At 42.4% G+C, this 57,671-nt stretch carries 38 protein-coding genes (1 of these 38 running past the window's edge); 27 read left to right on the top strand and 11 right to left on the bottom strand.

What is annotated here, in order from left to right:
- The 3 genes in view from AB1A65_RS15030 to AB1A65_RS15020 are tightly spaced (at most 27 nt apart) and all read left to right on the top strand, a layout consistent with a single transcriptional unit that may run on beyond the window.
- Positions 1–294, top strand: the end of a protein-coding gene (locus AB1A65_RS15030; RefSeq protein ID WP_366590740.1) for an alpha-L-arabinofuranosidase C-terminal domain-containing protein. The gene continues 2,037 nt to the left of window position 1, outside the view; the window shows 294 of its 2,331 coding nt (coding positions 2,038–2,331); the start codon falls outside the window, past its left edge; it ends in the stop codon at positions 292–294.
- 12 nt (positions 295–306) lie between these two features.
- The gene (locus tag AB1A65_RS15025) at positions 307–3,012 is read left to right on the top strand and encodes a DUF5695 domain-containing protein (protein ID WP_366590739.1); all 2,706 of its coding nucleotides are present in this window, start codon (positions 307–309) and stop codon (positions 3,010–3,012) included.
- 27 nt (positions 3,013–3,039) lie between these two features.
- The gene (locus AB1A65_RS15020; RefSeq protein ID WP_366590738.1) at positions 3,040–4,413 is read left to right on the top strand and encodes a DUF6055 domain-containing protein; all 1,374 of its coding nucleotides are present in this window, start codon (positions 3,040–3,042) and stop codon (positions 4,411–4,413) included.
- Positions 4,414–4,438: 25 nt separating this feature from the next.
- On the opposite strand, the gene AB1A65_RS15015 is transcribed toward AB1A65_RS15020, so the two are convergent.
- The gene (locus tag AB1A65_RS15015) at positions 4,439–5,176 is read right to left on the bottom strand and encodes an NUDIX domain-containing protein (RefSeq protein WP_366590737.1); all 738 of its coding nucleotides are present in this window, start codon (positions 5,174–5,176) and stop codon (positions 4,439–4,441) included.
- Between the two features lie 262 nt (positions 5,177–5,438).
- Between AB1A65_RS15015 and AB1A65_RS15010 the strand changes: the two genes are divergently transcribed.
- The 7 genes from AB1A65_RS15010 to AB1A65_RS14980 all read left to right on the top strand — a co-directional run bounded on the left by AB1A65_RS15010 (position 5,439) and on the right by AB1A65_RS14980 (position 15,815).
- A complete protein-coding gene (locus tag AB1A65_RS15010; protein WP_366590736.1) occupies positions 5,439–6,992 on the top strand; it encodes an alpha-L-arabinofuranosidase C-terminal domain-containing protein in 1,554 nt (517 codons plus the stop codon).
- Between the two features lie 7 nt (positions 6,993–6,999).
- Positions 7,000–8,973 carry a glycoside hydrolase family 127 protein gene (locus tag AB1A65_RS15005; RefSeq protein WP_366590735.1) on the top strand — a complete coding sequence of 658 codons (1,974 nt, stop codon included), beginning with the start codon at positions 7,000–7,002 and terminating at the stop codon, positions 8,971–8,973.
- Positions 8,974–9,062: 89 nt separating this feature from the next.
- Positions 9,063–10,739 carry a ribulokinase gene (locus AB1A65_RS15000; RefSeq protein WP_366590734.1) on the top strand — a complete coding sequence of 559 codons (1,677 nt, stop codon included), beginning with the start codon at positions 9,063–9,065 and terminating at the stop codon, positions 10,737–10,739.
- A 1-nt stretch (position 10,740) separates the two neighbouring features.
- Positions 10,741–11,439, top strand: coding sequence for an L-ribulose-5-phosphate 4-epimerase (locus AB1A65_RS14995; RefSeq protein WP_366590733.1), 699 nt, complete (start codon positions 10,741–10,743; stop codon positions 11,437–11,439).
- A gap of 19 nt (positions 11,440–11,458) precedes the next feature.
- Entirely contained in the window at positions 11,459–12,964 is a 1,506-nt protein-coding gene (gene araA, locus AB1A65_RS14990; protein WP_366590731.1) for an L-arabinose isomerase, read from the top strand.
- Between the two features lie 37 nt (positions 12,965–13,001).
- Positions 13,002–14,186 carry an aldose epimerase family protein gene (locus AB1A65_RS14985; RefSeq protein WP_366590730.1) on the top strand — a complete coding sequence of 395 codons (1,185 nt, stop codon included), beginning with the start codon at positions 13,002–13,004 and terminating at the stop codon, positions 14,184–14,186.
- A 9-nt stretch (positions 14,187–14,195) separates the two neighbouring features.
- A complete protein-coding gene (locus AB1A65_RS14980; RefSeq protein WP_366590729.1) occupies positions 14,196–15,815 on the top strand; it encodes a sodium:solute symporter in 1,620 nt (539 codons plus the stop codon).
- Between the two features lie 179 nt (positions 15,816–15,994).
- Here the strand turns inward: AB1A65_RS14980 and AB1A65_RS14975 are convergent, their stop codons facing one another.
- From AB1A65_RS14975 to AB1A65_RS14960, 4 genes are all read right to left on the bottom strand, one after another.
- The gene (locus tag AB1A65_RS14975; RefSeq protein WP_366590728.1) at positions 15,995–19,156 is read right to left on the bottom strand and encodes a glycosyl hydrolase; all 3,162 of its coding nucleotides are present in this window, start codon (positions 19,154–19,156) and stop codon (positions 15,995–15,997) included.
- 199 nt (positions 19,157–19,355) lie between these two features.
- A complete protein-coding gene (locus AB1A65_RS14970; protein ID WP_366590727.1) occupies positions 19,356–19,769 on the bottom strand; it encodes a hypothetical protein in 414 nt (137 codons plus the stop codon).
- Positions 19,770–20,089: 320 nt separating this feature from the next.
- Positions 20,090–20,803, bottom strand: coding sequence for a LytTR family DNA-binding domain-containing protein (locus AB1A65_RS14965; RefSeq protein WP_366590726.1), 714 nt, complete (start codon positions 20,801–20,803; stop codon positions 20,090–20,092).
- Positions 20,796–21,842 (bottom strand): histidine kinase, encoded by a 1,047-nt coding sequence (locus tag AB1A65_RS14960; protein WP_366590724.1) that lies wholly within the window; start codon positions 21,840–21,842, stop codon positions 20,796–20,798. The genes AB1A65_RS14965 and AB1A65_RS14960 overlap by 8 nt, the downstream gene beginning before the upstream one ends.
- Before the next feature lie 203 nt (positions 21,843–22,045).
- Between AB1A65_RS14960 and AB1A65_RS14955 the strand changes: the two genes are divergently transcribed.
- The 4 genes from AB1A65_RS14955 to AB1A65_RS14940 are packed head-to-tail and all read left to right on the top strand — an operon-like array spanning position 22,046 to position 24,881.
- Positions 22,046–23,056: an SMP-30/gluconolactonase/LRE family protein gene (locus AB1A65_RS14955; RefSeq protein ID WP_366590723.1), complete on the top strand. Its 1,011-nt coding sequence runs from the start codon at positions 22,046–22,048 to the stop codon at positions 23,054–23,056.
- Positions 23,057–23,108: 52 nt separating this feature from the next.
- A complete protein-coding gene (locus AB1A65_RS14950; RefSeq protein WP_366590721.1) occupies positions 23,109–23,591 on the top strand; it encodes a hypothetical protein in 483 nt (160 codons plus the stop codon).
- Positions 23,592–23,596: 5 nt separating this feature from the next.
- Positions 23,597–24,466, top strand: coding sequence for a hypothetical protein (locus AB1A65_RS14945; protein ID WP_366590720.1), 870 nt, complete (start codon positions 23,597–23,599; stop codon positions 24,464–24,466).
- A 4-nt stretch (positions 24,467–24,470) separates the two neighbouring features.
- A complete protein-coding gene (locus tag AB1A65_RS14940) occupies positions 24,471–24,881 on the top strand; it encodes a hypothetical protein (protein ID WP_366590718.1) in 411 nt (136 codons plus the stop codon).
- Here AB1A65_RS14940 and AB1A65_RS14935 read toward each other — a convergent pair.
- The 5 genes from AB1A65_RS14935 to AB1A65_RS14915 form a co-directional block, all read right to left on the bottom strand.
- The gene (locus AB1A65_RS14935) at positions 24,878–27,070 is read right to left on the bottom strand and encodes a DUF5916 domain-containing protein (protein WP_366590716.1); all 2,193 of its coding nucleotides are present in this window, start codon (positions 27,068–27,070) and stop codon (positions 24,878–24,880) included. The genes AB1A65_RS14940 and AB1A65_RS14935 overlap by 4 nt on opposite strands.
- Before the next feature lie 299 nt (positions 27,071–27,369).
- Complete coding sequence (locus AB1A65_RS14930; protein ID WP_366590714.1) at positions 27,370–27,996, bottom strand: hypothetical protein; 627 nt, start codon at positions 27,994–27,996, stop codon at positions 27,370–27,372.
- Positions 27,997–28,112: 116 nt separating this feature from the next.
- On the bottom strand, positions 28,113–30,272 hold the full coding sequence (locus AB1A65_RS14925; protein WP_366590712.1) for a TonB-dependent receptor: 2,160 nt from the start codon (positions 30,270–30,272) through the stop codon (positions 28,113–28,115).
- A 1,042-nt stretch (positions 30,273–31,314) separates the two neighbouring features.
- Positions 31,315–31,905: a hypothetical protein gene (locus tag AB1A65_RS14920; protein ID WP_366590711.1), complete on the bottom strand. Its 591-nt coding sequence runs from the start codon at positions 31,903–31,905 to the stop codon at positions 31,315–31,317.
- A gap of 577 nt (positions 31,906–32,482) precedes the next feature.
- The gene (locus tag AB1A65_RS14915) at positions 32,483–33,490 is read right to left on the bottom strand and encodes a sterol desaturase family protein (protein ID WP_366590914.1); all 1,008 of its coding nucleotides are present in this window, start codon (positions 33,488–33,490) and stop codon (positions 32,483–32,485) included.
- 454 nt (positions 33,491–33,944) lie between these two features.
- On the opposite strand from AB1A65_RS14915, the gene AB1A65_RS14910 reads away from it, so the two are divergent.
- From AB1A65_RS14910 to AB1A65_RS14860, 11 genes are read left to right on the top strand one after another with little or no spacing between them, the layout of a single operon-like run.
- Positions 33,945–34,379 carry a DUF5004 domain-containing protein gene (locus tag AB1A65_RS14910; RefSeq protein WP_366590710.1) on the top strand — a complete coding sequence of 145 codons (435 nt, stop codon included), beginning with the start codon at positions 33,945–33,947 and terminating at the stop codon, positions 34,377–34,379.
- Positions 34,380–34,401: 22 nt separating this feature from the next.
- The gene (locus AB1A65_RS14905; RefSeq protein ID WP_366590709.1) at positions 34,402–35,367 is read left to right on the top strand and encodes a DUF4961 domain-containing protein; all 966 of its coding nucleotides are present in this window, start codon (positions 34,402–34,404) and stop codon (positions 35,365–35,367) included.
- A gap of 13 nt (positions 35,368–35,380) precedes the next feature.
- Positions 35,381–38,509 carry a TonB-dependent receptor gene (locus AB1A65_RS14900; RefSeq protein ID WP_366590707.1) on the top strand — a complete coding sequence of 1,043 codons (3,129 nt, stop codon included), beginning with the start codon at positions 35,381–35,383 and terminating at the stop codon, positions 38,507–38,509.
- An 11-nt stretch (positions 38,510–38,520) separates the two neighbouring features.
- On the top strand, positions 38,521–40,020 hold the full coding sequence (locus tag AB1A65_RS14895; RefSeq protein ID WP_366590706.1) for a RagB/SusD family nutrient uptake outer membrane protein: 1,500 nt from the start codon (positions 38,521–38,523) through the stop codon (positions 40,018–40,020).
- Position 40,021: 1 nt separating this feature from the next.
- Positions 40,022–42,799, top strand: coding sequence for a GH92 family glycosyl hydrolase (locus AB1A65_RS14890; protein WP_366590705.1), 2,778 nt, complete (start codon positions 40,022–40,024; stop codon positions 42,797–42,799).
- A gap of 44 nt (positions 42,800–42,843) precedes the next feature.
- Positions 42,844–46,338 (top strand): VCBS repeat-containing protein, encoded by a 3,495-nt coding sequence (locus AB1A65_RS14885; protein ID WP_366590704.1) that lies wholly within the window; start codon positions 42,844–42,846, stop codon positions 46,336–46,338.
- Positions 46,339–46,343: 5 nt separating this feature from the next.
- Complete coding sequence (locus AB1A65_RS14880; RefSeq protein ID WP_366590703.1) at positions 46,344–49,031, top strand: ROK family protein; 2,688 nt, start codon at positions 46,344–46,346, stop codon at positions 49,029–49,031.
- A 14-nt stretch (positions 49,032–49,045) separates the two neighbouring features.
- A complete protein-coding gene (locus AB1A65_RS14875) occupies positions 49,046–50,395 on the top strand; it encodes a sugar porter family MFS transporter (RefSeq protein WP_366590701.1) in 1,350 nt (449 codons plus the stop codon).
- An 8-nt stretch (positions 50,396–50,403) separates the two neighbouring features.
- A complete protein-coding gene (locus tag AB1A65_RS14870; RefSeq protein ID WP_366590699.1) occupies positions 50,404–52,386 on the top strand; it encodes a sialate O-acetylesterase in 1,983 nt (660 codons plus the stop codon).
- Complete coding sequence (locus AB1A65_RS14865; RefSeq protein ID WP_366590698.1) at positions 52,376–53,563, top strand: DUF4185 domain-containing protein; 1,188 nt, start codon at positions 52,376–52,378, stop codon at positions 53,561–53,563. Before AB1A65_RS14870 ends, AB1A65_RS14865 begins: the two co-directional genes overlap by 11 nt.
- A gap of 28 nt (positions 53,564–53,591) precedes the next feature.
- Positions 53,592–54,815 carry a DUF4185 domain-containing protein gene (locus tag AB1A65_RS14860; RefSeq protein WP_366590696.1) on the top strand — a complete coding sequence of 408 codons (1,224 nt, stop codon included), beginning with the start codon at positions 53,592–53,594 and terminating at the stop codon, positions 54,813–54,815.
- 4 nt (positions 54,816–54,819) lie between these two features.
- Here AB1A65_RS14860 and AB1A65_RS14855 read toward each other — a convergent pair whose 3' ends face one another.
- On the bottom strand, positions 54,820–55,578 hold the full coding sequence (locus tag AB1A65_RS14855) for a GntR family transcriptional regulator (protein WP_366590695.1): 759 nt from the start codon (positions 55,576–55,578) through the stop codon (positions 54,820–54,822).
- Between the two features lie 682 nt (positions 55,579–56,260).
- Between AB1A65_RS14855 and AB1A65_RS14850 the strand changes: the two genes are divergently transcribed.
- Together AB1A65_RS14850 and AB1A65_RS14845 are read left to right on the top strand one after the other, a co-directional pair.
- Positions 56,261–57,007 carry a DUF6597 domain-containing transcriptional factor gene (locus AB1A65_RS14850; protein WP_366590693.1) on the top strand — a complete coding sequence of 249 codons (747 nt, stop codon included), beginning with the start codon at positions 56,261–56,263 and terminating at the stop codon, positions 57,005–57,007.
- A gap of 29 nt (positions 57,008–57,036) precedes the next feature.
- On the top strand, positions 57,037–57,465 hold the full coding sequence (locus tag AB1A65_RS14845) for a VOC family protein (protein ID WP_366590692.1): 429 nt from the start codon (positions 57,037–57,039) through the stop codon (positions 57,463–57,465).
- Positions 57,466–57,671 lie beyond the last annotated feature (206 nt).

Below are 57,671 nucleotides of genomic sequence, written 5' to 3'. Positions count from 1 at the left end.
GGTGCGCCAGAGCCTTTGGATGTTGCTGTAACTACCGATGAGGAAGGCACTGTAGTGACGGTTTCCGTAATTAATGCTACGCATCAAGAGTATCCATTGGTATTGAATTTTGAGGACATTGAGCTCCCAGAAAGCGGTAATCGATATTTTATTTCCGGGGCTGACGATATGGTTTTCAATGACGAGTCTGATAAAAATCGAATTACAATTCAAGAAGAAACCATAGTATGGGATGGACATTCCCTTATAGTTCCTAAGGAAAGTGTCAACATCTACACATTTAAACTAAAATAAAAGCAACTTGAGATGATGAATAGAATAGTATGGATAGGGTTGGTATTGTTTTTCGGTACCATCTTTAGAATGGAAGCCCAAGGGTATTGGGGAAGGATAGAGCAGCGAGAACCAACGTTGGGCATTGCCGAGGTCTATCAAAAATATGAGACCCCCGACTTTAAATTAAAATTGGTAAAGGCTTCACAGACCGTTGCAGCACTTAGCCCCAGTAGTGGTAGGGCAACCAACTTTGACTTTACCCCTGGGGACCGATTGGAGCTTAGAGACAAGGATAGTTTATACCATTTAGGTGATATCAACCTCAGAATAAAGGATGCCAACGGTAATTGGATGGATTTTTCCACCGCTACCACTAGGGCAGAAGTAACCCCATTGGAAGTCGGTGGAAATGTTTTGGCCGCTGCTGATTTGGCCAATACCCTACCTAAGGATATTCCGGTATCCATTAAGCGGTATTACGAATTGGATAATAATCAACTGGTAATGCGTTTTGAAATAAAAAATACTCAGACAACGCCGGTTGAAATTGGAGCTTTGGGGATTCCCATGATCTTCAATAACATTCTGGAAGGGAAATCCTTGACAGAAACCCATGCCCAAAATGTATTTTTTGACCCATATATTGGAAAGGATGCGGGCTATTTGGAAGTGAAGCGTCTCAGTGGAAGAGGACCAGCTTTATTGGTGCTTCCAAAGGAAAATATGTCATTTGAAGCCTATAGACCTTTATTGGACGACCCCACACCACGAAGCATTGTTTTTGAAGGATTCCACGAATGGATGGTGCACAGCAAGGCCTATGCGGAGAACGAATGGAAAGGTGTGGAGCAATGGAACACACCAACATCTCTGACGCTACAACCCAACGAAACCAAGAATTTTGCGTTGAAGTTTGTTCTAACGGAAGGGATAAAGGATATCCAGGAAACCTTGGTGAAAGAGGAGCGTCCCGTGGCAACGGGAGTCCCGGGTTATGTGGTTCCCCAGAATGTGAATGCACAGTTGTTCCTCAATTACAAGAATGCAGTCAGTGCCATAATTGTAGAACCAAAAGGTGCATTGGATATTAAAGAAGACGGCACTACAACATCTGGGTTAAAAAAATATAAGGTTGTGGGAAAAAAATGGGGAAGGTCTCGTGTTACTATAACTTATGCCAATGGACTTGAGCAAACCATCAACTATAAAGTGATTAAGCCCGAAGAAGAAGTGATTGCCGATTTTGGGAGTTTTCTGACCAACGAGCAATGGTTTGATAATCCCGATGATCCTTTTGGCAGAAATCCATCCTCTATCACCTACGATTATGACAAGAAAGAGCAGGTAACCCAAGACAGCAGGGTCTGGATTAGTGGTTTGAGCGATGAAGGAGGTGCGGGTAGTTGGTTGGCTGCTGTAATGAAACAATTGGTGCAACCCGATCGTGGAGAGATTATGAAACTTCAAAAGTTTGTGGACAACACGCTGTGGGGCGGAATTCAATATAGCGAAGGCCCGTTGAAATATGGGGTAAAGAAAAGTCTTTTTTACTACCAACCGGATTCTCTGCCTAATGGTACTTATAGTGATGAGATTAATTATAAAACTTGGGCAGCATGGGATCATAAGCATGCCAACGACCCAGGAAGATCATATAATTACCCCCATGTGGCGGCGGCCTATTGGGTGCTCTATCGTTTGGCACGATATCACGAGGGCTTGGTGGACAATAGATCATGGCAATGGTATTTGGAGAATGCCTATCACACTACTGTGGCCATGGTGGAAAAAGCACCATATTATGCACAATTTGGGCAAATGGAAGGTTCGGTTTTCCTCTTGATTCTGAAAGATTTAAAGAATGAGGAATTTACGGAAATGGCAACAGATTTGGAAGCTCGTATGAAAGAGCGTGCCAATCATTGGAGAGCGTTGGATTACCCATTTGGTAGTGAAATGCCTTGGGATTCCACTGGACAGGAAGAGGTATATATGTGGTCCGATTATTTTGGCTACGATAGAAAAGCCTGGGTTACATTGAGTGCTATTTTAGCCTATATGCCAACAATGCCCCATTGGGCTTACAATGGAAATGCCAGACGATATTGGGATTTCTTGTATGGTGGTAAGGCGGGCAAAACTTCCCGAGTGGAACGCCAAATTCATCATTATGGCTCTTCATTAAATGCTATTCCCGTGCTGAAACATTTTAGAAGTCACCCAGAAGATTTATATCTGTTGAAAGTTGGGTACGGTGGTCTTTTGGGTGGGATTTCCAATATTACTCAAGACGGTTATGGTCCTGCGGCCTTTCACTCCTTTCCATCCACTTTGGCAATAGATGGTATTACTGGGGATTATGGCTCTGGTTTTTATGGCTACGCTGTGAATTCGGGAACCTATATCACAAAAGATGAAGATATGGGATGGTTGGCCTTTGGCGGAAATCTGACCCAAAATGGAGATCTCGTTGAAGTGGATATTACCACTGCTGCAAAATCAAGAATTTATATTGCCCCCAAGAAAATGTGGTTGACGTTGGATGCTGGAACTTTTGATAAGGTGAGCTACAACACCAAAACCAATAAGGTTGAAATTACTTTGGGTGGCAAAGACGACTATACGCCCAATGCTTTTTTACGAGTTGAAGCTGAAAATGTCAGTCTCCCTTATGAGAAAGTTCGTGGTGCCTATCAAATTGAGTTGCCCAAAAAAGGATTGACCATAACACTTTAATTTGTAGTCAGTCAAGTACTTGGATTCATGAAAAACCATCAGAACCTACTTCAACTTTTTGTACTGCTGTTTTTGGTAGTTACCACATCTTGCAATACCAAGAAAAGGAATGGAGAAAGTGAGATGGAGCCAAGTAGTCCTAAAGAACTTTATATTCCAAAGGAAGTGCATAGAGTTCCCAAGGGCAACGATTATGATGACCCCAATAGCGATTTCAGTTTTGCCCGAATGGTTGAAGGGGGCAACATTGCCATTTTTTGGCACAAGGATTATGGTGAGGACCCCATGACCAATCAAGATTCTACATTACGGTTCAATCCAAAGCGGATGTTGGTGGAGTCGGAGCGGATTTATGATGTTTTTGTAAACGATTTGGGCTTGGTAAAAAAAGACAGTTCATATACTGATACCTACAAAGTCTTGGTATATGTTATCAAAGCTGAAACGCAAACTGCTTTTGGAGGAGGGGCCGAAGATAAAATCGGGATTTTCTGGACACCTGCGGTTAGGGTGAACAAAGAACCTTACGGCGTTTTGGCACATGAACTGGGCCACAGTTTTCAATATTTAAGTAGAGCCGACTCTGGTACTGGCCCCCGAGGCCCTATTATGGAAATGTCTGCCCAATACATGCTTTGGCAAGTTTATCCAGAATGGATGACATTTGAAAACTATCACTTGGTGGATTATCTTAAAGGAACCCATTACGGATTCATGCACGCTACCAACATGTACCATTCACCCTATGTGATTGAATATTGGTCCCAGAAACACGGAAAGAAATTTTTTGGGGAACTTATGAGAAATACCCAAGAAGGTGAGGACCCCGTGATGACGTATAAGCGATTGAACAATCTATCCCAAAAAGAGTTCAATGATGAGATTTTTGATGCTTCGCGAAGATTCATAACCTGGGATTTGGACCGTGTGGAATCCGTAGCAAACCAATATGCTAACATGCACTATACCAAGGTGAATCAGTTGCAAAATGGCTGGTATCAAATCGATACTTTAAATGTTCCGCAAAATTATGGGTACAATGGAATAAAATTGGAAGTGCCTTTAGCCGGAACTAAGGTGGAATTGGATTTTAAAGGAATCGCTGGAGATGATGGTTTTGAAAAAGTACATGTTGACAAAGCGGGATGGCGCTACGGTTTTATGGCCTATTTGAGCAATGGGGAACGATTGTATGGTGACATGTTCAGTGACAGTATTGGAAAGGCAAGTTTTGAGGTGCCGGCCAATACCGAATATTTGTGGTTGGTAGTAGGCGGGGCACCGACCGAGCACTGGTCAAGGCCTATGCGAGGAAGAAACAGTGAAAAAACCGAACAAACTCCAGATGAGGAGTGGCCTTATCGATTTAAACTCACGGGCACGGACGTTGCCGAGCAATAAATAAGCTAAAGGGGAAGAGGGAGTTCTAAATCTTGAAGATGAACCCATCTTCCTCTACTTTCTTTTGGTATTTATCCTTATCAAAAACGTAGAGGTAAGCACCTTTTCTTGAAACGGTCATATCCTTTTCATCCAATTTGATCAATACATCCAAGGAATTAATTTTGTTGATGAAATTTCTCTTATCAAGCTTTTTATCCAAAATGGATTCGTAAAGATTCTGGAGCTGACGCATAGTGAATTTTTCGGGCAGCAGCTCAAAACCGATTGGATTGGTCAATGCTCTTCTGCGAAGCCGGGCAATGGCTCGTTGAATCATTTCGTTGTGGTCAAAAATTAAGTTGGGTGCTTCATTAAGTTCAAACCAGCGGGCGGAATCAATTTGGATACCATCAAATTTATGGGATTCAACATCGATGAGCGCATAATACGAAACGGAAATGGTGCGTTGGCCAGGGTCCCGGTCTATTTTACTGTGCGTATACAGTTGCTCCATGTAAATGTCGGTAAGTCCGGTTAGGGCATTGAGCACTCGAACCGCTGCTTGGTCCAAATTTTCATTCTTTTTCAAGAAACCACCAATTAAGGACCATCTACCTTTTTCGGGTTCAAAATTCCGCTTGATCAGCAGTATTTTCAGATTTTCCTTGTCAAAACCAAAAATGATGCAGTCAACGGCCAAAAGCACCTGATCTTCTTTGTCATAATAATTGAGTTGCATGTTTAAGTCTTCGGCTTTTTCTAGGTCGTTGATTACTTTCATGAGGACTAAAATCCTAAATATTTAGGTGTTTAACAAATGTTTGTAAGGTAAAGACAAAAAATAATCTTGGTGCCATAATAACACTTTTTTAACGCTAATGCTTGCAAATTCAAAAATTCTTTACGTTCTTTACTAGTGTGTAAGATACACTTTAAAATCAATAGATGGATATTTCGCTTTGAGAAACCATTTAGAATTAGTTTTTAGCTTAACAATATTAGCAAGGCCAATATTCTTATCATGCCTTTTTAAACCTTCCGTTATGAGAATTAGTACGTATGTTTTAAAATATGCAAAGGTCGTTTTGGCCATTGTATTACCTTCAGTGCTTTTGGCACAGCAACCAGTCACCATCCAGATTGGGAAAAACACCGATTCGGTCCAAATCAGCAAACACATTTATGGTCATTTTGCAGAACACCTAGGTCGATGTATTTATGATGGTCTTTACGTTGGTGAAGACAATAAAACCATTCCCAATACCGAAGGTGTTCGCAATGATATCATAGCAGCCTTGAAAGAGCTCAATATTCCCAATTTGCGTTGGCCCGGAGGGTGTTTTGCAGATACGTATCACTGGAAAGATGGGGTCGGGCCACAAGAAGACCGTCCGACCATTGTAAACCGTTGGTGGGGAGGAACTACCGAAGACAATAGCTTTGGCACCCATAACTTTTTAAATCTCTGCGAAGAATTGGGAGCAGAACCCTATCTATCTGCCAATGTGGGGAGTGGAACCGTACAGGAATTGATTGATTGGATGCAATATACCAACCATGATGGAGTAAGCCCAATGGCCGATTGGAGACGTGAAAATGGAAGGGAAGAACCTTGGGATGTAAAATACTGGGGCGTAGGTAATGAAACTTGGGGTTGTGGTGGAAACATGACCGCGGAGTATTATGTTGATATCTACAGAAAATATGCAACCTTCATGTCAGATTGGAACAATAGTGGCGGGGTGTACAGGATTGCTTCCGGTGCTTCTGAAGATGATTATCATTGGACGGAAACCTTGATGAAAAATGTACCTCACACTCTCATGGATGCCGTTGCGTTACACGATTATGCGGTTTTTAATTGGGATGCCAAAGGCCCATCCGTCAATTTTGATGAGGAAATCTACTTCAAAAGCATGGAGCAGGCCCTTAAAATGGAAGAATATGTAACTAAGCATGTCGCCATTATGGACAAGTATGACCCTGAAGGAAGAGTAGATCTCTTTGTAGATGAGTGGGGTGGGTGGTATGATGCTGAGCCAGAAGTGCAGAACGGCGTGCTTTACCAGCAAAATACCATCCGCGATGTTATGATTGCAGGTACAGTTCTGAACACCTTTAACAACCATGCAAAACGCGTAAAAATGGCCAATTTGGCTCAGATGGTAAATGTGCTTCAGGCCGTGATCCTAACCGATGAGGAAAAAATGATCAAGACGCCTACCTATCATGTAATGAATATGTACAAAGTGCACCAAGATGCGATGTTGCTTCCATCAAAAATTGAGAACAATTCCCAATTCCGTGGGCTTCCAGCCATATCGGTATCAGCTTCCAAAGATGCAAACGATGCAGTCCATATTTCCTTGGTCAATATAGATTCCAAAGAAGAAAGGACAGTCGAAGTAAACATTGCCGATTTGGACATCAAGAACTTCAAAGCTCAGATACTTACATCAGAAAAACTTCAGGATCACAATTCATTCAACGACCCAGAAAAAGTGGTGCCCGGTGAATTCAAAGATTTTAAGTTAAGAAAAGGAGTGCTCTCCATCGATATACCAGCGCACTCACTGATTGTATTGGAAGGAAAATAGTAGAAAGATGAAAAGAGGATTAATTCTAGCAGCAGGCCTTATGACCCTTTTAGTATCGTGCAAGACGGATACTCAAAAACAAGAGGATAGACCCGAAGCAGAGGTTAAGGAAGGCTACCCCATTGAAGCTGTAAACATTAGAAATGTAAAACTGAAGGATGAATTTTGGTTGCCCATTATTGAAAGGGTTCAAGAGAAAACCATTGAATTTGCCATTGAGAAGTGTAATGAAGAGGGCCGATTCGATAATTTTTTGATCGCTGGAGGCGAAATGAAAGGAACCGTAAAAGGAGCAATGCCCTTTGATGACACCGACGTCTACAAGATTATTGAAGGAGCATCCAACTCATTGATCAGCGCCCCAAACCCACAATTGGAGACTTTATTGGACTCTTTGGTGTCCATTATTAAAGTGGGGCAGGAAAAAGATGGCTATCTTACCACATGGCGAACCATAAATCCGGCTAAACCACCAGCAACTTGGGTTAAGGTAGAAGAAGGGAAACGATGGGAATATCTCGCCATGAGCCACGAACTGTACAATGCAGGTCACTTGTTTGAAGCAGCAGCAGTACACTACAAAGCCACTGGAAAGAAAAATTTCTTGGACATCGCTCTTAAGAATGCCAATCTTATGGTGAAAACCTTTGGGGATGGAGAGGATAAAATAGCCGCCGTTCCAGGACACCAGATTATTGAAACCGGCCTCATCAAATTATATGAGGTAACCGGCAAGAAAGAATACTTTGATTTGGCCAAATACTTTTTGGATCACAGAGGTGATCCAGAAAATCACGAGCTTTTTGGACCTTATTCACAAGATCATTTGCCTGTTATTGAACAGGACGAGGTGGTGGGCCATGCTGTACGTGCGGTATATATGTATGCCGGTATGACGGATATTGCTGCCATTGAAAAGGATACAGCCTATCTGAAAGCTGTAAATGCTCTTTGGGACAATATGGTGACCAAGAAAATGTACATTACCGGAGGTATCGGTGCTTTGCATGAAGGAGAGGCTTTTGGTGAAAACTATGAGCTCCCCAATTTAACCGCGTATAATGAGACCTGTGCTTCCATCGGAGATGTATATTGGAACCACAGATTACATAACCTTACCGGTGATGTTAAGTATTTTGATGTCATCGAAAGAACGCTTTATAATGGACTTATTTCTGGACTTTCCTTGGATGGGGAGAAATTTTTCTATCCCAATGCATTGGAATCTGACGGGGTTTATAAGTTCAACCAAGGGGCGTGTACCCGTAAGGATTGGTTCGATTGTTCTTGCTGTCCAACCAATGTAATTCGTTTTATTCCCGCCATGCCCGGTTTGATCTATTCCAAAACCGATGATACCATATTCGTAAATCTATACGCTGCCAATGACGCTAAGGTCGACCTAAAGGACCAAACCGTTCAAGTGTCACAAGAGACTTCTTATCCATGGGATGGAAAAGTGAAGCTAACTGTTGACCCTGCTGAGGCCGGTGAGTTTACCATGAAGTTTAGGGTTCCCGGATGGGCAAGAAATGAAGTTTTGCCCAGTGACCTGTATCACTATGAAAGCCAAGTGGATGAAAACAGCACCATTACAGTAAATGGAGAAGACATTGATGCCGTTGTAGAGAACGGGTATTATACCCTTTCCCGTGAGTGGAAGGCTGGGGATATTGTGAATTTGGAATTCCTAATGGAAGTGCGAAAAGTTATCGCCAACCCATTGGTTGAAGAAAATCAAGGCAAAATGTCCTTGGAATATGGACCCATTGTCTATGCTGTTGAAGAAATTGATAACAAGGGAGGTTTTGATAATATCAAATTGACCCCAAACGATCAATTCAATGTGGAGATGCAGCCTGATTTATTAGGGGGTGTAAGTACCATTGCCAACGATAATTTAACCGCTATACCATATTACGCTTGGTCCAATAGAGGAGTCGGAAAAATGAAGGTATGGCTGCCCATTGGTGAAGAATAAAGGCAATCGATTCTTATCACATATAAAAACCAAAAAGATAAAGTGGTGTTTTTAGGTGTAATGCATTCCAAATTCACCAAAATAATAAAATGAAAAAGTACGTAATAGGATTGGATTATGGTTCCGACTCGGTTAGAGCGGTTTTGATTGATACGGAAAATGGTGCGGAGCTGGCCTCAGAGGTCTTTTGGTATCCCCGTTGGAAAGAACAAAAATATTGCAAGCCTGGAATCAACCAGTTTAGGCAGCATCCTTTAGATCATATCGAAGGTTTGGAACATACCATAAAAGCTGTGGTGTCGCAAAGTGGTGTAAACCCAGAAACCGTTTTGGGGATTTGCATTGATACCACTGGTTCATCGCCCATGCCTTTGACAAAGGATGGGACACCTTTGGCCTTGGTCGAAGGATTTGAGGAAAATCCCAATGCCATGATGGTATTGTGGAAAGACCACACGGCAGTAAAAGAAGCTAATGAAATCAATGAACTGGCCAGAAGCTGGGGAGGTGAGGATTACACCAAATATGAAGGAGGTATTTACTCCTCTGAATGGTTCTGGGCCAAGATTCTTCATGTGGCTCGGGAAGATAAAAGCGTTGTTGAGGCTACCCACACGTGGATGGAACATTGTGATTACATCACCTATTTGTTGGCCGACCACAAAGATTTAAAAACCTTTAAGCGAAGCAGGTGCGCTGCTGGCCATAAAGCTATGTGGCACGAAAGCTGGGGCGGATTGCCATCCCAAGAGTTTCTCTCTAAGTTGGACCCTTACTTGGCGTCCTTTCGAGATAAATTGTATGATGAAACCTATACTTCTGATGAAATAGCAGGTCATTTAAATGAGGAATGGGCCAACAAATTAGGACTGACCACCAATACCGTTTTGGCCGTAGGAACCTTTGATGCCCATGCTGGTGCCGTTGGTGCCAAAGTGGACCACCATGCCCTTGTTCGGGTGATGGGAACCTCCACCTGCGATATCATGGTATCTACCCACGAAGCCGTGGGCGATAAGACTGTAAAAGGGATTTGCGGTCAGGTTGATGGCTCCGTAATTCCAGGATTGATGGGATTGGAAGCAGGTCAATCTGCTTTTGGCGATGTTTTGGCATGGTTTAAAAATGTCTTGGCTTGGCCCTTGGATAATTTAGTGATAAAGTCATCAGTATTGTCCGATGAACAGAAGAAACAGTTGCGAGAAGAAGTTGAAGCCAAATTTATTCGGACTTTGGCCGAACAGGCAGAAGCCATTCCACTGTCAGAAGTGGTGCCCATGGCGTTGGACTGGGTCAACGGAAGAAGAACCCCAGATGCCAACCAAGAATTGAAGAGCGCCATAACCGGAATCTCATTGGGTACAAAAGCGCCACATATTTTCAAAGCGCTGGTCAATGCCATTTGTTTTGGTTCCAAAATGATTGTAGACCGGTTTGAAGAAGAAGGTGTTAAGATTGAATCTGTAATTGGTATTGGCGGGGTGGCCCGGAAGTCACCATTCATTATGCAAACCTTGGCCAATGTCTTGAATATGCCCATTAAAGTGGCCGAATCTGACCAAGCACCTGCCTTGGGTGCTGCGATTTATGCTGCCACTGCTGCCGGTATCTATGAATCCGTAATTGAAGCAAGCAAGGTTATGGGCAGCGAATTTGAAGCGGAATATTTCCCGCAGGCTTCCCAAGTGGAAACCTATGCCAAATTGATGGAATCCTACAAAGAGCTCGGTCAATTTGTAGAAGAACAAACAAACAAAAAAGCTTAAAATGTCAAAATATAAATCGCTTAAAGAAGAATGTTACGAGGCCAATATGGAGCTCAATGCCCTAGGTCTGGTCATTTACACGTTTGGCAATGTAAGCGCAGTCGACCGGGACAATGGTGTTTTTGCCATTAAGCCCAGCGGTGTGCCCTACGAGAAATTGAAACCATCGGACATAGTGATTTTGGACTATGACAACAATGTGGTTGAAGGGGATTTGCGCCCCTCGTCCGATACCAAAACTCACAGCTACCTCTATAAAAACTGGGAGAATATAGGTGGAGTTGCCCATACCCATGCCATGTATTCGGTTTCTTGGGCTCAGGCCCAAAGGGACATCCCCATTTTTGGAACCACACATGCGGACCACCTTACCCAAGACATCCCATGTGCACCACCCATGGCCGACGAGTTGATAGAAGGGAATTACGAGCATAATACCGGAATCCAGATTTTGGATTGTTTTTCATCCCGAAACTTGGATTACAATGAAGTGGAGATGGTTCTCATTGGCAACCACGGTCCTTTTGCCTGGGGCAAAAACGCGGCCAAGGCCGTGTACAACACTAAAGTGTTGGAGACCGTGGCCCAGATGGCCTATTTAACACTTCAGATTAATCCCAATGCCCCAAGATTAAAAGACTCTTTAATAAAAAAACATTATGAACGTAAGCATGGCAAAAACGCCTATTACGGTCAATGACCAATCAATACCTAGATAAATGAAAATAACTGAAAAGGAGATTTGGTTTGTAACAGGAAGCCAACATTTATATGGCCCTGAAACACTGAAACAAGTGGCCGCCAACTCAAAGAATATTGTAGATGGATTAAATGGATCGGGTAATTTGCCCATTTCGCTAGTCTTTAAACCCGTGGTGACCACTCCAGACGAAATTACCGCTGTCTGCAGAGAAGCCAGTAATGATGTCAATTGTATTGGTGTTGTGGCATGGATGCATACCTTCTCCCCATCAAAAATGTGGATAGCCGGACTTACGGTGTTGAGCAAACCATTGTGCCATCTTCATACCCAATTCAATGCAGAAATTCCATGGGATACCATTGATATGGATTTCATGAACCTGAATCAATCCGCCCACGGAGATAGGGAATTTGGTTTTATGATGACCCGTATGCGTAAAAAACGCAAGGTTGTGGTAGGACATTGGAATGACGCACGCGTTCAGCAGAAGTTAGGTGTTTGGTCCAGAGTGGCTTTGGGTAGCCATGAACTACAGAATATGAAAGTGGCTCGTATTGGGGATAACATGCGTGAAGTGGCCGTTACCGAAGGTGACAAGGTAGCTGCACAAATGCGTTTTGGAGTTGCCGTAAATGCATACGACTCTTCCGATATCACTAAAATCATAGATACATTAGATCAGAAGTCTATTGACCAGCTGCTTGAGGAATACGAATCAAGCTATACATTGACCGATGCCCTTAAAAAAGGAGGAACCCAACGGGAGTCTTTGGTAGAGTCTGCCAAGATTGAACTGGCACTACGTACCTTTTTGGAAGATGGAGGTTTCAAGGCTTTTACCGATACTTTTGAAAACCTTGGAGCTTTACGTCAATTGCCCGGTCTTGCCGTTCAACGTTTAATGGCTGATGGTTACGGTTTTGGTGGAGAAGGCGATTGGAAGACTGCCGCCATGGTAAGTGCCATGAAAGTAATGGCCAAAGGATTGGATGGAGGTACATCATTTATGGAGGACTACACCTATCATTTCACTCCTGAAAAAGATTATGTCTTGGGATCACATATGTTGGAAATTTGTCCATCCATCGCTAGTGGCAAACCATCTTGTGAAGTGCACCCTTTAGGAATTGGAGGTAAGGAAGACCCAGTACGTTTGGTATTCAATTCACCTGCTGGTGACGCACTCAATGCTTCTTTGGTGGACATGGGAAATCGTTTCCGTTTGATTGTTAATGAAGTGGAAGCTATTGAACCTATGGCAGATTTGCCTAAATTGCCTGTTGCCAGGGTACTTTGGGATGCCAAACCCAATCTAGATGTGGCCGCTACAGCTTGGATTTTGGCTGGAGGGGCACATCATACGGTCTATACACAGGCATTGACCACTGAGTACATGGAAGATTTTGCCGATATTTTCGGTATAGAACTTTTGGTAATTGATGCTGAAACGCGAATTAGAAGTTTCAAAGATCAAGTTCATGCCAATGAAGCCTATTACCATTTGTTTCAACATAATATGTAGCACAAAAATTAAAAATTAACTGAACTAACTAAAAAGGATGAAGACAATTAAAGCTTCTTTGCTATTTTTTGTTTTTTTTGCAGCCCTCTTTAATTCGGGATGTAAGGAAAATAAAAAGGAAAACCAATCTGAACAGGAAACAGTGAATACAGAATCAGAAAAAAACCATATCGAGAAAAACGCCTTTGGTGAAATGCCCGATGGTCAACAAGTAGATAAGTATACATTGACCAATGATAATGGAATGGAAATAGATGTCATCACCTACGGTGGTATCATTACCCGATGGACTGCACCCGATAAAGATGGAAATTATGAAGATGTAGTGCTCGGCTTTAACGATTTGGACTCTTATTTTGGTGATGTTCCCTATTTCGGAGCATTAATTGGACGTTACGGCAACCGAATTGCCAATGGGCAGTTCTCTTTGGATGGTGAAACTTACACCTTGGCCAAAAACAATGGACCAAACCATTTGCATGGAGGAATCACGGGGTTTGATAAAAAGGTCTGGAAAGCTGAACCGGAAAGCACAGGTGATGGCGCTGTTCTTGTGCTCACTTGTACCAGTGCGGATGGTGAAGAAGGGTATCCCGGTAAGCTTGATGTAAAAGTAACCTATACCTTGACTGGCGATAACGAACTGGACATCCAGTATGAAGCGGTAACGGACAAACCAACCGTGGTGAATCTTACCCAGCATACTTATTTTAATCTTTCAGGAGATTTTTCCAATGATATTTTGGATCATGAGGTTACCTTAAATGCTTCGGCCTATCTGCCTGTGGATGCAGGGTTGATTCCCACTGGGGAACTTCGTCCTGTGGAAGGCACACCGTTTGACTTCACCAAACCAAAAGCTGTAGGAAAGGAAATTGAAGCCGATAATCAGCAGATTCAAAGAGGTGGGGGTTACGACCACTGCTGGGTATTGAATGAAACCGAGGATGATTTTGGTTTTGCAGCCTCGGCTTATCATCCAGAAACAGGTAGAGTATTGGAAGTTTATACCGATGAACCCGGAATACAATTCTATACTGGAAACTTTTTAAATGGTGCTTTGGCTTCCAAGACGGGAGGAACCTATGGCAAACGTTCAGGACTTTGTCTGGAAACGCAACATTATCCAGATTCTCCGAATCAGGAAGCATTTCCAACCACACGGTTGAACCCTGGAGAAACGTATAGCTCCCATACCAGTTTTAAATTCTCAACCAAATAGGTCACCATTATGCAGACATTGGATTCTATTGATTGGATTACCATATCCATTTATTTTGTAGTGCTTTTGGGGATAGCGGTTTGGGTTATCGGAAAAAAGAAAGAGAACACCGAAGACTATTTCCTCGCAGGAAGAAATGTAGGATGGTTCGTAGTGGGAGCCTCTATTTTTGCATCAAACATTGGCTCGGAACACGTTGTTGGATTGGCTGGTGCAGGTGCCGGCGACCGTTTGCCCATGTTGATATATGAAATTCAAGCCTGGGTTGTATTGATTTTGGGCTGGGTGTTTTTACCCTTCTATGCCAGGGCAGGTGTGTTTACCATGCCTGAATTCCTCGAAAAACGTTTTGATGCCCGTTCCCGATGGATTCTTTCCGTATTTTCTATCGTAGCTTATGTGCTCACCAAAATTTCAGTGACCATTTATGCAGGAGGTGTTGTTGTCTCCGCTTTGTTGGGAATCGATTTTTGGACCGGTGCCATTGCTACAGTTGTATTGACAGGTGTGTATACCATTTTGGGTGGAATGCGTGCCGTGGTGTATACCGAAACGCTGCAAGCTATTATATTGATTATTGGAGCTGCCGCACTTACCATCATTGGACTGGATGAAGTAGGAGGCTGGGAAAGTATGAAACAAACGGTTACGCCCGAATATCTGAACATGTGGCGTTCCGCTTCGGACCCTGATTTTCCATGGCCGCCGCTCTTGATAGCAAGTACCATTACAGGAATTTGGTATTGGTGTACGGACCAATATATTGTGCAACGTGCACTTACAGCGAAAAATATTAAGGAAGGAAGACGTGGGACCATTTTTGGGGCTTTGTTGAAATTAATGCCAGTTTTCTTGTTTTTGATTCCAGGTGTTATCGCCTTGACCTTGAAAATGAGAGGTCAGTTGGAATGGGATACTCCTGATCAAGCCTTCCCAGTTTTGATGAGTAATTTATTGCCCTCCGGATTACGGGGATTGGTGGCAGCGGGTCTTTTGGCAGCTTTGATGAGTTCTTTGGCCTCAGTGTTCAACTCGTGTTCCACCTTATTTACGGTGGACATTTATAAAAAATTGCGTCCCAATACTCCAGAGAAGAAATTGGTACGGACGGGTCAAATAGCAACCGTGATTGTTGTGATTATTGGTATTATCTGGATTCCCATTATGGCCAATATTTCCGGTGTGCTCTATGAGTACCTCCAAAGTGTGCAATCGTACATTGCGCCACCGATTACGGCGGTATTCTTGTTGGGTATTTTTCACAAGCGAATCAATGCACAAGGAGCATTTGTAACCTTGGTGGTGGGATTCATAGTGGGTGCCCTTCGAATTGTATTGGAATTGGTAAAAGGTTCCCTTGACCCTGACAGCTTCTGGTTTATGTTGGGAGATATGAACTTTTTGAGCTTTGCCTCATGGTTTTTCCTTTTCTGTATCCTATTGATTTTGGTGGTGAGCTACGCAACTGCACCTCCATCAGCAGAAAAAGTGAAGAATTTAACCTATGCCACTATTTCCGAAGAAGAAAAGAAAGAAAACAAAAACAGTTACAACTGGAAAGATATAGCCATTTCTATTGTAATCGTGGCCATTGTGATCTATGTGATGGTCTGGTTCAACGGAAAGTAAGGTTCTCTTCAGAAAAAGTAAAGAGGGTGACTAAAAAGTGAGTTTTCGTCAACCTGAACTTGTTTCAGGTTCTCATAATGATTTGTTTATCCGTATGATGAGATTCTGAAATAAATTCAGAATGACGTGTTTAAAACTTTTTAAACACCCTCTTTTTGTTTAGGGATTTACCGGAGTATCTAGGATTTGATCTTCTTGTCCAAAAGGATTTGAAGCTCACTTTTCTTAAGCTGGTCATTAAAAGTTTTGATTTCCACATTCATGAACCTCTTGAATTTGGCGTCAACATCCTTCAATCGATTATTGAAGATGGAGTACACCTCTTCCTGTTGGTTTGTTGGTTTAAAATCAACACCAAAGGCAGTAATGTCACTTGCAAGGGCACTCAATCGGCCATAAAGTTTCATGGGCGACCTAAAGGCATCTTCCCGGGCACCTGTCAAATGAATGTCGTACAATGAGCCCGCAATCGACTCGGCCAAAACTCGGAGTTTTTCTGCTTTTTTTGAATCAGCTTTATTTTTTAGTTGGGGTATGACCTCATTCAACTCACCACGTATCGTTTCGATATCATTAATCATGGTCACGGCCAAATTCATGGCATCACGAAGTTCCAACGAAAAGGCCACCTGTTTTTTAATATCCTCTAAACTACCTTCGGTAGAAGGATCTTTTAAGACCTCCACTTCTCGAATATATTCCTTGTCATCTACGATCAATTTAACCTTGTAAACACCAGGCACTGTTTTTGGACCGTATTGTCCACGCATCAAATCCAAATCCCAGGTTACTAAAGGTCTCCAGCCTTCTCCGTTGAGTTGTACCCATGGTCTTCCTGGAGGCGTTGACCGCAGTTTTGGTTTATAAGTAGGCTCATATCGAAGATCCCACATAACCCGATTAATTCCTTTTTCTTTCTTCCCTTCAAGGGTTCTTATAAGCTCATCATCTTCTGATAGAATTTGAATTTCAACCTTTTCATAATCACCATTGGCTAAATAGTAGTTGATGTCAGCACCATACGCTGGGTTTTCTCCAGCATTTAAACTTGGCCCATCAGTTTTTATACTTTGCCTCTCTTGAAATCGATACGCTTGGCGCAGGCTGAACAAATGGGCATCTGTACCTGCGGCATCCATATCGTATTCCCGCAGGGGCGCAATATTGTCCAAAATGTAATACCCTCTTCCGTAGGTGCCCACTACCAAATCATCAAAACGTTCTTGAATTTCCAACCAATAGACCGGAGCGGGGGGGAGGTTATTTCGCAAACGCATCCAACTTTCACCATCGTTGGTGCTGATGTAGATTCCGTTGTCAACCCCAAGGTACAACATACCTTCCCTTTTGGGATCCTCTTTAATGACGTGCGCAAAACTGTGTACCGATTTAGGAACACTTCCACTGACCAATTTCCAGCTCTGGCCATAATCCGAAGTTTTGTAAACATAAGGGTCAAAATCGCCCATTTGGTGAAGGTCTATAGTAATGTAAACAGTCCCCTTTTTAAAACGGGATACTTCAATATTGGCAATGGTTCCCCATTTGGGTAGACCAATGATGTTTTTAGTTACATTGATCCAAGTTTCACCACCATCCCTTGTCAAATTAACTTGACCGTCATTGCTTCCGGTCCAGATAAGCCCGGGCTCCAACTTAGATTCCACAATACTGAACAGCGTAGCGCCATCAAAGGTCATAAGATTATCAATGGCGATACCTCCTGAATTCTGTTGATGCGTTTTGTCGTTTAAGGTTAAATCTAGACTGATTACCTGCCAGCTTTGCCCATTGTCATCACTTTTGTGCACAAACTGGCTCCCTACATACACTCGATGCTGGGTATGGGGCGAGAAAGCCAAAGGAAAATTCCAGTGCCAGCGATATTTCAATTTTCCAGGTTCCCAACCATATCCTGCTTCGGGCCACACGCGAACATCTTGGGCATGACCGGTACGGGCATTGTACCGTTGCAATCCACCATCGTAACAGCCAGACCAGACAATGTCATTATCGAAAGGGTCAGGTTGGGCGAATCCGCTCTCGCAACCGCCCACGCCTTCCCATAAACCTAGAGGGATATACCCTTGTAAACTATTACTGGGCCCTTTGTAGGAGTACCCGTCTTGGCGATTTCCATACACATTGTACGGAATTTGGTCGTCCACTGCCGCATGGTACATTTGGGCTATGGGAAGAACCACTCGTTGAAAACTTTCTCCATGGTTCAAGGTTATACTGGCACCCCCATCATGCGCTACCATCATTCGGTCTGCATTGGTGGGGTCCAACCAAATATCATGATTGTCACCACCAGCGGCATACCCTCCGGATATGGTTTTTCCACCATCCTTGGACGTGCTGAATTTTACGCTGGCAAAATAAAGCTCGTTGGGATTGGTTGGAGAAACAGCCATTCGTGTATAATAAGGTGCCCGTTCTGTAATATCATGATTGCGGGTTTGGAGCGTCCATGTATTTCCAAAATCTTCGGAACGGTATAGGGCAGGACTATCAATTTCAAAAAGGGCATACACAACGTTGGGTTGGGAAGGGGCAATCGCCACCGCCGTTTTTCCAACTGGGTTGTTCTTACCTCCGGGCAAGCCGTATTTAGAAAGGGGTTCCCATGTTTTACCAGCATCTGTGGTACGATACACTCCCCCTCCGGGGCCACCGCTGTTCAATCCCCACGTATTGATGTTTATAGACCACATCCCTACCAAAAGGCGGTCTGGGTTTTTTGGGTCGATAGCCAACTCGGCAGCACCGGTGTTTTCGTCGACAAAGAAGATTTTTTTCCATGTTTTGCCACCATCGGCGGTTTTGTAAACTCCACGGTCTTGCTGGGGTCCATACGTATGGCCCAATGCAGCTGCATATACAATATTAGGGTTGGATGGGTGCACAATTATTCGGCCGATACGGCCTGTTTTTTCCAATCCCATTTTTTTCCAGGTTTTCCCAGCATCTTCAGATTTGTAGATGCCATCCCCCATGGCATGTGCAGGTCTTATGAGAAAAGTTTCTCCTGTTCCCACCCAGATAATATCTGGATTTGAGGGGGCAATGGCCAATGACCCGATGGAAGAAACCTCTTGGTTATCAAAAATAGGTTTCCAGTTGATGCCACCGTCAGTGGTTTTCCAAAGACCTCCAGAAGCAGCACCAATATAATTGACCATGGGGTCTCCAGGCACACCGGCGATAGCAATGGCCCGGTTGCCTTCTGGACCGATAAATCGGAACTCCAAGTCATCAAAGATAGTGGGATCGGTTTGGGCAAAAGCAGTTAAAAATAGCAATTGGAAAAGGGAAATCAAGGGAAATTTAGACTTCATAGTGCTTGTTTCTAGCTTAAAACTACATAAGATAGTCAATAAGCCTTTATAAATTATCGATGATATACCATTTTCCTTAGGAATCGTATTGACCCAATGTTCAATTTCATTTTTTGCAGATGAATCTAGCTTGGATTTTAAGAAATGCAATGATGTGGCGAAAGCTACCTGATGGTATTAGGTATTATGTCAATTCATACTACCGTCTTGTATATTTATAGCTGCAACCTTCAATGCAAATGGGACCGCTTGTGGGAGTAACGATGAAATAATTGGTTTCAAGTTCCAAATCAAATGTTATGAACCCTTCCAAATTTTCCGATTTAGGGTCAAAACCATCGCAATCATATTGAAGAGACAAGCTATTTTGATCCGTTGAAAATATTCCAGTGGTACATTCTGAAAATCTATTGGAACTAAATGTGCCGTTTTCAAAGAATGTAAATTCTTCTCCATTTTCAACATCCACCCAATATTGAGGCCCACCAGCACTAATGAAGGCTTCGGTTAATTTCCATTGACCTACCAAGCCCGAAGTTTCCATAGTCCTATCGTCTGACCCACAAGAGAGGAGGCCCAAAATCAGAATAGAGAGAAAAACTGTTTTTTTCATGGCAGTCCATTTTTTTAGGATAGATGAAGATATATGGTTTTTGTTGCGTAGAACAATCAGTGTTATTCTACAACTAATAAGTTCAGTACTGCTTTAAGAATTAGAGTTTAAAATTAGTGCTCCTGTAGTTGATATCACCGAAAAAGTGGAATGGAATCTATGGAAGTCAATCAAAAAGAGGCCTCCCTACAAATAGTTATCCAAGCCACAACTGTTCATTTTCTCAGCGAAAAGTTTGATATATGTTTGGGTTGCCTTGCGACTTTTGAGAGATGTATCTGATTATCGTATTTCAATAGCATTCGGCGAATCTCAATGAATCAAGGGTTCAATTTTTTGATTTTTGCCAAAAACTTTTCTTTGTAGCTTTTACCAATGGTAAATTCCTTTTCACCAACTTCCACAGAGTCCACACCATATTTAATTATTTTTTCCAACGATACGATATAGGACTTATGAATTCGGGCAAACTTCTCATAAGGCAATACCTTTTGCAGATGCGAAAGTCTTTCATACACCACTAAAATTCTATTATCATTTAAGTGAATCTTCACATAATTGCTTAGCCCCTCTATCATTACAATCTCATTGTAATTCACCTTCACATTCTTTCTCCCAGATTTAAAATAGGTGTAAGATGGCCTGTCTGCACCGTTGCCTTTATCCATTCTGTTTTCTGCTTCAATCCTTTTTTTGACCTTATTGACGGCTTTTAAGAATCTTTCAAATGAATAAGGCTTCAACAAATAATCCGTAACACTCAATTCAAAACCCTCTACCGCAAATTCCCGATAGGCAGTTGTAATAATTGTCTCGGGGGACTTCTCCAATGTTTTCAAAAAACTCAGCCCAGAAAGTTTGGGCATTTCAATATCCAGGAAAATAATGTCCAAATCATGGTTCTCCAGAACTTCCATAGCTTCTATGGCATTATCGCAAACGCCAAATAGAACAAGCCCAGGTGTATCCTCCAAGTACCCTTTAATAATTTTCTGCGCAATGGGCTCATCATCAATGATCAAACACTTAAGCATCTGTTTTAGAGTTAAAGTTAATCTCCATATGCACGGAAAATGTATCTTGGGTTTCCTCTATTTTAAGCATGTGTCTGTTTTCAAACAACAGTTCTAACCGCCTACTTATGTTTTTAAGGCCTAACCCATCCATGTTCTTCTTCTTTTCCATACCAGACGGCACACTATTGGAAATGGAAAACCTTAGTTTATCTACGTGGGAGAATAATTCAATGTTTATCCATCCTTTTTTTACTTCGTTTTGTATACCATGTTTAAAGGCGTTTTCTACCAAGGGAATCAAGAGTAAAGGCGGGATTTGTATGTTCTTGGTATCCCCTTCAACATTGAAGGAAATATCCAATCGTTTCCCAAAACGCTCCTTTTCCAAGGAAATGATGTCTTTTATAAGTTGTATCTCTTTGTCAAGGGGAACTTTGCCCAATCCCGACTCATATAGCGTATAGCTCAGAATATCTGACAGCTTCAAAATTAAACCCGGTGTTTTTTTTGAACTCTCAAGGGCCAAGCCATAAATACTGTTCAAGGTATTGAACAAAAAATGGGGATTTATCTGCGACTTTAAAAACTTAAGCTCCGCATCCCTTTTTTCCTCCCTGAGCATTTCGGTCTCCTTACGTTGTTTGAACCAATCTGCAAATAGTTTAAAACCAGTGGTAAATGCAACAGGAGATATAATTATCAGTGCACTTTGAGCCAATCTGGGCAAATCATAGACCCGATCTCGTGAGACATCCACCCACTGGGGAAAATAGTTTGGATACCCCCAATACAATACAAAGTAGCGATGGGCAATGGCCAAAATGGTTATAACCAATATCAAAACTCCAAAATAGGCCAAGATTTTATTGTTATAAAGAATCCTTGGAATTAGAACAAACCAGTTTACATAGACGGCGACTAATCTTGAGGGTAGGAACAGCAATTCAAAAATAATGGCATCCTGCATGGATTGTCGGTACCCCCACTCGGAAACCGCAAAAGCCAACATGATAACCACCCAAAATAGGATATGGTATAAAATATGTTTAAAGCTCACTCCCAACGTATAAGAATTTAAACTTAAGCCTTTTTGAAACTACCCGTATTACTTTTTATGTGAATGCCAATGTAAATTATCCAAATTTCTTTGCATAAGAAAGTGTGCCCTATGCATAAAATACCAATCCACATATATAATTCACAAAACTGGCCTCCTTGGTACAAGTACATTTATGAAAATCAATAAGACCGTTTTACCCCATGAAAAAGTATGCATTTGTATTTGGTATTTCCATATTGGCAATGGCACCTAGCTTTGCCCAAGATACTATTGGGCCGTACAATAATAGCAACATAGCATTCACCATTCCAGAAAAAGATTTGATTCCTGAAAGTATTGCGTACGATCCCGCAACTGGAAGTTTTTTTATGGGTAGTACCCGAAAGGGTAAAATTATAAGGCGGGACCGTAATGGAAACATCATGGATTTTGTCGCTGCTAAGCAGCATGGCATGTGGATGGTCATTGGGTTAAAGATTGATATAGACCGACGAATTTTGTGGGTATGCAGCTCCGGAGGTGATAACTTGGAAGGTTACAGCTTAAAAGATGATCAAGAAGGCCGCCCCGCCGGAATTTTTAAATATGATTTGGATAGCGGGAAGCTTCTTGGAAAATTTATCTACAATGCCCCGGGAGAGGTCCATTTTTTCAATGATGTTGCCATTGCTCCCAATGGTGATGTCTTTGTGACCCATATGTTTCAGGATCATGCCATATATCAAATCAAAAATGGTAGTGAAACGTTGGAGAAAGTGTACACATCGGATGCGATACAATACCCAAATGGCATTGCTTTTTCAGAAAACGGTGAAAAACTGTACGTGGCCCATTCAGATGGTATTGCTTTGATCAATATAAACTCTGGTGAAATAAGTCTACTGGAAATTCCAGATGGCTTAAAAATATCGAGAAGAGAAAGTATTGATGGTCTGTACTTTTACAAAAACTCTCTTGTGGGCATACAATCAGATGTCAATACCGTGAACCGGTTGTTCCTCGACGAGAGCGGAAGCAAAATCATAAGATCACAGCCACTGGAAATAAAGCATCCCATGATGGATACCCCAACAACAGGTGAAATCGTAAAGGATGAATTTTATTATATCGCAAATGCCCAATTCGGAAAATTCGATGAAAATGGATTGCTCCCCATGCATAAATTATACGAACCAGTCATTTTAAAAGTACGGTTGGACTATGAGTATTAGATATTCAATTGTGGGAATGGTTTTAATCCTAATATTTTCATGTGTAAGGTCGATGAAGAACGAACCCATGGAAAACGCCCGTCTGTTTTTTAAAAAGCTTGAAAAAAATGGAGGCTCATGGGTGCATTTTCCAAATGATACAACCGTGGCATTTGGTGCATTCATCATGAAGTTTGAATTAATGGAAGGCGACACTTTAAGCGGAGAAATTTTAGGTTCTTCAAAAAGCGGGGACACCATTCTCTTTTGGACTATAAGGGAATATCATGATGCAAAAAAAGACTCTATCTTTTTTGAACAGAAGGGGGGATATGGTAGTGCAAGTGGATTTTCCTTTTTCCCCGATGCACTAAAGCGGGAATCACATTTTAAAATGACCTACTCCAATGGAACAATGGAAATGCATAAGGATACCCATACTTTCTTGAATGATTCCACTCTCCTCACCAAGAGCCAGATTTTTGATGACAAGTCCCAGAAATGGATCAAGCAGCCTGATGCCACCTGGACATTTAATCACACTATAAAAAAATAACAATTATGAAAGCTTCAGAACGCATGTCAAAAGGTAGGAGGGCAGCCTTAAAAACCTCAGCCATGGGTTTAGTAGGGTTATCGCTGCCCTCTTTGGCCTTGGCGGATGAGAAAGTGCATAATAAGCCTTTAGGCACTGCATATAACACCATTCCCGATCACTTTCCCAACATAGACCCTGAAATTGTATTGGAGGTAGTGGGGAAATCACATTCCAATCTGGAACGTGTAAAGGAACTTGTGGATAAAAGACCTGAACTTGCCCGTTCGGTTTGGGAATGGCGTTTTGGAGATTTTGAGTCGGCCATCGGCGCAGCTTCCCATGTAGGACGAAGGGACATTGTGCAATACCTGATGAGCAAAGGGGCCAGGCCTACCATTTTCACCTTCGCCATGATGGGTGCGCATGATGTGGTAAAATCTATGGTAGAATACTCACCTGGTTTGCAAAGGACCATGGGCCCACATGGCATAAGCTTGCTAGATCATGCCTACTATGGGGAGCGTATGAAAGATAAGATGACGCATACCGAAATTGATAATCTCAAAAAAACCATAGACTATTTGGACTCTTTGGGTGATGCCGGTGGAGAAACTTATATGGAAGAAACCGCAGAGGAACAAGAAAGGTATTTAGGGGACTACAAATATGGTGAAGGTGAAAAAGAGGGCTTTACCATTGCACTGAACATGGCCCAAAAAATGGCTTTGGGCCCAATTGGGGGCTTTGGTGGGGCCTTGTTCAAAATAGAGGACAATTTGTATATTTATAATGGTGCTCCCTCTGTTACCGTAAGTTTTGAAACTCAAAACAACACTATTACTTCTTTGACACTTCGCTCCCCGGACGCAACGATTATGGCAACAAAAATTTAAAAATATGGGCTCAAAAAAAATTTTTCGGATTGTATTGGCAATCATTGGGGGTGAAATTGCCCTGATCATTTTCGCCACTATAGCACAAGAGGTGCTTTTTAATGGAATAAGCTATACCACCTCATCCTTTAGCGAGATTGTATTTGGCGGATTGGCCACATTCATTGCAGCGATTTTGGCCGGCGCTGTTGCTAGATTGATCATTCATGGTAAGATTAATTTGGTACCATTGGGCATTTCAGTGCTTATTACCTTAGAAATGACCTATCTTATTGTAACGGGCAAAACCGGAGATCCCATCTGGTTCGATATTTTGGCTGGGGGCTCATTGATAGCAGGGGTTTGGCTAGGCTTCAATTATCCAAGATTTCTGTCTAAAGACAAGACCACATCCGTAGAAAGTTCTTCCTCTTAAAGCCAATAGGTCAATTTCACTAAAATTCCCCGGTTTTTGATGGCCAAGTTTTCGGGGAAATAGTTTTCGGTATAGACAACAAAAAAATCGGACATGGGCAAAAAGCGCCACTGAAACCGACTGTTGATATTAATATTGTCCTGTTGGGTGTTGTATTGCAGGAACGTGGTCCAAAACATGGTATTTGAAAACGATATTTCCGAGGTAAGTCCAAAAAGATGCAATTGATCACTGTCCAAATTTGAAGGCAACTGTACATCATTAAAATTATAGCGTAGCATAAAATTGCCCCAAGGTTGAAAACGAATATTGGTCTCCGCTTCAATGTACAATCTGTTACCACTGTAAAAACTGCCATACTCTGCGCCCAAGCTTCCCGAGAATCGTTTTCTTGGATCAAGGCGGTACCAAAACCCGACGCGATCGTATGAATAGTAACCCTTTGGAAAGGGAACGCTTCCCACTATAAAAGAATCAAAGGGCAAATCGTTCTTTTCGTTAACATAGCTCAACTCCAGCGCATTCTGATTCTTAAAATCAAAAAAGTAAAAAAGGCCCGCAAATGACGAGTTCAATGATCCATCCATGTTCAAAAAGACCCGTGTGGAAACACGCGGGCCATGGAGGTTGTATTTTGAGGTCTCATTATCAGGAAGGAAATTATATACAAAAAGATGGGACAATTGATAGTATCCCAGCTTCACAAAAACCTCATTCTCAGCATCAAAATTGTCCAACCTTGGCACAAAACCCACATCGGTGATGTAATTTTCACCTACTCTGTCGCCAGACAATCGGGTCAATATATTTTTGTTATTGAACCGAACGGTAGCGGTATAATAGGATTCTTCGTCAAGCTCACCGGGATTAATGGATTTGTGCATGCCCAAATTTGCGCTCCATTTGCCCGTTACATCCAAAAAATTGTACTCCAATGCCATAACTCTGTTGTAGGCAGCTTGGGTAGAATCTGAGGTTTGGGTGGTGCGCTGCCGATTGACGAACAGCGCATCCATGGTAGATCTTTTGCCAAAACGTTGCGAAAGGGAAGAAACAAAATAATTTTGTGCGTTTACATTGTCGGTTTTTGCTGTTTGCACATCCATTACTCCAACCCGTAATTTATTAGACAGGTTCCCTGATATTCGGGCTCCATATTGAATGGGGATGGGCTGTCCATTGGCAAGTCCGATTCGTCTGGAAAAGAAAGGGTTGATGTCTTCCTTTCCAAACGAAGTGAACAGGTCACTGTTTTCTAGAAAAAAGCCTCTTCTTTCTGGAAAAAAAAGCGCAAATCGAGTAAGGTTGGTAATCTGTTGGTCTACATCCACCGTAGAAAAATCAGGATTAAGGGTCAGGTCTAAATTCAAAGATGAAGAAACGGCCAATTTGGCGTCCAGACCCACATCAAAGCTGTAGTCCTCTGCGCTTTGCAACTCATGGTCTTTGGAAACTCCCCCAGCTAAATAGGGCAAAAGATTAATGTTTCCCTTTTTAGCCTTTGGAGGATTGGAATCCCATAAAAGTTCTCCCGTATATCCAAGATTAATGGTGTTTAAGTTGAGGGGCACCCGGTTCCATGAGGAGAAATAGTTGTTCTTCATGTCATTTCTGACAAAGTTTAACCCCCAAACTGCGATGGAAGAATCATACCGCAATGTTCTAAAGGGTATTGCCATTTCAACATACCAAACATTATCGCCCAAAGAAATCTCAGAGAACCATTTATTGTCCCAATTCTCGTTGATATATGATTCATTACCTTCCACACTGATCAATCCTTCAAATTGAGCCCCGCCAGCATTTACACCAAAGAAAAAACCATTGGTCTTTTGGTTGAAGGGGTCTAAAACAAGGGCGATGCCGTCACTGCCAAAATGTTCATCATCTTGGTCCCGTTTCAGCGTACGAATTACATGTTGGTTGTTCTTTTCATGACAGGTTATGGCTACATATAAAAACACATCATCATAGGCCATGCGAACCTCGGTTTGGGAGTCAGCTTCGCCGGTGTCCTTTGGCCATTGATTTAGAAAGGGCGCGGTTTTTTCCGAGCGTAGCCAAACAGCTTCATCCAAAATGCCATCGATTGTAATCTTAGAGTCGATTCTCTTTAGGTTTAACTGACGTTGCGCATTTAAGTGCAGTGATAAAAGCAACAACACAATGGGCACTAACTTGAAGTTCATGAAAAGACGTTTCTATTGAACCTTCAAGATGAAAACATTTGGAAAGAGAAATTTGGTTTTTACGCGAACCAATTTGTTTTTTATGTATCCATGAACTTTTGGAACATATTGAATTGTAAATTTTTAGATAGAAAGGTTTTATGAGACGGAAAGTATGTTTATAGGGCCAACTACTTAAGAACCTGGACCGAATCCTTTGATTCAGTAAAGAATACTATTGGGAATATAGGTGGCCCTAAATGAATTCAGGACCACCATATTTTACGCATCATCCAATGAGACAGGGAGTAGGTACTAACTTAGGACTTGCATTGGGATAATACTTGTTTGGCCCTATCTTCTCCCCAATTGGGATAGAAAGGGACTTTATTCGTATCGGTGGAAGCAAAAAGTTCTATTGCCCTTGCAACGTCTTCACAATACGGTGTGGTGTCCTTTCCAAAGTAGCGGGCCGAGCCCATGTCCCATTCCGCTTTTGAGAATATTACCCTAGGATTGTTGGGTGCCAGTGCCATGGCCTCATTGTACAGTTTGGTGTTCTTGCCCGATAGTTCCATTCCATAGGTGGCACCATCAAACGCAATCCATGCGGTGTTGATCATGGCCTCCATAATCAATAGTTCTGGATTCTCTGGGGAAATGTTTTTGGCGATATCAACAAATTCCTTGGCTTTTTCCAATTGTTGAGACAATTTTGTTTCGTCCCTCTCACCAAATGAAGCCGTGGTATTCACAAGGGCCACGTAGTAATAAGGCAACCAATTGTCTGTTTCGGCCATGGCAATGCGTTCAAAAAGATGGGAAGCTTCCATTGTCTTTTGTTCCCCCCAGAGTTGCATGGCTTTTGACATTCCTTCCGTGTAACGGTCTTGGGCAGAACTTGTAAATGATACGACGATGCAAATAATAGCTACTAGTTTTTTCATTTTTTAAGATTTTTAGTTATCGTTTTATGAGTGATTATTGATGATTCAAAGATGCAGTACTAAACCCTGTTTAAAAATGTTAGCTTACCGAGTTGTACAGTTTTGTGGATGAACTGTTAAAGATTGTCCAATTGGTTGCTTTTTTGGTTTTTGCTGATGGTCCAGAAGAAGCCCACAAAGAAGAAACTGTCAGCAGGAGGTGAAATCGCCCTTCGGTTATAAAACCCATTATTGTCTGGGGCATTGGCGTACTGGTAATTGCTTATGTTGTTAAAGCTCAGCACATTGTTCACTGAAAAGTAGAGTATTTTCTGCTGGTCAATCAAATACGCCATATTAAAACTCAAATTGTTATAGGGTTTGGTTTTCTCTTCCATAAATTCAGGAGTATTTGGATTGTGATAAGGCCTACCAGAACTAAACGAATATGAGACACCCACTTGGCTACGCCATTTTTCTACCCAGTATTTTGTGACAAGTGAAAAATTATGTTCGGGCGCAAAATTTGGGGTAGCAGCTTCTGCAAAGTTTCTATAATCGCGCTCGGTGTTCAAGTAACTGTAAGATGCCCAGTAGTCCAGATTATCTATACTCTTGTTGTCTCTCCAAAATAGGTCGATACCGGTGGCGTAGCCCTCTCCTAAGTTGGAGTAAATAGAGTTGAATTCCGGTACCTGCGTATTGAACTTTACCAAATCATCATAATCCTTGTAGTACGCTTCGGCCCTAAAGGTTTTTCCATTGTTGAGGTATTGGTAATTTAAAATATAATGTGAGGTTTTTTCCAGATCAAGACTTTGGTCAAATTTTATGGATTCGGTCAATGGTTTTTGATAGAAATCACCATAGGCCAAAGAAAATTGACCATTTTCGCCGGACTTATACGCCAAGGAAAGCCTAGGTGAAATGGTAAATTGGTCCAATATATTGGAATGTTCTGCCCTGGCACCCAATTTTAGGGCCAAATTTTTACTGAAAAATATATCTCCTTCCAAAAAACCTGCAACCAATAGGTCATCGAATCCGCCATCAAATGTAAATCCATCGCTATCTTGATAGGTGTCATCATAGTTTGTGCTGAACAGTTCGCCCCCCATGTTCAACTCAAACTGGTTGGAAAACCCTTTTTTGAGCTTTATTTTTAGATGTGAATTGATTTCTTTGGTAGTTATGGCATCTTCAACCACTGTAATATCATTTACATCACTGGCCATACTGGCCCCTGAAAAAATGCTCCAATTGTTTTCAAAAAAGTGTTTGTATGATGAATTGAAGTAGAGATTTTGATTCTTCAGCCGGAATCGGACCAAATCCTGAAAATTTATATCCTCTTGGGAAATATCGAGGGTAGCTCGGTTGAATCCTGTATAAAACTTAAACATACTTCGGTCCCCCTTTACCCGAAATACACCCTCCCCCGAAATGGATTCATAGGGATCGTTCCACTGCATTCCCTGAGTGGATGGAATCAAAGCTTCATAGGGCGTAAGGTTGATATAGCTGGTATTTACACTCAGTGAAGTATTGCCCCAAATCTCGGTATGTCCTATCCCACCTCCAACAGACATTACTTGGATGTCCGTTTTTTCCTCCTCCGGCACATCTGTGGTGTTCAAAAGGAGGACGCTGGAGAGCGCCTGGCCGTACTCTGCGGAATAACCCCCGGTGCTAAAGGTGATTCCCTTGAACAAAAAAGGAGAGAAACGCCCCCGTGTGGGAACATTGTTTGTTGTGGCGTTAAAGGGTTGGAAGACCCGGAGCCCGTCAATAAACACTTGGGTCTCTTCCGCACTACCGCCCCGAACAAACAAACGGCCATCCTCATTTACGGTTGTGGTACCCGGCAAGGTCTGTAAGGCGGCCACAAAGTCCCCTGCTGCCCCGGCTGTTGTGACAATATCCAAAGGTTTTAGCACGGACACTTTGGAATTATCACCAGCTTCAAAAGTTCCCGCTGAAAGCGTGACTCCGTTTAGTTGGTTGATGGCTTCTGCCAATTGAATCTTTAGATTTTTGAAATAGGATACCTCGCCCATTTCATAATGGGGCTCGTAGGCCATTATGGAAATGACCAACGTCTGGGTTCCGGTTTCCGTGGTTTCAAAACGGAAATGGCCCTCCACATCGGTTGAAGTGCCATCATAAGTACCTTCTAAATAGACATTGGCACCCATTATGGGATTGCCCTTGGTGTCAGTGACAGTCCCATTTATAATTTCTTGGGCCACGGATGTCCATGTAAGGGCTAAAAATAAGAGAAAGGATAAAAATTTCATGGCTGTTCGTTATTGGTTGATGCCCCAAAAGTCCTTTAACCCTTCGACAAGCCATAAAAAGAATGACCGAACTGTTGGATTTTGAGCCTGAATCCCAAAAAGTTCAAGATGGAATTTGCATGCCTCTATCCAATCACTTGCACTTTCCTATGTAAGGATTGTGGTTTTTAGGCGTTTTTACAACCTTGTGTTCTAGCGAAAACACTTCAATGGTTTTGTGGTTATAGGAAAATTCAAGGTGGAAAGGCATTGGTCAATCGTGGTACATGACGCCCGAACCACATGCATATTGAGGGGGAACATATTTTAAACAGGTCAATAAGAAACCCTTGTCTGCTTTTTGAATATCGAAAGATGAAGTTTATATCTTAAACTGAAAAGGCCACCTTTTAGGGTGGAGCCGGAGGCACTAGAACCTGTCTCTGGAAACCCCAGTAAACAAAGGCTTTCAAGCCTTTTATAATTTCATGCACACCGAATAGGTGACTTTACAATTAAAGACTCACTACAATTGACTGAAGATTGAGTGCAACATCCTAAAAGGTAATAGCCAACCCGGCCTGCTCTTAGGTTTGCGTTATTGTATATAGGTATCTTAAATAGGAAAAGGATTTGTGAACTTACCTTCCGGCTATATTAACGATTCATTGTATGTAGTAGTCCCATCCTTAAATTTTTGACTGCCCGAAACCAATTAGAATTTTAGACATTAAGGTCTATTTGGAGTCTTCGTCCAAAAGCAATCAAACAGGTTCTCTTAGGGCGACAGAAAAAATGTGTGTTCGTAAAACACCACAGGCTCAAATTTCCTGTCAAGAAGATTTGTAATAGGTTCAAGGTAAGCAAAAGAGCCTATGGAGCTCCTTCATGGTCCTTTTGTACAAAAAAACTATGGAGCCCCACAAATAGAAACGATTTTTATTGTCTCACTTTTGTCTGCCCGAAGTGGTAAACCATGCCCAATTTTTGCAGGCTACAACGGCATCTTTTTATTTCGTTAGAAATAAAAAGTCGATTTCTAAATTCATGAATTTCAGTAATATTAACGCATCCACTTATCCAGGTTTTCAGCTACAAAATTGTCATCGTTCAGCTCTGGATATAGTTTGTAAACCCGATCTATTTCCTCCTTTTGACCCGGGCTCAATCTTTCGTTGGGATTTATGGTATAGTTGGGTTCCAACAAACCTTGCCTGATCAAAACCTCATGGATACCTGCAATAGATCCCTTGAAACCGTTCCTGGAATCAAAAAAAGCCGCATTGGAGTCTGTTACCTTGATTCCTAGCGAAAGCAAATCCTGCAAATCTGAGGGAGAAGCATTTTTTACCTTGTCATATAGCTCAACAGCTTTTTTGTTCCATACAGCCCAATGGCCCAACAAACCACCGATGATTCTTTTTTTAATGATTTTATCGCCCACAGGGATATGATATTCGGTGAGTAGGTCCGCTACGATATTGTCATCGTTTCCAGTGTAAAGGGCAATTTCATGAGCCCTTCCAGATTCTGCCACCCCTCGGACAACATCAATGGTGGCCATATTTTCAGAATGTGATAGACCTGCATCATCTGCATGGATTATTAGTAGCTTCGTGTGTTCTTTATACCCTAGGAGTTCGGCTAACTTCATATCTAACTTATGATGACCTATAAATTTAAGTCTTTTCAATTTTTTGTTTGAACTATTGCATCACTTAATTAAAAAATGTTGTTTTTGATTACTTACATCGATTAAATCCATTCACTAAATCGTAACAACCTTTAAGTCTACATCAATAGAATTCACTATTTGAAACTTTAAGAGTTTCTAATGATAAATCCAAAAATAGTTTGTCAAGCTTTTTTCGGATAGAGCTTTTATGAATATTGGGATTCTCCTAATTGTCAATTTGCGGCGTCGAATATGGGGCAACAGGAAAAGTAAGGTTAATAGTGATTTCTTTTGCATAATTAATACTTCCGTTGTAAGAGAACTCAAGAGGACAAAGCTAAACTTTTTGAAAGGCGATTTTGAAATTATTATCAACCAATCATTACATGTTAGGAGGGTTTGATTTTTAATAATAGACCTTCGGGCACATTATCCGAAAGGGGTTAAATATCTTCACTATATCACTGGTCTGGTAAAATTTCATGCCACTTACCTAATGATTCAACGGATTAGATTATGTACGAACTGAGGACAATTATGCAAGATTTGGCAATTTCTATTTTGAATCTTGATTCAAAAATCGCTTTCGGACAATTCTTGCAGTTTGGTGCTCTCCCGTATGACTCCATCCAGGGGGCATGAACAGATATAATATTTTGTTTTTTAGGCCTGGAGCACTGACCACATCTTTGTAGAGTGCTTTGAATTCACCAAAATAGACATCAAAGAAACTTCCCGAATCCATCTCACGGGTTATACCATATTGGATGGGAAGGTGGTCTTCCTCATCTTGATAGGTTCCAAAAACCCTATCCCAAATGTTCAAGAGATTACAGAAGTTGGTATCCATATACAGGGGATTTCTACCGTGGTGAACCCGATGGTGTGAGGGAGTTAAAATAAGTTTTCCAAGGAATCCTAAACGTCCTTTTTGCAGTACATGCTCACCAACATGGATAAAAGTGGCATAGGTAATATCCAGCAGAAGAATGGAAAAGAACAGCTTTGGGTCAACTCCAAGGAGCATGCATGTTGCGGTACGTATAAAATCAGCATACGGGAACTCGAGAAAAAAATGCGCATGGTTTACGGATAAGTTCATGGTCTCCGCCGCATGGTGTGGGGAGTGGAGGCACCAGAGCAAACGAACTTTGTGGCCAAAATAGTGATAGATAAAACTGCCCAATTCCCAGACCATATATCCATAAATAAACCAATGCCAAGTGTAAGAGGTCTGAAAAGGTGCATACTCTTGAAAGAAACCGATACACCACACAATGGTGCCCAATGAAAGAATACGGCCAATCACCCTATTAAAGACAATGATGAAGAAATTTACTTTGTACGTCTTTAATTGTTCCCTTTCCCTGAAAAAAACAATGAAGAACTCAACAAAAAGTAAAATGGGAAGCGCTAGGAAGATACAGGACATGATACCATCAAAACTTTTGAAAAAGACGTAGTTTTCTGTTTTTAAGGCTTCCAGTATGCTGGTGAAGCCTAAAAAATTCATTATTTCATCAAAAACTGCATTCAAGAAATCCATAAGTTGATCGTATTTCACTTCGTTCAAATATACTATTTTTATGTATGAACATATGAACATATTTGTGAGTAAACGATTTACGAAAACGTTTTAATGGTTCTCTTGGAGCAGACCAACGAGAGTTTGCTATAAGTACCATATTTAGGCTATCAATAATTCAGGGGTTACTATAATAATGAATTGACAAAAAAGAAACATTTTTTTTGGCAACACGCAATAAATATCTATATTTGAACATATGTATGAACATATGAACATAACACACCTAATTTTTGATTGGCCAAAGATGGGCTAGGTTGGGTGAAATAGATGATATTTTAATAGAATTATTTGAATTGTTGGGTTTAGTTCTAAAAATGAATGTTGGGAAGAAGGAAGTGTCGATTCAATGCTTTCGGTCTTCCCATTTTCATTTGATGACTTGTTCAACAAAATGTGCCGTTAACTAAACTATCCTTCAAACTATGTATTTATGAAATGTTTGCGATTGATTTTATTACTGTCGGTCATGGCTGTATTAAGTTGTGATGACGACCCAGAACAAAACCCTGATGGGTTTACCGAGTTCGTCACCAACATTGATGGTGACTGGAAGATTGACCAAGTGCTCCAGAATGGGAACGATATCACCAATCTTATAGATTTTCAATCCTTTTCCCTGCAATTATCGTATGAAAATGGGATGCCATCTTCGTATACCCTTTCCAATCTAACAACACCTTTTGCTTTGGAGCAGGCGAGTGGGAGCTGGTCATTTGATGATCCTGTATATCCTACCAAGATCAATTTTTCGGATGGTACAAGCCTGGATATTCAGGGAGCAGTGCTTTCTGGTGGGGATGAGCTTACAGTGACAGTTCCAATAGGCTGTACCTCTAATACGTATACATACCGATTGAGCAAATAACCAGAAACTAACATGCACTGAAATGAAAAACAAACTATACAAACTAAAACGCATCCTGTTTCAGCCAAAAGCACTGTTTCTACTGTTTTTGTTGTTGAGCATGTGCATTACCATCAATAATGTAAATCAACCCTCTTCCATGGGTATTGGAGAGAGAATGGACATCACTATAGATGTTGATGTTGCCCCAGCCGAAGATGCGGCCCACAACATTATATTTGGCGTTTTGGCTCCTGAGGCTTGGGACATAGCTTCCAATGCCACGGCTTCCTATACTTCTGATAATGGAAATGGAACCATGCGACTGGCCAATGGTGCCGACCCGGATTATGCTACTCCCATTATGGATCTTGCCGGAATCGGTGAAAATTATGGTCTGGTAGAGTGGGTGGTGTTTATCTCAGATGAAACGGTATCCGGTGCAAATGGCGTAAACTTCACCGGACAGATCCAACTTTCCATGGATGTCGGGATCGATAACCTTAAAACACAACTGGGATATATTGTGGGAACTTCAGGGTACGGCATCACTTCGGGAGAGACCGATATAAGGTTCACCCCTTGCATGGAAGTGACCGGAGGGTCCAATCCGTTGATAGACCTCTGTGGTCCACTTCCCTTTCCCGTAACCTTTCAACCGGCGGAATATACGTATGATGACATTATCCATATTGGGTTTGATGCCACAAAGGGACCCGAAGGATCACCAACAGCGCTTTCAGGGGCTACTGATGTATATCTCTGTGCCAAAGCTGTTATAGATGGACAAGCTGTTGAGATATGCGATAATGCCAGTATCACCAAAATGCGCAGTACCGGCAATGACCAATGGGAAATATCCATATGGCCCAGACAGCTTTTCAATGCTTTGCCAAGTCAGGAAATTGAGGATATCACTTTCAGTTTTATCAATGAAAATGGAGATGTCGAGGTCAAGAATCCAGATACCGGGGAAGACTTTCAACTAATAGCCAACTGTACGAATTAAAAACATGACGATTATGAAAAACAGAACAAAAGGCCTTGTTGTCATTTTTTTGGTGCTTGGCAATCTTATGGCCTTTGCACAAAATATTACCATTCAAGGGGTGATCACCGCAGAAGACGATGGTCTTCCGCTACCCGGGGCCAATGTAGTGGTGAAGGGTATGGCCATTGGTGCCTCCGCCAACTTTGATGGAGAATATACCTTGGAAGTCCCGAGTGGGGATGTAACCTTGGTCTTCAGCTATCAGGGGTTTAGTTCCCAAGAGGTTCCGGTGGGCGGACAACGAACCATCAATGTGGCCTTGAAAACAGATGTGAACGAATTGGACGAGGTGGTCATCATTGGTTATGGAAGCACGACCAAGAAAGATCTTACGGGGTCTATTGCCACCATTAAATCCGAGGATTTGGAGTCGGTACGTTCCACTACCGCCGATGATTTTGTACAAGGAAGGGTCTCGGGACTGTTATTGACCCAAACTTCGGGTCAACCCGGGGGTGCCACTTCTGTCCGGATTCGGGGAAGTAGTTCCATCAATGCCAGTAATGAACCTTTATATGTAATCGATGGTTTTCCTGTGGACAACAACAGTGACAACCTTTCCGCAGGTGTGGCCGAAGGGCCTTCCATCAATGCCCTTTCTACCTTGAGTGCCAACGATATTGCCTCCATAGATGTGTTGAAGGATGCTTCCGCTACGGCCATTTATGGTTCCCGTGGGGCCAATGGGGTCATCATAATTACCACAAAGAGAGGATTGAACGGGGATGCCCAAATCAATTACGACACCTATTTAGGGGTAAGTGAGGTTATAAAAAAACTGGATGTGCTCAATGCATCACAATTTGCATTTTACGTGAATGAGTCCAGGTACAATGGTTCGGGAGCCCCTAGGTTTTATTCAAACCCAACCTCTTTTGGAGTGGGTACCGATTGGCAGGATGAAATTTTCAGGACGGCCATTACCAAAAGCCACGACCTTTCCATAAAGGGAGGGAACCAAGATATTAAGTATGCTGTTTCCGGGTCGTATTTAGATCAGGAAGGAGTGGTTATTGAAACCGATTTTAAACGATACAATTTTCGGGTAAACCTCGATTTTAAGGCTACGGAAAAATTGTCCATTGAGAACTCCTTGAGTTTGAACAGGACCAACTTCAATACGGCCAGGACCGAGACCACAGGAGGGGTGGAGGTTGCCAGTAGTGCCATAACAGGGGCATATCAATTCAATCCCCTATTGCCTGTTTTCGATCACGAAGGGAATTATACCAAAGGGAATTTCATTGTTCAGGACGATGGAACCTTTGTGAACGAAGTAAGCAACATCCAAGAACAGATTCCCAATTTCCCAAGCCCGGTGGCTTATCAAAATCTATCGGAAAGCAAGGGTAAGGCCACAAGGATATTGGATAACTTGGCCATTAAATGGGATTTGGCCAAAAATCTACAGTTGAAGACTACCTTAGGGGTAGACTTGAATATCAATGAACAATTCTATTTTAGGACCGAGGAAATCGATTTTGGAAATTCACCAGGGGCTTTTGCGGCCCAAGCCAAGAATACGGCCACCAGCTATTTGGCAGAATCCACGTTGAATTACACCAATACCTTTAACAATAGACATCGTGTGAATGCCTTGGTAGGGGCTTCGTGGCAAGATTTCACCATTGAATCCCTTTCAGGGAATGCCTTGGGATTCCCAACGGAAAATTTTGGTTCCAACAACTTGGGACTTGGATTGAACCCTGGGGTAAGCTCCAATATCATAGAATCCAGATTGATTTCCTATTTTGGAAGGGTCAACTATATTTTGGACAACAAGTACATTTTTACGGCCACTTCGCGGGTTGATGGCTCCTCCAAATTTGGGGATGGCAATAAATATGGATTTTTCCCATCAGGGGCTTTCGCATGGAATGTTTCGGAAGAAGATTTTCTTCAGGACTCCGGACTCTATCTAAAACTGCGTTTGGGGTACGGAATCATAGGTAATGAGTCCATTGCACCCTATTCCGCGCAATCCACATTCAAGCCTACCTATCATTCCTTTAATGATAATGAGGTGGTGGGGCAATTGCCCAGTACACCGGCCAACAGTGCCCTTAAATGGGAGCGTACCGAGCAATACAATATTGGTTTGGACCTTGGATTTTTCAATGACCGATTGGGATTCACTATTGACGGATACCGAAAAAATACGGAAGATTTGTTGCTGAACCTCCAAGTACCTTCACAAACCGGATATATCCAAAGTGTGGTCAATGCAGGAAGTGTGCGTAACGAAGGAATTGAATTGGGCATCAATGCACAAATGTTCAAGGGGAAGTTCAATTGGGACGTTAACCTGACCGGGGCCTATAACAAGAACAAGATTTTGGATTTGGCCGGCTTGGACAATATTCCAACAGGCTTTGGGATTCTGGGTATTAACAATTGGCAGTTGCTTGTGGAAGGTGGCGAGATCGGAGCATTCTACGGTTATGTTTCGGATGGCATCGTTCAATTGGATGATGACCCTGCAACCACCCCTAGGTTTGCAACCGACACCTTTACCCCCGGAGAGCGAAAGTATAAGGATTTAAATGGAGATGGGGTCATCGACGCCGATAACGATAGAACCTTCATCGGAAATCCCATTCCAGAATACACCTTTGGGATAAACAATACCATAACCTGGAAGAACTGGGACCTTAACATTTTCATGCAAGGGGTGTACGGCAATGAAATAGCCAACTTCAACAGGATCAACCTTGAAAATTTAAATGGACAAGGTAACGTACTGTTGGAGGCTTTCTCAAACAGATGGACCCCGAACAACCCTAGCAATACCTACACTAGGGCCGCGGATGGTCCTCGGAACATTGTGTTTTCCGACCATTATGTAGAGGATGGCTCTTACTTGAGATTAAAATCGGCCACTTTGGGGTATTCCATACCGGGTAAATTTTTGTCCAGGATGAAAATCAACAAACTTAGATTTTATCTCACGGGAAAGAATCTGTTTACCCTTACCGATTATAGCGGAGTGGACCCCGAGGTCAGCTTTGGGGGGCAGAACAACAACCTAAGTGCAGGAGCTGATTTTGGGGGATATCCTACCTCAAGGACATTTCTTTTGGGTCTTAACGTAAACTTTTAAAAGTCAAAATCATGAAACAATTCAAAAATTATAGAATGTACTTCGCCGCCCTGATTTTGATCTTGGGTTGTGAAAGTGCCTTGGAAGAGGAAGTGAAGACCTTTTATACCGAGGATACATTTTACCAAACAGAGCAAGACGCCAAATTGGCCATTAATGGGATATACGGGCATTTGGGGGCCACATTTGATGAAACGTTGAATGCCAAGGGCCTATATTTTGCCAACTATTGGACGGCCAATGCGCTTTTGTCGGATGAAGGGGAAACCAGCTTCAATAGGGGAGATGGGTACAATCAACTCTCAGCTATGGCCCATACACCGGAAAATACCATAGCATTGGAGATTTGGTCCAATCTTTACCTGGGTATCAACGCAGCCAACATGGCCATCGTTAACATCCCGGATGTTGAGATGGATGAGGACACCAAGGATGACTTATTGGGTGAAGCCCATTTTTTGAGAGGGTTACTCTACTTTGAATTGGTCCGTTTCTTTGGCGAGGTACCATTACAACTGGAGCCTCAAAAAGTATTTACTTCAAGTTCTTTCTTGGGAAGGGCGTCCATTTCGGAAGTCTATACCCAGATTTTTGAGGATTTGTCCATGGCAGAAAGTAGCCTTCCCTCCGAACAGGTTGGGGTGGACAACGGCAGGCCCACCAGTTGGTCGGCCAAGGCTTACATGGCCAAAGCGGCCCTTCAGCAAGGGGAAAACCTTCAATTGGCAAAAAGTAAATTGGAAGAAATCATGACCAGTGGACGATTTGGGCTTTGGGAAGACTACGCGGACGTTTTCAAAATTGCCAACAACAACGGTAAGGAGGTCTTGTTTGCCATAAGCTTTTTGGAGGGTACGGATTTGTTCACCACCCTGTGGGAAGGTGGACATTTGGTCTACAGGACACTCCCTGGAGGTGTCTATGGAGGTAGACCCAATGGTGGAGGCTTGGAGATACCAACCATGGCCCTGTATAATTCCTTTGATGATGAGGATAGAAGAAAAGAAGTGACTTTTATGACCGAAGATGTCATCAACGGGGAGTTGGTGGAATTTGATGCGCCCCATATCGTAAAATATTGGGACCGGGTAGCAGAGCCCTTGGTGAACAATACGGCCAATGACCTTCAACTTATTCGCTATGCGGATATATTGCTCATGTATGCCGAAGTGTTGAATGAGCAGAACAATGGAAGCACTCCCGCAGCGTTGGATGCCATCAATGAAGTGCGGAAAAGGGCAAGATTTGCCGATGGGGTGGAGCGCAATATTCTTCCAGATTTATCCGCAATGGGATACGAAGCTTTCAAAGAAGCCATACTGGAAGAACGAAAAAAAGAACTTACGTGGGAAGGCCATCGTTGGTTCGATTTGGTTCGATTTGGCAAACTGGAAGAAAAGGTTACCGAGGCCAAGCCCGGGGTTCCCGTGGCGGCCAGACATAATTTACTTCCTATTCCACAACGCGAAAGGGATATCAATCAAAATTTGACACAGAACTCTGGGTACTGATATGGACAAAACATTTTTTCAAGGCCTTAAGATCACATTTATATTTTTGATCATCTTTGGAAGCCCTTCCTTGCTTGCTTCGGATAATATTGCAAGTTATGCCACACTCAAGGTTTCCTCAGAACTACAGGGAAGTGAAGCCTCCAAATTGGTTGATGGTGTAATTCGATTGGACGGTATGGGTGAGTGGGCCAGTAAAGGAGAGCGAAAGGCATGGGGAGCCAACCTATTGCCTTGGCTTCAAATGGAATGGGACAGACCTCGAAGCATTAACACCATAGTCATTTATGATCGGCCGGGTCTGGACGAACATACCGCAGGAGGTGTCCTTAAGTTTAGTGATGGTTCCGTTATTAGGGTAACCACCATCCCAAACAATGGCGATGCCAAAAGAGTGGAGTTTCCTGCCAAGAGTGTTCAATGGGTACGTTTTGAGGTAACCGATGGAGAAGGGCTTAACCTGGGACTTTCCGAAATAGAGGTGTTCGCATCACCATCAGATAGCGAAAACCCTTTGTTTTGGGTAAACCCGTTTATAGAATCCGCCAAAGGACGTTATTTTTTCTTCACACCCGGAGCACATCCCATGGGAATGGTGGCTGCTGCCCCCGTGACTCGAAATAAAAATCAATATGGGGGAGGGTACAACTATAATTCCACAGAGGTGTTGGGGTTCGAACAGATTCATGGTTGGTGTCTTTCCGGAATACAGATCATGCCCACACTTGGTAATATAGACCCTACTTTGGGAGATCAAGGTTGGAAGTCGAGTTTTAGTCATGATGATGAAATAGCCATGCCCGGATATCAACGCCTATATCTTAAAGAGCACCATGTGTGGACAGAGCTTACCAGTACCAAGCGTACTACCTTATATCGGTTTAAATACACAAAAGCGGACAAGGCCGGTATCTTGACCAATTTAGGAGGATATCTAGGGAACTCTACCATGATCAATGCAGATGTTCGCAAGGTCAACCAAAATGAGTTGGAAGGTTCCTTTGATTCAGCGGGTAGGTTTTGGGGTGGTCCGGAAAAGGTCAAGGTGTTTTTTGTGATTCAATTTGATAAATCCTTCAAATCCTTGGATGGATGGAAGGACAAAGAAAGATTCGACAATATCAACTCTATAAAGGGGAGCGATACCATGACCCGTAGAGATTCGGTCGTTTTTGCCGGAATTACCCAGAGTTATTGGGATGCGCCGACTACGGGAATTGCTGCCAATTATGATGTAGAGGCTGGGGACGAAGTTCAAATGAAGATTTCCATTTCATATACCTCTGTGGAAAATGCCCGCAAAAATCTTCAAACCGAAGCTCCACATTGGGATTTTGACCGTTACAAAGAAGATGCCTTCAAAATATGGGAAGAAAAACTGGGTAGAATTGCGGTTAAGGGAGGAACCGAGCAGCAACGTGAAAAGTTTTATACCGACTTATGGCATATACTTTTGGGAAGAAGGATCCTTAATGATGTTAGTGGTGATTATCCCGATTATACCCAAGGAGAACGTCATGGAAACTTTACCAAGGCCGATTTAAAAGTAAGGTCGCTCCCAAAAGGAAAAGATGGGGAGTCTAAGTTCAATATGTACAATTTTGATGCCCTTTGGCTAACCCAATGGAACCTGAACATTGTTTGGGGATTGGCATGGCCCGAAATTTTGGATGATTTTTCGGCCTCCTTGGTCCAATATGCAGATAATGGTGGGTTGCTACCTAGAGGCGCCATAGCAGGGGGGTATTCGTATATAATGACAGGAAACCCGGCAACAAATATGCTGGTGAGCACCTACATGAAAGATTTGATGACAAAAACAAGTCCAAAACACGCGTTTCAGGTCATGAAAAACAATCACATGCCCGGAGGTATGATGAGCGCCTCTGCGGAAGACCTAGAGTTTTACATAGAAAATGGGTATTGCCCAGAAAATGCTGGCAAAACATTGGAGTGGGCCTTTCAAGATTGGTCCCTGTCCCAAATGGCAAAGAAAATGGGTAGGGCGAAGGATCATGCCTATTTTTCCAAAAGAGCGGAAGGATGGACCAAATTGTTTCACTCCGACTCAAAATTACTGTTACCCAAAGACAAATCGGGCAATTGGGTGCATACAGATTTGCTCTCAGGTCAGGGTTGGGTAGAATCCAACGCATGGCAAGGAACCTGGTCGGTTTCCCATGGTATTACGGAATTGTCTAAGCTTATGGGTGGAAACGAAGCCTTGGCCGATAAACTCAACTTTGCTTTTGAGCAAGCAGCCCCCCAGGATTTTGTATTTGGATATTCAGATGGATATGTCAGTTATGCCAACCAGCCGGGCTGTTCCAACGCCCATGTTTTTAACCATGTGCAAAAGCCATGGCTTACACAATATTGGGTGAGAAGGGTGAACGAACAGGCATACGGTGCCACGACCGTGGACCAAGGCTATGGCGGACATGATGAGGACCAAGGCCAGATGAGTGGCGTAAGTGCGTTGATGTCCATGGGACTTTTTAGCTTGACGGGTAACAATTCCATCACCCCTAAATATGAAATTACCAGTCCAGTTTTTGACGAGATAACCATAAAACTCAACCCAACCTATTACCAAGGAAAAGAGTTTACCATCAAAACCTTGGACAACAGTAAAGAGAACAGTTATATCCAAAAGGCAAGGTTGAACAATGAGCCGCTCCAAACATTTTGGTTCACCCATGATGTTTTTCAAAAGGGAGGGGAGCTTATCCTGCAACTTGGGCCTGAACCCAATACCAATTGGGGAATTCAAGATTGAACGTATAGCAAAAAGGAACCTTCCATCAACAGAAGGAGTCAGCAATGAAAAAAGGGATTGTAACATCTGGGATTTGGTCTTTTGTACTCTTGATTTTGGGTGCGTCGTGCACAGAGTGTACAAAGCGGGGGGAATACCTCTTCCAGCCAGTGGCGGCCAAAGTCTCTGGAATCCATTTTTCCAATGACCTTCCCTTGGATGACGATTTGAATATCCTCAACTACATCTACTACTTCAATGGTGGAGGTGTTGCGGTGGGCGATATCAACAATGATGGATGGGACGATCTTTTCTTTACGGGAAACCAAGTTTCCAACAAATTATACCTGAACCAAGGCAATCTAAGGTTCAAGGATATCACCGAAGAAGCAGGTCTGGAGTCCAAAGGATGGTCTTCTGGAGTGAGCATGGTGGATATCAATACAGATGGTTGGTTGGATATTTATGTGTCCCGATCTGGACATTTAGATCCAGAACAACGAAAAAATCTGCTTTACATTAACCAAGGTGATGGAACCTTCGAGGAAATGGCCCAGGAATACGGGTTGGCAGATGCTTCGTATTCCACACAATCCGCTTTTTTGGATTATGACAAGGATGGTGATTTGGACATGTACCTGCTCAACCATATGCACCAAATGACCGGGATGAACAATCCTGTGCCACGAAAACTGAATGGGGAATCCGAAAGCAATGACAAACTGTACCGCAACGATGGTGTTGGTCCATTGGGTCACCCAGTCTTTACGGATGTTTCTGATGAAGCTGGAATTACGATTGAAGGGTTTGGCCTTGGGGTAGGGGTGAGTGACCTAAATCAAGATGGGTATCCGGATATTTACGTGTCCAACGATTTTATTTCCAATGATATCCTGTATATCAACCAAGGGGATGGGACTTTTAAGGACAGATCTAAGGAGTTTCTCAGTCACCAAAGCCATAATGGTATGGGCAATGACATTGCCGATATCAACAATGACGGTCTTACCGATGTTTTGGTATTGGATATGCTGCCTTCGGATAATCGTCGTAGGAAACTGATGCTGAACAAACCCAACCACAACCTTTTTGAATTCAGCAAAAGTGTAGGCTATCAACCCCAATATATGCGGAACACCTTCCAATTGAACAATGGAAGCCAGGCCCCGTTCAGTGAGGTGGGCCAACTTATGGGTATTAGCAGTACGGACTGGAGTTGGGGTGGATTGATGGCAGATTATGACCGCGATGGTCTAAAGGATATGTTCATCACCACGGGTTACCTCAAGGATATGACCGATTTGGATTTCATTGTGTATCGCAGAAAGCAATTCAAGTTTAGGACCAGGGAGGAAGCGGACAGTATATACTTGGCCAGTATCAACAAACTGCCCGAGGTAAAGCTCCAAAACTATTTTTATAAGAACAATGGCGGGTTGAAGTTCATGAACACTTCATCTACATGGGCCCCTGAATCCCCTAGTTTTTCAAATGGGGCGGTGTACGCAGATCTGGACAATGATGGAGACCTTGACATTGTCACTAACAACATCAATGATAAAGCCAGTGTACTGGAGAACACCTCTTCCCACCGTAAAAATAATGGAGGTCATTCCCTAAAACTCATTTTTAAAGGACCAAAGACCAATCCAAATGGGATAGGGGCAAAAGTATGGGCCTATACTGGGAGTGCGGTTCAGTTTTCAGAGAACTATACCACCAGAGGTTTTCAATCCAGTGTTGCACCCTCACTGTATTTTGCATTTCAGAAGGATCAAAAAATGGACAGCCTTATCGTGGTTTGGCCAGATGGAAAAGGAAAGACCTATTCCAATGGTGGGATGGGCACTACATTGACACTAGAGTATTCCGGTGCTTCTGAGGTATCTGAGCGGATTCGTACGGTTGAAAAAAATCAAATGTTTTCCAAGGTTGATAAGATTATTCCTTTTGAACATCAGGAAATCCCTTTTTCTGATTTTGATATAGAGCCGCTCATTCCACAAAAATTTTCCAGCAATGGACCTTCCCTTGCGGTTGCTGATGCCAATGGTGATGGTTTGGATGACCTTTTCATTGGAGGCTCGCATGGTTTTTCAGGTCAGCTGTATATCCAAGCCAAAGATGGCCGCTTTGAAAACAAAATTTTTGAAGGTACTACCGAGCATGAAGATGTTGGGGCCATATGGTTTGATGCGGACGGCGATGGGGACAATGACTTATATGTGGTCAGTGGAGGGTCCGAATTCTCGCTGATGAAGCCAGGACATTATCAGGATAGATTGTATATAAACGATGGTCATGGGAATTTAACCATGGCCGAAAATGCTTTGCCCACCATGAACACGAGTGGGGGTTGTGTAATTGCTTCTGATTATGACCAAGATGGGGATTTGGACCTTTTTGTAGGCGGAATGGTTGTTCCCGGAAGCTATGGGGTGTCACCTAAAAGCTATGTATTGGAAAACAACCAAGGGAGGTTCACCGATGTCACCCGCTCAAAATTGGGCGAACATGAATTGGGAATGGTTACCGCGGCCCTTTGGACCGATGTGGACAATGATGGTTGGGTAGATTTAGTGGTTGTGGGGAAATGGATGCCGGTAACCCTGTACAAGAATCAAAAAGGAAGTTTTGAAAAAGCTGTATTACCCAATTCATCGGGTTGGTGGAACAGCGTCAATGGCGGGGATTTTGACAATGACGGGGATATGGACTATATCGTCGGGAACCAAGGAACCAATAGCGTGTATATGGCATCAGGGGAATATCCCATGGAACTGCATGTTGGGGATTTTGACAAGGATGGCAGAGTGGACCCCTTGATCACGCAATATGGTCTAAGTCCCGATGGGGCTATGATGAGCTACCCGCTGGCATCAAGGGATTTATTGGCAGAACAAATGGTTTCCATTAAAAGTAGATATAAAAATTATCGTTCCTATGCCGATGTCCAGATTGAGGACCTCCTTTTGAACAATATGGCCGATAACCCTATCAAGAGAACCGTGGAAAATTTGGAGAGCCTATATATTGAAAACAAAGGAGGGGGCAAGTTCAATGTAAAGCCCTTGCCCACGGAGGCCCAATGGGCGCCAATTATGGGAACTACCATCACAGATGTGGACTTGGATGGGAACTTGGACGTCATCCTTATAGGCAACTTTTACGAGTACGAGGTGGGCTATGGACAGAACGATGCCTTTTTGGGACTTGTCCTAAAAGGGGATGGTACGGGAAACTTCAAACCGAAGAATCATAAAAATACCGGTTTTATGGTCAATGGGAATGCCCGTGCCTTGGTCCGGTTACTGGGGAAAGAGGGGGAACTGTTGGTTTCTTCCATCAACAATGATAGCCTTAAGATACATCGAATAAACCAAGGTTTGGAAAACATGATAATGGTCACACAGGATGCGCAATCGGGCATCATCACCTTGGAAAATGGAAAACAACGAAAAATGGAATTCTATAATGGCGAGGGGTATTTGTCCCAATCCACCAGAAAGGTGCAATTGCCCAAGAATGCCAAGATTAAGTTTAACACAAAACAGAATTAAAGTCCATGCAGGACCAAAACAAATATTATCTGGGGATTGATATAGGAGGTAGCCATTTTGCCCTTGGTATGGTGGATGCATCGCAAATGGGATTGCTCATGGAAACGGTGGAACGTTATCCTGTGGACGGTAATCTACCGGCTCAGGATTTTTTGGACCAATTGCTTTCTGCCATAAGGGAATCCATTCAAAAGTTCAAAAAACCCATAAAGGGCATTGGTCTGTCCGTGCCCGGTCCATTTGACTATGCCAATGGGGTTTCCCATATCCGTGGACTCAACAAATACGACGCACTGTTTGGTGTCAACCTGAAACTCTTTCTGTGGACTCACTTACAGGATGCCTTGCCCTCTCCAGAAAGTATTGCCTTTATCAACGATGCGGACAGTTTTGTTCTAGGGGAGACCTATACCAACAATCTCGATAAGGGAAAGGTTTTGGGGGTAACCTTGGGAACCGGAATAGGCTCGGGCTTTGTCATTGATGGAAATGTGGTCACCGAACATGCCAACATACCCAATGAAGGCAATATTTATAACCTTCCCTTTAAAAACAAGAGAGTGGAGGATTGGATTTCCACCCAATGGTTTTTGGAAACTTTTACCAAGACCACGGGCATCACTGTGGGCAATGTGAAGGAAATTGCCGAGCATGCGGAAACTTTGGAAAAGGCCAAGGAAATTTTTGAACAATACGGACAGCATTTGGGTGAAGTAATGACTTCTCTTTCGGAAGTGTTCAAACCAGATGCCCTTGTTATTGGAGGAAGCATATCCAAGAGCTATCACCTTTTCAACGAAGCTTTTGAAGCTTGTTTCCCCGTCTTCCCCAATATTCATATTACAAAAGGCACGGCCCATGCGGCCATTTTAGGTGCCGTCATACATTTAACCATTAAACAGAATAAATTGAGCACAAAAAGAAACACGGAGCAGTATGTGATGCCAATGCAGGCAGATGGGTCAAGAACAGGTGAAGGCTATATGGTGTACCCCTCTTTTGAGATTTCTACGGGGACTGTTTCCATGGGCGTGGAGAGCCTCGTGGATGAACTTCCCAAAACAGGATGTGTTCTCATAGACGGTTATATGGGGGGATACTGGGAAGAATTTATGGCCCGTTTGTCCAGTGAACTCCAAAAAAGAAATGTAAAGCATATCAATTATGCTATGGCTTCTGCGTACAAGGAGGTTTCGGTCATAGAAGAGATGGTGGCTCCCTACTTGGGAGGCGACGACCCTGTTTTTGGAAAGATATTTCCCGGAGATTTAAAGGATTTTTTCGATGAGGAAAAATTGCAATCCATCAAACCGGAGGAGGGTGTCCTAAATATTATCTATGGGCCTGGGGCAGCCTTGAGTGGTTGGAAAGGAACCGTGATTTATATGGATATTCCAAAAAATGAGATACAATTTCGTTCCAGGGCAGGGCAGGTTACCAATTTGGGCAATATTATGGTGGCTGATAAAAAACATCAATACAAGCGCATGTACTTTATTGATTGGCCAGTCTTGAACAGACATAAATACCAATTGCTGAAGGATATGGACTATGTTGTGGACGGGCAGTTTGAAGGTGATGTCTCATGGTGTTCGGGAGATACCTTGCGAACAGCACTTCAGGAAATGTCTGCCCATGCCTTTAGGCCAAGACCTTGGTTCTCACCCGGGATTTGGGGAGGGGATTGGATGAAGGAAAAATTTGATGGCTTGGCACAGAATGTGCCCAACTATGCATGGTCTTTTGAACTCATTGCACCAGAAAATGGGATTGTGATTTCAAAGAACGGTGCACGGTTGGAGGTTTCCTTTGATTTTTTGATGTTCCAGGATAATCAGGCCATTTTGGGCAAAGCTGCAGATATTTTTGGAACGGATTTTCCCATACGGTTCGATTATCTGGATACCGTGAATGGACAGAACCTATCCGTACAATGCCATCCCACCTTGGAATACATGCGGGAAAATTTTGGGGAAAACTTTACCCAAGATGAAACCTATTATATTTTGGATGCCGACGCCGGTGCCCAGGTGTATCTCGGCTTTAAGGAAGGGGTGCAAAAAGAGGAATTCCAAGAGGCCTTGGAGCAGAGCCATGCCCAAGCAAAGCCCATGCCGGTGGAGAATTATGTGCAAACGTTCGATGCCAAAAAACATGACCTTTTTCTTATTCCAAATGGAACCGTGCATTGTTCCGGTATAGGGAACTTGGTTTTGGAAATTAGCAGTACTCCTTACATCTTTACGTTTAAGATGTATGATTGGATGCGCATGGACCTGGATGGAAAACCAAGGCCATTGAATATTGAACGCGGTGTGGCCAACCTGAATATGGAATGTCAGGGAGATAGGGTAGAAGCAGAATACATTTCCAAACCACAAGTGGTACAATCCGGTAATCATTGGAAGAAGGTAAAGTTACCCACCCACCCAAAGCATTTTTATGAAATCCATAGATTTGAGTTCACTGACGAAATGATCATTGATACAGAAGAACAATGCCACATCCTCAATTTGGTGGAAGGCACTAAAATACGGGTGGTGGCTAAAAACAGGAGTATGGACATCCACTACGCCGAAACCTTTGTGGTCCCTGCCGCGGTAGGACGTTACAAGATTGAAAATTTGGGTGAGGGAGAGGCAAAAGTGATCCAATCCAATGTAAAACCAGAATTCTGTAAAACCGGATTTTAATCATTGATAAAAGCATGGAAGCACAAAAGAACAGCTACCTTTTTAAGATTACCGCCATTGGAGCATTGGGGGGATTTTTGTTTGGTTACGACACAGCCGTGATTTCGGGAGCCATTGGTTTTATGGAAACCAAGTTTTCCTTGACCCCTTCACTAAAAGGTTGGGCCGTATCCAGTGCCATTTTGGGTTGCATCTTAGGCGCGCTGACCACTGGGTATGTGGCCGACCGGATCGGCCGGAAAAAGGCCCTGATCATAACAGCTTTGCTGTTCGCCATATCGGCCATTGGTTGTATGTTGGCCCCAAGTTTTACACTTTTGGTCATTGCGCGGATTATTGGGGGTGTAGGTGTTGGCGCTGCTTCCATGCTTTCGCCATTGTATATATCTGAGATTTCTCCGGCGGAAAAAAGAGGGTCTCTGGTCTCCCTATATCAATTAGGGATAGTGTTGGGGATAATTATTGTGTATTTCTGCAATTATTTGGTGGCACAGGCAGGGGATGAAGCTTGGAACATTGCATATGGATGGCGTTATATGTTGGGGTCAGAGGCTTTGCCAGCCCTATTGTTTTTGGGTGCCCTGTTCTTGGTTCCCGAGAGCCCTCGGTGGTTATCCAAGAACGGGAACAATGCGGCGGCCCTTCACATTCTGGAAAAACTGAATCCGAAGGAGAAAGCCACAGAAATCCATCAAGGCATCCAAAAAGCGTTGCAGCAAGAAAAAGGCAAATTATCCGAACTCTTTGAAAAAGGGTTCCGTACTGCAATCATTATTGGGGTGGTATTGGCTCTTTTTTCACAGATTACAGGTATCAACGCCATCATGTATTACGCCCCTGAAATATTGAAATCTGCTGGTTTTGGTGTGGATTCAGCCCTTATGCAGACCGTTCTGATAGGAGTGATCAATTCAATCTTCACCTTTGTGGCCATTAAGTATATTGATAAGGCAGGTCGGAAAAAACTATTGTTATGGGGAATTTTGGGAATGATCGTTTGCCTGTTGGTCATTGGGTCCTTATATCATTTCGATGCCCTTGAAGGACCTTGGCTGCTGATTTTCATCTTGGGATTTGTGGCTTGCTTTGCCTCTTCCTTAGGACCTATTCCGTGGGTGTTGATTTCTGAAATTTTTCCAACAAAAGTACGGGGAGCGGCCATGTCCATATGTATAATGGTCTTATGGGTAGGGGTTATGCTAATATCACAATTCACTCCCGTATTATTGAGTGACCTTGGACCCTCCTATACATTTTGGTTGTTTATGTTAAATGCCATTTTCCTATGGGTGTTTACGTATAGGATGATTCCAGAGACCAAGGGCAAGACCTTGGAAGAAATTGAAATGGGATGGAAAAAATAAATCTAATCATGAAGAAAATAGCTTTAAAGCTCTTATATTTCTTTATAGTACTTGTACCCATGTTGGTGTGCGGGCAGATAGAGTTGCCTCCCATTTTTTCTTCCCATATGGTAGTGCCAAGGAATAAGCAAATTCCTCTTGAAGGGAAGGCAGAGCCAAGGACTACATTGACCATTACCATTGGAAGTCAAAGCCATACGGCAAAAGCGGATAAAAATGGAGTTTGGAAAGTGAATCTGCAACCCATGGCTGCCGGAGGACCTTTCGTTCTCCAAATTGAAGATGATCAAGGGAGGGAATTGACATTGGACAACCTATTGGTCGGTGACCTATGGTTATGTGCAGGGCAATCCAATATGCAGTACACCCTGAACATGCTGCGGTATAAGGAAACCCCGGATGACAACTATGATTCTCCCAACCTTCGGTTGTGCTCGGTATGGGTAGACCGGGATTATCTTCCAAGAAAGGATGTACCCAATGCCGTATGGCAGGAAGTGTCCAAGGAAACCGCCCGGAACTTTAGCGCCGTTGGATACTTTTTCGGGAAAAACCTAGCTAGGGAACAAGAAGTTCCCATAGGTCTCATCAGTAGTAATTTGGGAGCTACGGCCATAGAAACCTGGATGGGTATGGACGTTCTCAAGACATTTCCGCAGTTTGATGAGGTTACACAGAAGGTGGGTAAAATCAACAAAAGTTTTAAAACCCTGGATACTGAATTTGAAAAGTTCAGAAAGAAATGGGATGATAAATATTATTTAAAAGGACCTGGAATTGAGGGAAAATGGTACGAGGAAGGGTATGATTATTCCAATTGGGAAGAATGTACCTTGCCCGCTTTCTGGAATGATTTTGGGTACGCTTCACATGACGGCAGCATGTGGTTTAAGCGAACCTTTGATTTGGACTCCGTTCAAATGGAAAGTGATTTCAACATAGTACTCAACCAAATTGATGACTACGACAGGGTTTGGGTCAACGGGGTGCAAATAGGGGAGTCCTTTGGGAAAAGTAATTTCAGGAATTATTCCGCATCCAAAGACATTCTTCGGGAAAAGGGAAATATACTCACCGTACGTGTTTTTGATGTTGGCGGGAAGGGAGGAATCTACACCAATGCCTTTTGGGGCAATTCCATCCTCAACGGAACTTGGAAGTACAAAAAAGGAGTGAGTATAGACAGTAATCGGTTTCCGCAACCTGAAGTGTCCAATGGCAGTCCATTCTCGCACCCCATGCTCTTGTACAATGCCAGTATAGCTCCTTTACATAAATTGCCCATAGCAGGGGTAATTTGGTATCAAGGAGAATCCAATGCGTCCAGAGCAGTGGAATATGGTTCTTTGCTGCCAGCTATGATCCAAGATTGGCGAGAAAAATGGAACCATCCCAAAATGTCTTTTTTGGTAGTTCAATTGGCCAATTACCGACAAGAGGATAAGACACCTACAAATAGTAACTGGGCAGAACTCCGCGAGTCCCAAATGAAAGCTACTGCTTTAGAAAATGTTGACATTGTTACTGCCATAGATATTGGTGAGGCCAATGACATCCACCCTTATAATAAAAAAGAAGTAGGAAGAAGATTGGCATTGTTGGCCAAACATTACAATTATGGGGACATACTTAAAAAAGGCCCTGTTTACAAATCCCATAGTCTAAACGATACATCCATTTTGGTCGAGTTTGAGACCCATGGAGGTAAATTGGTTAGTAAGGACAGGTATGGCTATTTAAGGGGCTTTGCCATAGCTGGGAAGAATGGTGAGTTCAAATGGGCTAAAGCAGAGTTGGTAACTACGAACACGGTAAAGGTGTACCATGAAAATATCAAAAATCCAAAGTATGTAAGGTACGCTTGGTCTGATAATCCCGGACAATTGGACTTGACAAATGCAGAAGGACTGCCCGCGTTTCCTTTCCGAACCGATAATTTTGAGTTGGGCACTTCCAAGAAAACATATCAATACGATCCCCATGCATTTTAAATATAAAATAGGAAGCTTTCTAATTGTATTATTTTTGTCCACTAATCAGATTTCGGCGCAAGAAAAGTCGGTGCAGGATATCGGTTCATATGACTTTCAGGCAGTACCGGCCCCCGAATGGACAGCGTTAATGGAGCGTACCTCGGGTTGGTTTGGGGCAGATGGGATATTTACCATTCCTTTAGATGGTGTGGAAAATCAAGGAGACGGAGAAAAAGAGACCCTCTTTATTTTTAGCGACACCTATATTGGGGAGGTTGTAAACAATGTGCCAAACCCAGGTAATGTTATGGTGAACAATACCACCGCATGGATGAAGGGGCAGGAACCAAAGAAATCGGCCATTGATTTTGAGTACAATTTGGATTGTGATGGGAAGCCAACATCCTATTTTGTTCCAAATAATAGAAATGCCAAAGCCAATGAGTATTTCTGGTTGGGGGATGGGTTTATAAACCATCATAAGGACAATGCGCTCTACCTATTTGCCTATCATGTACATAAAACCGGTCCTAATGTTTTTGATTTTGAACAGACCAACATAACATTGTTGAAAGTTGATGACCCTACCAAAGAGGGAATCTCCAAGTCAACTCAAATCGCAACCGATTTAGGGTTTGTACACCCAACAGAAGGGCGGGTATATTTCGGTAGCGGACTTTTCGTGAACACTAAACAAGCCAATGCCCCAAACCCAGATGGATATGTTTACATCTATGGTATCATGGAACGGCAAAAGTCCTTGATAGCCGCAAGGGTACTACCTGAAAATGTTGAAAATGTTGACCAATGGCGTTTCTGGAACGGTAGGGAATGGGTGGTGCAAAAGGAAGAGGTCGCGGAAATAACAAATGCGGTTTCCAACGAACTCAGCGTAACTCCAACAGAAGACGGCAATTTTTTACTCACGTTTACGGTTTTGGGCCTTTCCGATAAGGTAGGTATACGTGTGGGGACAAGTCCTGTGGGGCCCTTTGGTGAAATCCATGAGGTGTATACTTGCCCGGAATACAAGGAAAAAGGACTTTTCCCGTACAACGCAAAAGCGCATTATCATTTATCAAAACCCGGGGAACTGTTGATCAGTTACAATACAATTACGCTAAACTTTTGGGAAGATATTAAAAAAGACGCGAGTATATATCACCCTAGATTTATAAAAGTAAAATATAAGTAAACGAGTACTGGACTTAAAAAAAAAACATATGAAAAACTGGATAAATGGAATGACAATTAGGGTAAGTATTTTGTCAATTGTCATGACGAGTGTAGGCTGCAAAGACAAAACAAAAGAAACACCAATAGCGGATAATAATGAGGAACCAGAGACTATTGTTGCTGTAACATCCCCTAAATGGAGCCAGCTCTTTATTAAAAATGAAGGATGGTTTGGGGGAGATGGCATTTTTGGAATTCCTATGGATGGCAAAGAATTTGTTGCCGCAACAGATAGCACGGTCACACTTTTTACTTTTGGGGACACCATGATCGGGCATCATGATGGGCAAAGCTTACAGCCGGAAGATTTTTTAATGATCAATAACTCAGTGGGAATCCTGAAAGGCAAAGAACCAAATGCAGATAATATTACGTTCCATTGGAAAGAAAGCGAGGGTCAACAGGCCAAAGCACTTTTTAAGCCCAACACACCAAACTCCAGACCACATGATTATTATTGGTTGGGAGATGGATTTGTAAACACAGAGGGAGACGAAAACCTTTATGTTTTTGCTTACCCGGTTCGGGAAAAAGATACCACGGGTATAGGAGGTTTTAATTTTGAACAAGTTGGTGTAAATCTATTGCAAATACCCAAGAACAGTACCCCTCCGTATTTAGATCATACCCAATTGGAGACTCCATTTTTTGATTCAGCAACCCAAACTTCATTTGGCAGTGCCATTTATGTGAACACGGAATCAGCGGGAGCTCCTGACCCCGATGGCCATATCTATACATATGCGGTGTCCAACGAGGAAGGTACCAAGGGCCTGTTGGTCGCAAGGGTATTGCCCGAGTATTTGACAAAGTTTGATCACTGGAAATTTTGGAACGGTCAAGATTGGGTGGCAGAAATGGAAGAAGCGACTATGATAGCCAAGGATGTTTCCAATGAAATGAGCGTATCCCCTTTATCTGATGGCAGAATTGTATTGACCTACCAACGTTTTACCATGGGACCTGAGGTGGCCATACAAATTGGCGAGTCCCTCGTTGGGCCATTTGAGGAGCCAGAAATAGTGTATTTGACCACTGAGAATGATACCCATAAAACCTATTTCACATATAACGCCAAGGCTTACCCGCACCTATCTGAACCTGGTACTCTTTTAGCAAGCTATAATGTGAATTCATTTGATTTTTGGGCAGATATTTTAAAGGACCCCAATCTATACAGACCACGGTTCCTTGAAATCTCTTTGGAATAGTGGCTTAACGTTTAATGTCTATACTATAAGTGAATTGATCGGCCCGGTAATAACCTATGTTGTATTCTATAGGTCTATTGCCAGGGTCGTAGACTACCCGTTTTCTTTGTAGAATGGCCGAATTTACCGGAACTCCCAATTTCTCCGCAAGAAACTTATTGGCTAAAATAGCGCTTATTTGTTCTCTGGAAAGAACAGGGATGGTATGATATTCATGTTCCAAGATATCGTAGAGATGACGTTCAAAATCCTCATTTCCTGTAATGCCTATTCTTGGGTGAAAATAACTCACGAAGTATACAAAAGGACCGTTGTCCAAACCACGAAGTCTTTCTAATCTGAAAAGTTCCTGCCCCTCCTTTACTTCCAATTGTTCCGAAACTTCCGCACTTACTTTGATTTGGGAAACCTTGATTTCGTAATTTCTAAAGTTAATCCCTTGAGCGTGCATTTCTTGACTAAAGCTGACCCAATTGGATAGCTTGGTTTCGACCTGCTTTTTTGCCACTTTGGTGCCAACCCCTTTTTTTCTTATCAACAGCTTTTCTTGAACCAACCTATTGGTGGCCTGCCGAATGGTATTCCTGGAAATCCCAAGTCGTTTGGATAGGTCAACTTCCTTAGGTAAAAACTTGCCATTTTGGTAATCTGGGTCGTTTATCATATCACGAAGGATTTCCTCAACCTGTAGATGCAGGGGTACTGGACTATCGTGATCGATGCTAAGGGACTTAAGGTTAAGTATGTTCTTTTGTTGAGACATTAAGCAAACTTATAAAATTTGTGTCAAAAATTTGAAAATATTGATAATATGATAGACCAAACTGGAATGATTGTATACAGAGAATAATTTAAAACTAGTGGTTTGAGCCACCGCTGATTTTAATTCAGAAAGTTGTTGTTAAATTGTTAAGTGATTCTTTTTCCAGCCTCAATTTTAACCAACCGGTAGGGTGGTATTCCATATCCAGCTTTTTCAAGATAGCTACCATAACAAACTTGTTCTTTAATCATAATCCTAATAATGTATATGGTACAAAAGCTTTCATCACTTTATTACTTTAATCCATTGTGAATATGTCGATTTAGAAATAAAAAGTACTAATTTTTAATATTCATTAATAGGGTATCCGGTGTTATTCGGATATCCAATAGTTGGCAGAAGTGTGCCAATGGCACCGCAACTAAAACTTTTTGAGGACCAAAACGTTGTCTTGTTTGCTCATTCCTCCCTCCCATGCATACAAACACCTGCACTGAACCCAATCCAACTTTTCGTAAATTCAAACCCTGTAACCAATCCGCCGTGGATCACAACCAAGAAACAGACATCTGCCAACTCCGGTTAAGTGCAAATGGCTAAAGGCTCCACGAGGGAACAAAATGAAAACATTTTTAACCACTCGCTTTAACCATGGGTGGTTGTGTGCCATTTGAAAAAACGAGTGAACTACCAAGAAAAACATAACAAAGGATTTATTTCCAACTTCATAAAGAGCTTTTGGGAGTTTGAAACTTGCGAAAATGAATGTAATCACGAAATACTTCCAGACGGATTTTTCGACCTGATATTTGAAATCAAAAATGGACAAATAACCAACGTTTCACTGACAGGGGTTTGGACAAAACAAATCAAAATTTCCATACCAAAAAACACCAAACTGATTGGTGTTCGCTTCAAACTGATTTCTGCCGAGTATGTTTTTAAACAGTCAATCAAAGAAATTAAAAACACAAAGACTGAACTACCATTAACTCTGTTTGGCTTCGAAAATTTTGACTTTTACGATTTTGAGAAATTTACGGATTCGATAAACGAGAAACTTCAATGCGGACTTAAAAACCTGAAAGAAATCGACAACAGAAAATTTGAGCTTTTCAAGATTCTTTATGAACGAAAAGGCGAAATTTCTGTTCAAGAGCTTTCGGAAAGTGTTTTTTGGAGCAGTCGACAAATCAACAGATATTTTAACAGTCGTTTCGGTTTTTCGCTCAAAATATTTTGCAATATCCTAAAATGCCATTCTTCGCTAAAACACATTGCGAGCGGCAAACTTTTTCCTGAGAATAATTATTACGACCAAGCTCATTTTATCAAGCAAGTAAAGCAAATAACAGGGTCGACACCAACAAATCTGTACTTGAACAAAAACGACCGATTTTTACAATTGACCACCATTCAGGCAACGTAAATTTGTCCATTCAATTAAAAAACAGAGAAATGAAAGCAAACAAATTAACGCCCAATTTTGAAGTAAAAAACATTAGAAAAACTGTAGAATTTTATCAAACAGCTTTAGGGTTTTCATTAATAATGGCAGTGCCCGAAACACAGGACGGAATTGAACAATCATTTGCTAATGATAAAGAATATGTCTATGCTTTGGTAAACAAAGACAATGTGGAAATTATGTTTCAAAGAACGGAAAGTTTCAAAAGAGATGTACTTTTTGCAAAGGAACTTCCTATAGCAGCCAGTGTTTCCTTCTATATTGAAGTTGACGGAATTGACGGTTTTTACGAGCTAATAAAGGGCAAAGGCTTGAACCCGACCGAGCTGAAAACAGCTTGGTACGGAATGCGTGAATTTTACCTAAAGGACAATAACGGTTACATACTTGGATTTGCAGAAAAAATTTCAGAAAAATAGAAAACGGCATCCAACAATGTGTATAAGAAGTAGTGGTTTGGGTTCTAACCTGAACTGCTTTATCATTAAATTAAAATACATAGTAAACCTAAAAGTGGCTGCATAAATCTGCTACTGCTCATCCACAAAACCGTTGGCAGAAATGTGCCAAAGGCACCATAACCAAACTTGAAAAGCAGGACCTGTTCATACTTGACGACTTTGGC

It is taken from the genome of Allomuricauda sp. ANG21 (assembly GCF_040705235.1).
Classification (GTDB): Bacteria; Bacteroidota; Bacteroidia; order Flavobacteriales; family Flavobacteriaceae; genus Flagellimonas; species Flagellimonas marina.
Note: the sequence above shows the minus strand (reverse complement) of the source record. Positions and strands in the feature narration are given on the sequence as shown.

Excerpts from the sequence above, each read along its gene's own strand:
- AB1A65_RS14885 (WP_366590704.1), top strand. The coding sequence starts at position 42,844 with ATGAAAAAAGGGATTGTAACATCTGGGATTTGGTCTTTTGTACTCTTG.
- AB1A65_RS14845 (WP_366590692.1), top strand. The coding sequence starts at position 57,037 with ATGAAAGCAAACAAATTAACGCCCAATTTTGAAGTAAAAAACATTAGA.
- AB1A65_RS15020 (WP_366590738.1), top strand. The coding sequence starts at position 3,040 with ATGAAAAACCATCAGAACCTACTTCAACTTTTTGTACTGCTGTTTTTG.
- AB1A65_RS14995 (WP_366590733.1), top strand. The coding sequence starts at position 10,741 with ATGTCAAAATATAAATCGCTTAAAGAAGAATGTTACGAGGCCAATATG.
- AB1A65_RS14930 (WP_366590714.1), bottom strand. The coding sequence starts at position 27,996 with ATGAAAAAACTAGTAGCTATTATTTGCATCGTCGTATCATTTACAAGT.
- AB1A65_RS14900 (WP_366590707.1), top strand. The coding sequence starts at position 35,381 with ATGAAAAACAGAACAAAAGGCCTTGTTGTCATTTTTTTGGTGCTTGGC.
- AB1A65_RS15000 (WP_366590734.1), top strand. The coding sequence starts at position 9,063 with ATGAAAAAGTACGTAATAGGATTGGATTATGGTTCCGACTCGGTTAGA.
- AB1A65_RS14935 (WP_366590716.1), bottom strand. The coding sequence starts at position 27,070 with ATGAACTTCAAGTTAGTGCCCATTGTGTTGTTGCTTTTATCACTGCAC.
- AB1A65_RS15010 (WP_366590736.1), top strand. The coding sequence starts at position 5,439 with ATGAGAATTAGTACGTATGTTTTAAAATATGCAAAGGTCGTTTTGGCC.
- AB1A65_RS14895 (WP_366590706.1), top strand. The coding sequence starts at position 38,521 with ATGAAACAATTCAAAAATTATAGAATGTACTTCGCCGCCCTGATTTTG.
- AB1A65_RS14890 (WP_366590705.1), top strand. The coding sequence starts at position 40,022 with ATGGACAAAACATTTTTTCAAGGCCTTAAGATCACATTTATATTTTTG.
- AB1A65_RS14880 (WP_366590703.1), top strand. The coding sequence starts at position 46,344 with ATGCAGGACCAAAACAAATATTATCTGGGGATTGATATAGGAGGTAGC.
- AB1A65_RS14975 (WP_366590728.1), bottom strand. The coding sequence starts at position 19,156 with ATGAAGTCTAAATTTCCCTTGATTTCCCTTTTCCAATTGCTATTTTTA.
- AB1A65_RS14950 (WP_366590721.1), top strand. The coding sequence starts at position 23,109 with ATGAAGAACGAACCCATGGAAAACGCCCGTCTGTTTTTTAAAAAGCTT.
- AB1A65_RS14860 (WP_366590696.1), top strand. The coding sequence starts at position 53,592 with ATGAAAAACTGGATAAATGGAATGACAATTAGGGTAAGTATTTTGTCA.
- AB1A65_RS14955 (WP_366590723.1), top strand. The coding sequence starts at position 22,046 with ATGAAAAAGTATGCATTTGTATTTGGTATTTCCATATTGGCAATGGCA.
- AB1A65_RS14870 (WP_366590699.1), top strand. The coding sequence starts at position 50,404 with ATGAAGAAAATAGCTTTAAAGCTCTTATATTTCTTTATAGTACTTGTA.
- AB1A65_RS14965 (WP_366590726.1), bottom strand. The coding sequence starts at position 20,803 with ATGCTTAAGTGTTTGATCATTGATGATGAGCCCATTGCGCAGAAAATT.
- AB1A65_RS14910 (WP_366590710.1), top strand. The coding sequence starts at position 33,945 with ATGAAATGTTTGCGATTGATTTTATTACTGTCGGTCATGGCTGTATTA.
- AB1A65_RS14985 (WP_366590730.1), top strand. The coding sequence starts at position 13,002 with ATGAAGACAATTAAAGCTTCTTTGCTATTTTTTGTTTTTTTTGCAGCC.
- AB1A65_RS15025 (WP_366590739.1), top strand. The coding sequence starts at position 307 with ATGATGAATAGAATAGTATGGATAGGGTTGGTATTGTTTTTCGGTACC.
- AB1A65_RS14920 (WP_366590711.1), bottom strand. The coding sequence starts at position 31,905 with ATGAAGTTAGCCGAACTCCTAGGGTATAAAGAACACACGAAGCTACTA.
- AB1A65_RS14905 (WP_366590709.1), top strand. The coding sequence starts at position 34,402 with ATGAAAAACAAACTATACAAACTAAAACGCATCCTGTTTCAGCCAAAA.
- AB1A65_RS14980 (WP_366590729.1), top strand. The coding sequence starts at position 14,196 with ATGCAGACATTGGATTCTATTGATTGGATTACCATATCCATTTATTTT.
- AB1A65_RS14855 (WP_366590695.1), bottom strand. The coding sequence starts at position 55,578 with ATGTCTCAACAAAAGAACATACTTAACCTTAAGTCCCTTAGCATCGAT.
- AB1A65_RS14945 (WP_366590720.1), top strand. The coding sequence starts at position 23,597 with ATGAAAGCTTCAGAACGCATGTCAAAAGGTAGGAGGGCAGCCTTAAAA.
- araA (WP_366590731.1), top strand. The coding sequence starts at position 11,459 with ATGAAAATAACTGAAAAGGAGATTTGGTTTGTAACAGGAAGCCAACAT.
- AB1A65_RS14865 (WP_366590698.1), top strand. The coding sequence starts at position 52,376 with ATGCATTTTAAATATAAAATAGGAAGCTTTCTAATTGTATTATTTTTG.
- AB1A65_RS14875 (WP_366590701.1), top strand. The coding sequence starts at position 49,046 with ATGGAAGCACAAAAGAACAGCTACCTTTTTAAGATTACCGCCATTGGA.
- AB1A65_RS14925 (WP_366590712.1), bottom strand. The coding sequence starts at position 30,272 with ATGAAATTTTTATCCTTTCTCTTATTTTTAGCCCTTACATGGACATCC.
- AB1A65_RS15015 (WP_366590737.1), bottom strand. The coding sequence starts at position 5,176 with ATGAAAGTAATCAACGACCTAGAAAAAGCCGAAGACTTAAACATGCAA.
- AB1A65_RS14940 (WP_366590718.1), top strand. The coding sequence starts at position 24,471 with ATGGGCTCAAAAAAAATTTTTCGGATTGTATTGGCAATCATTGGGGGT.
- AB1A65_RS14970 (WP_366590727.1), bottom strand. The coding sequence starts at position 19,769 with ATGAAAAAAACAGTTTTTCTCTCTATTCTGATTTTGGGCCTCCTCTCT.
- AB1A65_RS15005 (WP_366590735.1), top strand. The coding sequence starts at position 7,000 with ATGAAAAGAGGATTAATTCTAGCAGCAGGCCTTATGACCCTTTTAGTA.